We start from the raw sequence: 55,465 nt of genomic DNA, 5'->3' as shown, positions 1-55,465 counted from the left end.
GCAGGGCCGGGTCCTTGGCCAGGCAGGTGGTGATCGCCGGGCGCAGCGCCTCGGGGAGCGCCGTCAGGTCGGCCTCGTCGTGCACCACCTTGTACAACTGCGCGGCCGCGCCCGAGGCGCTCTCGAACGGCCCGTGGCCGGTGGCCGCGAAGAGCAGCACCGAACCGAGCGAGAAGACGTCACCCGCCGGTCCCATCGCCTGGCCCGAGGCCTGCTCGGGGCACATGTACCCGGGCGAGCCGACCACGATCCCGGTCCGGGTCAGCTGATCTCCGTCCATCGCCCGTGCGATGCCGAAGTCGATCACCCGCGGGCCGTCGGCGGCCAGCAGCACGTTGGACGGCTTGAGGTCGCGGTGCACCAGCCCCGCCGCGTGCACCGCGCGCAGCGCCAGCGCCAGCCCGGCGCCGAGCGCCCGCACCGAGTGCTCGGGCAGCTTGCCGTGCGCCTGCACCGCCTCGGTCAGCGAGGGGCCCAGCACGTAGGCGGTGGCCAGCCACGGCAGCGGCCCGTTGACCTCGGCGTCCACCACGGGCGCGGTGTACGCGCCGTCGACCGCCCGCGCGGCCGCCACCTCGCGCCCGAAGCGCTCGCGGAACTCCGCGTCGCCGGCCAGCTCGGGGCGTACCACCTTGATCGCGACCGTGCGTCCGCCGGCCGAACGGGCGAGGTAGACCATGCCCATCCCGCCCGCACCGAGCCGGCTCAACAGCCGGTACGGACCGATCTCTTCGGGATCGGTGCTGTCCAATGGATCCATTTTCGGGGCTCCCCGTTCGTGTGACACAAGCGGGGAGATCGTACGGGTATGGCGGGCCGTCAGCCCGGGCAGGTGGTCACCGTGATCGAACTGATGGCTGCGGTGGTGGGCGGGGCGCTGGCGGCGCCGGTGCTGCGGGGGGCGGCGACCAGGTACGCGGTGCCGTACGGCGAGCCGCTGCGGGTCTGCGCCTGCGGCCGGGTGCCGTGGCTACTGCCGCTGACGGGCCGTTGCCCGGCGTGCGGCGCGCGCCTGGGTCCCACGCCGTACGCCGTCGAGGTGGTGGCGCTCGGCGTCGGCGCCGGGGTCGGGGCGGCGATCGGCTGGCCGATCGGCCCGCTGCTCGCCTGGGTGGCGCTGTTCGGCGTGCTGCTCGGCTTCGTGGACGTCGCCGTGCACCGCCTGCCGGACGCGCTCACGCTGCCGCTCGGCCTGGGCGCCGGGCTGCTGCTGGCCGGCGCCGCGCTGCTCGACCACCGGCCCGGGCTGCTGACCAGGTGTCTGCTCGGCGCGGGCGCGGCGGCGTTGCTTTACGGCGTGCTCTGGCTGCTCGGTCCGATGGGGCTCGGGGACGTCAAACTCGCCCCGACCGTCGGTGCGTTGCTCGCCTGGTACGGCTGGCGGATGCTCTACACCGGCGTCTTCGCGGGCTTCCTGCTGGCCGGCGTGTGGGGGATCGGGCTGCTGCTGAGCGGGCGGGCGGGACGCAAGGACCCGCTCCCGTTCGGGCCGTGCATGCTGCTGGGGGCGCTGCTCGCGCTGCTGACGGTGCGCTGACGCACCCGGCTCAGGGGCGGTAGGCCGGCAGGCCCTGCGGGTTGGTGGCGACCGGACGGGGCGTCAGCGAGCCGTCCGCGGGCATGCCCACCAGGCCGGCCGGGGTGCGGATGGTCAGCTCCTTGCCGTTCGGCGACCAGGCGGGCTCGGTGTAGTCGGTGGTGGCCTGCGGGGTGAGGTCCTCGACGAGGGGGTTCTGCTGGTCGAAGTGGTCCACGAAGAGGTGGTCGTGGCCGCCGACCGAGCGGACGAAGGCGACCGTGTTGCCGTCCGGCGAGAGCGCGGGCTCGGAGCCGGCGGTCAGCTTGTAGCCGTTGAGACGCAGGTAGTCGTCGCGGATGTAGACCTGACCGTCCGCGCTGTTCGCATAGGCCATCAGGCCCGTGGTGCCGGTGACGGTCGCCCAGTTGTTGCCGGCCGTCGGCAGCACGACGTCGGCCGGGTCCGAGGCGCCGATCCCCAGCGGGGCCGGGGCGGCCGAGCCGTTGGTGGGGACCTGCATCAGCTGGGTGATGCCGCCCTTCGCGACGGTGAAGACGAGGTCGTCGCGGTTGACCACGGCGGAGCTGGAGGGCTTCTCCAGCTTCCAGGTCGGGTGCGACCAGGTCTCGCCGCCGGGGTTGCGGGCCACGGTCACCTTGCCGGTCCCGTCCGGGTTGCTGGTCACCAGGTTGCCGGAGCCGTCGATGAAGACGGCGCGGGTGCCGTCGGGCGACCAGGCCAGGTCGCGCACCTGGGTGTGGAAGTCCACGGTCGCGTTGTCCAGCAGCACCATGTCGGTGCCGTTGCTGACGGTCAGCTGCGGTACCCCGGTCCCGTGCGCCGGCAGCGCGGAGGTCGGCGTGGCGGGGGGCGGCGTGGCGGCGGTCGGCAGCGCGGAGGTCGGCGCGCCGGAGGGGGTGCTGCGGTGCGTCGCGGTGGGGTTGCCCGGGACGGCGGTCGTCACCGGAGTCGGCGCGGCGGCGCCGGACGGCGCCGCCGCCGACGGGGCGTGGCCGGCCGGCGCCGAGGACGACGACGAGCTGCCGGCCGTGGTCTCGTCCGGGCCGCAGGCCGAGAGGAGCAGGGTGGAACCGACGCCGAGTGCGGCGGTCAGAGCGAGAGCAGCGGCGGATCCGCGGCGACGGCGAACGGCCATGGGAACTTCCCCCCGGAACAGAGCGTTGAGGCGGCTGGCGATGACTCAAGCATTCCCAGCGCACATCCTGATGGCGTCGGGTGGCTGTCACAGCCGTGCAACAGGCCCGCAGTCCTTCCGCCCGCTTCCCCGCTTCCCCGCCGTCCGCCGTCCCGCGGCTACGCCTCGCGGTGCACGGCGGTGAAGGCCATGTCCGCGTAGCGGTCGCCCGCCACCTGGCCGGCGATCGGCTCCAGCAGCGCCAGCTCGGCGGCGGTCAGCGTGATCCGGGTGGCCGCGACGTTCTCAAGCAGGCGGCTGCGCTTGCGGGTTCCGGGGATCGGCACCACGGTCAGGCCGTGCACCTCGGCCCGCTGCTGCACCCAGGCGAGGGCGATCTGCGCCGTGCTGGCGCCGTGCTCGGCGGCGATCGCGTGCAGCGGCGCGAGCAGGGCGGCGTTCGCCCTGGCGTTGTCGCCGGTGAAGCGCGGCAGGTGCCGGCGGAAGTCGCTGCCGGAGAGGTCCGTGCTCGCGTCGACGAAGGCACCGGTCAGCAGGCCCCGGCCGAGCGGCGAGTACGGCACGAAGGCGACCCCGAGCTCGGCGGCCGCGCCGACCGCGCTCTGCTCGACGTCGCGGCTGAAGACCGACCACTCCGACTGCAGGGCGGCGATCGGGTGGATCGCGTGCGCCTCGCGCAGTTCGGCGCCGGTGACCTCGCTCAGGCCGAGGTGCTTGACCTTGCCCTCCCGGACCAGCTCGGCCATGGTGCCGACGGACTCGGCGAGCGGGACGGCGGGGTCGCGGCGGTGCATGTAGTAGAGGTCGATGACATCGACGTTCAGGCGGCGCAGGCTGGCCTCGACCGCCGTCCTGATGTAGGCGGCGTCGTTGCGGATCCCCCGGAAGCGCGGGTCGTCGGCGCGGCGCTCGATGCCGAACTTGGTGGCCAGCGTGATCTCGTCACGGTGCGCGGCGACGAACGGCGCGAGGAACTCCTCGTTGGCGCCGAGGCCGTACATGTCGGCGGTGTCGATCAGGGTGGCGCCCGCCTCGACGGTGGCCTCCAGGGTGTCCCGGGCCGCCGAGTCGTCGGTCTCCCCGTACGCGTCGCTGATGCCCATGGCGCCGAAGCCCTGGACGCCGACGAGCGGGCCGCCGGTGCCCAGTTCGACCTTGCGGAGCTGTTCGATGGCGTTGCTCTTGATCGTCATGCCTGCCACGCTAGGACCTTCGAGTGCACTCCAGGCAAGTCCGTTTCTCGCGGGCGCTGATTCGGCGTCTGCTCAGCGCTTGCGGGCGAGCGTGACGCCGTCGCGGACCGGCAGCATGACCGACTCGACCCGCTCGTCCCGCGCGATGAACTCGTTGAGCCGGCGCATCGCCAGGTGGTGCTCCTCCTGGTAGGCGGGGTCGAGGACGCGGCCGCCGAGGAAGACGTTGTCCAGCACGACCAGGCCGCCGGGGCGCAGCCGCGGGACGATCTCCTCGTAGTACGCGGGGTAGTTCGCCTTGTCGGCGTCGATGAACGCGATGTCGATGGCCGGCTCGTCGGAGAGCGCCTGCAGCGTGTCCAGCGCCGGGCCGATCTTCAGGTCGATCCGGTCGGCCACGCCCGCGCGCTCCCAGAAGGGCTTTCCGATCGAGGTCCACTCCTCGCTGACGTCGCAGGCGAGCAGGTGTCCGCCCTCGGCCAGGCCGCGCGCGATGCAGATCGTGGAGTAGCCGGTGAAGACGCCGACCTCGACGGCGAAGCGCGCGCCGGTCAGCCGGGTGAGCATGGTCAGCAGTGCGCCCTCGTCGGAGGCGATCTGCATGCCGGCGGCGCCGCTGGTGGCCTCCCTGGTCGCGGTGACCAGCTCCTGGAGCACCTCGTCGGCGGGCGTGCAGTGGTCGAGCAGGTAGCTGCCGATGGTGGGATCGACGGGCTCCAGGTCGCCGCCGTCGATCGGGGCCGACCACTCGACGGTGAGCTCCTCCTGGGTCGCGAAGCGGAGCAGGTGGCGGGCGACCACGTCCTGCACGCGGGCGAGCGACTCGGCGTCGGCGGCGCGGGCGACCAGCTCCAGCTGGCGGCCGGTGGGGGTGGGGGCGAGGGTGCAGCTCCCGGCGGTGACGGTGATCGTGCCCCGGCCGTCGGCGTCGAGGGCGGTGGTGGCCTTGTGGCCCATGTGCGAGACGAGCTGCTTGATGTAGCGGGCGGGGCGGTCGGTGGTCACCCGGGCGATGGCGCGGGGCATGGGACTCCTTGGAGGTCGGGGCTTGAAGTAGCTGCCGCGCCAAGTGGCGAGGTTTCTCGCCACTTGGCGATGGGGTGATTCTGGTGGCTGAGCAGTCGGGTTGTCAAAGCGTCCAGATCTGTAGACACTTCGTTCATGGCAGATCAGCACACCGAGCAGCAGCACCCCGATGCCGACGGCGGCGCCCACGCCGACGTCGATGGGGGTGGAGTGCCGGGCGGAGAGTCGGGTGACCTGGTGCTGCGTTCACCGGAGCAGTTCAAGGCACTCGGGCATCCGATGCGGCACCGGATGGTCAACGTGCTGCGCCAGCGGCCCGCCACGCTAAGGCAGTTGGCCGAGGCGCTGGGGATGAGCAAGGGGACGATCGGCTACCACGTCCGGGTGCTGCGCGAGGCGGGCCTGGTCCGGCTGGCGGAGACCCGGCAGGTGCGCGGCGGCACCGAGCAGTACTTCGCACTGGTCAGCCACGGCTTCACGTTCGCGGAGGACGTGACGATCGGCGCCGAGTTCCTGATCAACGCGGCGCTCGGCGAGATGATGCCCGCGAAGCCGGGGCAGGCGGAGCACACCGTGCTGCGGCACCTGTGGCTGTCCCCGGGGGAGGCGCACGCGCTGGAGGCGAGGCTGCAGGCGATGGCGGCCGAACCGCACCAGGTGGACAGTGCGAAGGGGGAGCCGTACGGGCTGCTGGTCAGCCTCTTCCCGGTGGACGTGCCGAGCCTGCCGCCGGAGGACGGACAGGGCTGAGCGGCAGCCGCGCGGGGCGGGGCGGGCGGCATCAGCGCCCGGCGCGCCACCCCCGTCCGGCCACGCCCCGCACGCGGCCGGCCGGCCCGGCTCAGCCCTGCTTCCCGGCCACCCCGAAGGCAGTCGTGGCCAGCCGCAGCATGTACGGAGCCTCGCCGCCGTCGAGACCGGTCGGGTTGACCGAGTAGACGACCCGGCGGCTGAGGTCGCGGGTGGCGAAGACGCCGCTGGTGTAGCCGGGGCGGGAGCCGGTCTTGCCCCAGGCGACGACGCCGCCGATGGTGACGCTCTCCAGGCCCATGCTCATGCAGGCCCGGGTGGGCGTGGGACCGGTGGTGCAGTGGCTGCTGTGGTAGTTCGGGACGTCGGGGACGGTGAAGAGCATCTGCTGCTGGGCGGGCGGCAGCAGGCGGCCCCGGAACAGCGCGGTGATGAAGCGGTCCAGGTCGGGCGCGCTGGAGATCAGGCCGCCCTCGGCCCACGGCCACGGGCTCTGCTCGGTGACGTCGACCGGGTGCGAGGTGCCGTCCGGGTCGGTGACGTTCAGGTAGCCGTGCGCGGAGGGGTGGGACAGCTCCAGGTCGTCGGCGCTCGGCACCGAGGTGTCGTGCAGGCCGAGCGGGCGGATGATCCGGTTGCGCACCTCCTGCGCGTAGCTGTGGCTGGTGATCTTCTCGATCAGCAGCCCGGCGACGAAGGTGTTGATCCCGTTGTACTGCTGGGCCGTGCCGGGCTGGAAGCTCATCGGCTGGCCGGCCAGCGAGGCGACGACCTGTTCGGGCGTCCAGCTGTCCGAGCGGTGGGCGGCGAACCAGGCGGTCGAACCGTCGCCCCCCGCCCTGATGCCCCAACTGGGAAGTCCACTGGTGTGGTTGAGTAGTTCGCCGACCGTGATCGGCGGGTAGTTCGCGGGGAGCACGCCGGGCAGGTACGTCTGGACGGTGCCGTTGAGGTCGACGCGGTGCTCGGCGGCCAGTTGCAGCACCACGGTCGCGGTGAACATCTTCGAGATGGAGCCGATCCGGAACCGGCCGTTCGGGTCCACCGGCTTGCCGGTCTGCATGTCCCCGATGCCCGAGGAGCCCTCGAAGTGCCCGGCGCTGCCCGCGACCCGGACCAGTGCGCCGGTGACGTCGGCGCCGGGCCGCGCGGCGAGGACCTGCCGGATGGCCGCCGGGTCCAGCGGCGGCAGCGGTGCGGTGGCGCTCGCCGGGGCCGAGGCCGAGGCCGATGCCGAGGCCGATGCCGAAGGCGCGGCCGCAGTCGCGGCGAAGGCAGGTGCACTCGTGCCGACCGTCAGTGCGGCCAGCATTGCACCGGCAGCCGCCATGGTGGTCCAACGAGTGCGGTTCTTGGGCGAGTTCATTGATGATTTCCAGACTTTTCGTCAACTTGGCGGCTGGGCAACGGCTTGCGGCTCGTCGACGATTCTGTCGAAGGGCGACCGTTCGGCCATCCGGGATCACCCCCGACCGGCCCCCGGTCTCGCGCTCAGGGTTTTCCCTGAGAACCGCAGTGCCGAGCTGCGGCCTGCACGGCGCCGGGGGTCGCACCGGGTGCAGGGAAAGTGCTCCTGACATGGAGGGGTGGTGTTGGCCGGTCCACACCTGTAGTTTGTCGCTCCGGGGCAACTCGCTTATAGCGTCTACGTGTTGATGCTGATCAAGGTGCACGGAGAGGCACGGGGTGGGCAATGGCGCCGCTCCGCCGCACAGGAGGCCGCGGCACGTCAGCGGCATGTCAGCGGTACATCATCAGCGGTACACCATAGGCAGAGTGTCCTGTTTCCCGGAGCCGCGCAGAGTGGCACGGCTCCATGGCGGTGAGTACCGATCCGCCGTCCGCACGCTTCCGTTACGCGCCTTGTCATGAGGGGGAAGACCGTGACGCTTCCGTTAACCGACTCCGTACTGGCCCCTTGGGGATTCACCGAGTGGGTCGATGCCAACAGACGGAACGGGGTTACGTACGACATACCCGTACTGGGTGGCCTGAACGACGCGATTGTGAACATCGATGGGAGCAAACTGGTCAATTTCGCCGGTATCGGGTTCCTCGGCTGGCAGCACGACCCCGACGTACTGGAGAACTTCACTTCTGCCGCCGCCGACTACGGCTTGGTGACCGGCGGTTCGCGCATGACCCAGGGGATTTCCGAGCCCCACAGGGAAGTCGAGGACCTGCTCTGCCGGATCCTCGGCAAGGAACGGGCACTCACCTTCGCCTCCGGACTGCTGGCCAACGTCGGCTTCGTCAACGCGATGAGCGCCCGCTTCTCGTTCGACGACCAACCCGGGGTCGACAACGCCGACATGGTCTTCGTGCTCGACCGCGACAGCCACTGGAGCATGTGGAAGGCGGCCGAGAAGTTCGACCTCGGACGCAATCTCGTCACGTTCCGGCACAACGACACCGCGCACCTGCGCCGGGTCCTGGAGAAGCTGCGCGGCCGGAACGTGGTCGTCGGCTTCGAGACGGTCTACTCGGCCGACGGCACCATCGCCCCGATCGGGGAAATCCTGGACCTGTGCGAGGAGTTCGGCGCGGTCAGCTACGCCGACGACGCCAACGGCTTCATGGTCTACGGCAACGGCCAGCACCGGTTCGCCCAGGAGTACCAGGACCTGCGCCGGGCCACCTTCGTGATGATGTCCTTCTCGAAGGCCGTCGGGCTGGAGGGCGGCGCCATCGTCGGGCCGAACGACGCGATGGACGCGTTCGAGTACCTCTCCGGCACCTCCATGTTCACCGCGGCCATCCAGCCCCCGACGGCCAGCGCGATCGCCTACGTGCTGCGCCGGATGCTCCGGGAGCCGGCCGTGATGGGTGACTACCTCGACCGTGTCGACCGGCTCCGGGAGCGGCTGACCGAGATCGGCTGCACGATCAACCCGACCCCGACCTACATCACCTCCATCGCGCTGGGCGACGACGAGATCGCCGAGAAGGTGCGCCAGGAGTTCCACGACCGCGGCTACCTGGTGCCGGTCTTCCGCTACCCGGCCGTCAAGAAGAACCAGGCCGTCCTGCGGCTGCTGCTCAACAACCGGCTGTCCGAGGAACACCTGGACGGCTTCGTGGAGACGCTGGCCGACCTCAGGAAGACGTATGGCTTCTGATCCTGCCCTCCGGGTCAGGACGTTGCGCGGCGTGGACCAGGTGGACGAGCCCACCTGGTCCGCGCTGTGCGCGGCCGACGACTACCAGACGCTCGACTACCTGCGGGCGCTGACCGACGCCGGGCTCGACTGCTCGTTCCGCTTCTTCGTCGCCGAGGCGGCCGGCCGGCCGGTCGGCTACTGCTTCGGCTACCTCTTCCGCTACCCGGTCACCGAGCGGATCAAGGTGCGCGTGCTGCTGACCGGCTCGCCCGTCGACATCGGCAACGTGTTCCTGAACGACGGCCGTGATCCCGGGCCGTTCCTGCCGGAGCTGTTCGCCGAGGCCAGGCGCAGCCGAGCCGCCTACCTGCTGGTGCGCGACCTGTTCGGGACGCAGCAGGTCCGGCATCCCCGGCTGACCCGGATACCGCTCTTCTCGGAGTCGATCCTGCGGATGCGCTGGAGCTCGTTCGAGGAGTACCTGGGCTCGCTGCGCAGCGAGTACCGCCAGCCGCTGAAGAAGGTGCTGCGCTCGGTCGAGCGGGCGGGCTACCGGATCGAGAGCCGGCCGGGCCGGACCGTGACGCACCTGGCCGATCGGCTGCTCGCGCTCTGGCTGGAGGTGTTCCGGCGGCACCCGGAGGAGCGCGACCAGATCGAGCTCAACACCCGCTACTTCGAGGAGGTGCTGCGGTTGCCCGGGTCCGTCGTGCACCTGGCGTACAAGGAGGACCGGCTGATCGGCTTCACGCTGATCCAGGAGCACGGCGGTGTGGTCGACATGAAGTACTGCGGCTTCGACTACGCGGCGATGGGCCGCGACGAGCTCTACCGCGCGCTCTGCCTGCACGGGATCAGGCACGCCATCGAGGGTGGCTTCCACGCCACCAACTTCAGCATCTCCAACGAGCAGATCAAGGCCCGGCTCGGGTGCGAACCCAGGGACGTGCACGGCTATCTCGGCGCGGTCTCCCCGGTGGCCCGCCTGCTGAGCCTGCTGGGCGTCGAACGGCTGGCGCTGCGCGCCTACGCGACCTCGCCGCCACGGACCGGCAGCCCGGTGTTCCGGGCGTCGCAGGCACCGGCCGAGCAGCCCGAGCGGAGCCTGTCGTGAACGCCGCCCGGCCGAGCGGCCGTTCGCGTCCGGTGGCGCTGGTCACCGGCTGCTCCAGCGGCATCGGGCTGCGCACCGTGCCCGCCCTGGTGCGGCGCGGCTTCCACGTCGTCGCGACCATGCGCGACCTGTCCCGCCGGACCGCACTGGACGAGCTCCTGCAGACCGCCCTGCCCGGGCTCGCCGACGAGGGCCGGGCCGACGAGGGCCGGGCCGACGAGGGCTGGGCCGGCGAGCGCGTCACCGTGCTGCCGCTGGACGTGCTGCGGCAGGACACCATCGACGCCTGCGTCGGCGAGGTGCTGGAGCGCACCGGCCGGATCGACGTCCTGGTCAACAACGCCGGCATCGCGGCGCCGAACTACGTCGAGGAGGCGCCGCTCACCGAATGGCGCGAGCTGTTCGAGACCAACCTCTTCGGCCAGGTCGCCGTCACCAACGCGGTGCTGCCCTCGATGCGGGCCCGCCGCAGCGGCCGGGTGGTGATGGTCTCCAGCCTCGGCGGCCGGGTGCCGACCCTGATGCTGGGCGCCTACTGCGCGTCCAAGTTCGCGCTGGAGGGCTACGCCGAGACGCTGCGACTGGAACTGCGCCCCTTCGCGGTGCACGTCTCGCTGGTGGAACCCGGCGCGTTCCAGACCGAGATCTGGGACACCAAGGCGCTCGCCGAGCCGGTCCCGGTCGGCTCGCCGTACGCGGCGGAGTCGGCGAAGCTGCGGGAGTTCTACCGCGACTACATCGCCCGTCACCTCGGCGACCCCGACCGGGTCGCCGAGGTGATAGCGAAGGCCGCCCGCGACCGCCCGTCCCGCCTGCGGTACCCGGTCGGGGCCGACGCCTGGGTGCAGCTCGCGCTCCGGGCGGCGCTGCCGTGGGCGGCCTACGAGCGGGTGGCGAGGAAGCTGGTCGGCCTGCGGCCGTGACGCGCCGTCCGTGGACGCAGCGGGGCCCGCCGCACCTGCTCGGTGTGGCGGGCCCCGCTGGTGCGCTGCGGCCTCCCCCTCAAGAGGCCGCCGGCGCCGGAGTGTTACGGCTCGCTGTTACGGATCGCCGTCACGGCATGGCGTGGGCGTGGTTGCCGACGTTGGTGGAGAAGTCGTTGCCGTTCTTGGCGTCCCAGTTGGTGGACCAGGCCATCGCGCCGCGGATGGTCGGCCACTTGGCCGGCGGGACGAAGCTGCCGCAGTTGGTGCCGGTGGCGAGGCAGTCCAGCGCGTTGTTGACGACCGTCGAGTTCACGTAGCCGCCGCCCGCCGCCTGGCTGGAGGCCGGGACGCCGATGCCGACCTGGGACGGGTCGAGACCGCCCTGGATGTGCGTGCAGATCTGGCTGGTGATGAAGTCCTCGGTGCCCTGGTTGTAGACCTTGCCGTCGCAGCCGGGCATACCGCCGGAGTTGTAGAACTGGGTGTTGACGACGGTCAGGATGTCCTTGACGTTCAGCGCGAGCTGGAAGTAGCCACTGCTGGTGGTGTACATGTCCAGCGTCTGCGGGGCCATGGTCAGGATGAAGCCGCTGCCGACCTTGCCGGCCAGGGTGTGCAGGCTCTGCGCCATGTACGTCGGGTTGATGCCGTTCTCCAGGTCGATGTCGACACCGTCGAACCCGTACTGCTGGATCAGCGCGTAGGCGCTGTTCGCGAAGTTGGCGGCGGAGGTGGCGTCGCCGACGGTGATCGCGCCGTTCTGGCCGCCGACCGAGAGGACGACCTTCTTGCCGGCCGCGTGCTTGGCGGCGATGTCCGCCTTGAACTGGGCGGCCGTGTAACCGCCGAGGTTCGTCGCGAGGGTCGGGTCGATGGAGAAGGTGATCCCGCCGGGCGTGCTCGGGTCGGCGTTGGCGAACGAGACGGCGATGATGTCGTAGTTGCTCTGCACGTCGGAGAGCTTCTGGTCGGTCGCGCCGTTGTCGAAGTCCTGGTAGTAGCCGGTGAGGACGTGCTTCGGCAGCCCGGTGGCCGGAGGCGTGGGAGTGGGCGTCGGGGTCGGCGTGGGCGTGGGAGTGGGAGTCGGGGTCGGCGTGGGCGTGGGGGTGGGAGTCGGCGTAGGCGTCGGAGTGGGTGTCGGCGTGGGCGTCGGTGTCGGCGTGGGCGTGGGCGTGGGCGTGGGCGTCGGCGTCCCCGAACCCCCCGGCCCGGTCAGCGTGATGTCGTCCGCCCCGTAGGCGCTCTGCCCGTACCACCCGTGTACGTACACGGTGACGCTCGTCGTGCTCGCGCCCGTCGTGAACGTCGAGCTCAGCTGGTTCCAGCTGCTCTGGCTGGACCAGCTGGACGGGTCGGTCCCGCCGGTCCCGCTCGCGCCCAGGTAGACGTACGACCCCTGCACCCAGCCGGCCAGTGTGTAGCTGGAGTTGGGCTGCACCGCGACGGTCTGGCTGCACTGCGCGGTGTCCGAGCTGCTCGGCGCGGCCGAGAGCGCGTACGAGCCGCTGTGCACGGGGGTGCCGACCACGGACGCGCCGCCGGTACAGGCCCAGCCGGACAGGCTGCCGGTCTCGAAGCCGCCGTTGACGACCAGGTTGCCGACCGCGGCGCTGGCGCCGCCGGCGAAGACCGTCAGGCCGGCGGCGGCCAGCGTGAGGGCGGTGCCACCGGCGGCGAGCGCGGGCAGCACCCGGCGGCGGTGGTGGTGGGTGACCGTACGGGACATGAGGAACTCTCCTGGGGGAGGAGAGGAGCCGCCGCGGTGGGGGTCGCGGCGGCCCCGCGTGGGGGAGGAGGAACAGCGAAGCGAATCAGCGTGGGGTGGAGCAGAGCGGCAAGTGGCGAGCTGTTGAAGGGCGAACGGCTTCACCGCTTGCCGAACAAGCTGGACTAGACCAATGGCACGCGTCAAGGAGTCGTCCACCCCTTTACGGCTCCGTTAAGGAATCGGAGACCTCCCCGTGTCCGGCCCGCTCTGTGACCGTGACCACAGCCGGGGGTTCGTTCCGCAGTTGAACGAAAGCTGCTGCGACCTGCGGCTTTCCTCCTGGTCAGCGCGCCGGAGTAGGCTGCCCCCGGACCCGTGGCAGGAGGGCTGGGGGACCAGGGGGGATATGAGCCGGAGGGGCTGAAGCACCATGGGTCTGCGCGATCTCGTTGACCGCACGCCGGGTCTGCGGACTCTGCTCGGCGGCATGTACCGCGTCTACGGACAGCGGGTCGAGGCCCATCTGGACCGGGCGCCGCACCATGTCGGCGTGATCATGGACGGCAACCGGCGCTGGGCAAAGGCGAGCGGCGGCAGCGCCGCGTTCGGCCACCAGCGCGGCGCCGACAAGATCACCGAGTTCCTCGGCTGGTGCGACGAGACCAACATCGAGGTCGTCACGCTCTGGATGCTCTCCACCGACAACATGTCCCGCACGGCGGACGAGCTGGTCGCACTTCTCGGCATCATCGAGGACGCGGTGACCAAGCTGGCGGAGACCAAGCGCTACAAGATCCGCCCGGTCGGCGCTCTGGACGTGCTGCCGAGTCACACCGCCGAGATCCTCAAGAGCGCCGCGGTCGCGACCGAGCACCTGGAGGGCATCACGGTCAACGTCGCGGTCGGCTACGGCGGTCGGCACGAGATCGCCGACGCGGTCCGCTCGCTGCTGCTGGAGCACGCCGAGCGCGGCACCTCGATCGAGGAGCTGGCCGAGATCCTGGACGTCGAGCACATCGCCGAGCGCCTCTACACCAAGGGTCAGCCCGACCCGGACCTGGTGATCCGGACCTCGGGCGAGCAGCGGCTCTCCGGCTTCCTGCTCTGGCAGAGCGCGCACAGCGAGTTCTACTTCTGCGAGGCGTACTGGCCGGCCTTCCGCAAGGTCGACTTCCTGCGCGCGCTGCGTGCGTACGGCGACCGCAACCGCCGCTACGGCGGCTAGGTCCGGCTGGGCTTGGCTGGGTCGGGCCATGACCGGTTCGGTCCGGCCCAGTTCGGGCTCCGGGTCGAACCGGAACCCGATCTTCCAGCACGAGGTACCCCCGCACCCACCAGGGCCAAACGTTCATCAGGAGTGATCTCGCAGTTCGCCTCCGGCGGCATGCCGACCCCCTCTCAAGGGCATACCTATGGGAGAGACCGGAACCCTGCCCATCGGGGTCGCGGGGGCCGGTGACCGCGGGTGACGCAGGGTCACCCGCCCTGGAGGCCAAGTGGTCAGTACCAAGAGCCGCCGGACACCAGACCGGCGCACGTACGTCCTCGACACCAGCGTGCTGTTGGCCGACCCGCTCGCCATGACGCGCTTCGAGGAGCACGAAGTCGTACTCCCGGTGGTTGTCGTCACGGAGCTGGAGGCCAAGCGCCACCACCCCGAGCTGGGTTACTTCGCCCGCCAGGCCCTGCGCCTGCTGGACGACTACCGGGTCCGCTACGGGAGGCTCGACGAGCCCATCCCGGTCGGCGAGATCGGCGGTTCGATCCGCGTCGAGCTCAACCACTCGGACCCGTCGGTGCTGCCGGCCGGTTACCGGGTCGGCGGCGGCGAGGCGGACGCCCGGATCCTCGCGGTGGCCCGCAACCTCCAGGCCGAGGGGTACGACGTCACCGTCGTCTCCAAGGACCTCCCGATGCGGATCAAGGCCAGTGCCGTCGGCCTGCTCGCCGAGGAGTACCGGGCCGAGCTCGCGATCACGTCCGGTTGGACCGGAATGTCCGAACTGCCCGTCGCCGCCGACCAGGTGGACGAACTCTTCGGCGCGCCGCACGACGCCGCCGTGGAGGTCGAGGGGGCCGAGGAGCTCCCGGTGCACACCGGACTGGTGCTCAGCTCCGAGCGGGGGCGCGCGCTGGGCCGGGTCACCGTGGACGGCCGGGTCAAGCTGGTCCGCGGCGACCGCGAGGCGTTCGGCCTGCGCGGCCGCAGCGCCGAACAGCGGGTCGCGCTGGACGTGCTGCTCGACCCCGAGGTCGGCATCGTCTCGCTCGGCGGCCGGGCCGGCACCGGCAAGTCCGCGCTCGCGCTCTGCGCGGGCCTGGAGGCCGTGCTGGAGCGCCGGCAGCACCGCAAGGTGATGGTCTTCCGCCCGCTGTACGCGGTCGGCGGCCAGGAGCTGGGCTACCTGCCCGGTTCGGAGTCGGAGAAGATGAGCCCCTGGGCGCAGGCGGTCTTCGACACCCTGGGCGCGGTCACCACGCCCGCCGTGATCGAAGAGGTGATCTCCCGCGGGATGCTGGAGGTCCTGCCGCTGACCCACATCCGGGGGCGTTCGCTGCACGACGCGTTCGTGATCGTGGACGAGGCGCAGTCGCTGGAGCGCAACGTGCTGCTCACCGTGCTCTCCCGGATCGGCCAGGGCTCGCGGGTGGTGCTCACCCACGACGTGGCGCAGCGCGACAACCTGCGGGTCGGCCGCTACGACGGCGTGGTGGCCGTGGTCGAGAAGCTGAAGGGGCACCCGCTCTTCGCGCACATCACCCTCACCCGCTCCGAGCGTTCCCCGATCGCGGCGCTGGTGACCGAAATGCTGGAGGACATCCAGCCGTAGTCCGGCTCCGCGGGCGGCCCACCCGTCCGTAGGGCGACCCCAGTTGAACACGGCGCGCATTCCGGTGCGTGCGAACGATCCGCCCGGCTCCCGACCGCTGGTCCGAGCCGGGCGGATCGTCATCACATCGCACGGTCCGATGTCCAGAGGGCGATCAATTCCGGCCGTCCTGACGGATGTGAGCTTCGCCACGCAACCGGGAATTGCGCACCTGCGTCACCTTGCGGCATGGTGTGGGTTCTGTCAGGCCCCGCGTACGGCCCGAGGTTTGGGCGTCAACTCAATATCGACGGACCGTACGCCGCCCGAACACCCTGTCCGCACCGGCTGGTCCGGTGGCGGGCACCGGGCCCGTGTCTCCCGTGACCAGTGCAGGTGGAGGCCAGTGACCAGGGGCATGTTGCGCCCGCACGGTCACGCGTGGCGACGCTGGAAGGAAACCATGTGACTCGGATCTCGGTCCGGGGAGTCGCTGTGGCCTCCGCCACCGCCGTCACCGCCGTTGGTGCAGTCGTTGGTGTGGCTTCGGGTAGCGAGGCCAAGCCGGTTCAGGCGGTCGACGTCGCAGGAGCGACCCTGCTCGCGGACGTCCCGTCACCTGCCACCGCGCAGACCATCAGCGATGACATCAGCCAGCAGGCGTCCGCCCAGCAGGCGTCCGCCGATGCTGCGGCCAAGAAGGCTGCCGAGGAGGCCGCGCGCCAGAAGGCCGCTGCCGACGCGCAGGCGAAGGCCGACGCGGACAAGGCCGCCGCTGACGCGAAGGCTGCCGCCGACGCGCAGGCGAAGGCCGCTGCCGATGCCAAGGCCGCCGCTGACGCGAAGGCCGCCGCCGACGCGCAGGCTGCCGCCCGTGCGAAGGCCGTCTCCGCGCTCGCCGCCGCTTCCGCCGCCACCACCGACTCGGCCCCGGCCACCTCGGTGCCCACCGGCTCGGCGCAGTCGATCGCGGCCTCGATGATGTCGAGCAGCCAGTTCCAGTGCTTCAGCAACATCGTGACGCGCGAGAGCGGCTGGGACTACACGGCCACCAACGCGGGCTCCGGTGCCTACGGCCTGGTGCAGGCGCTGCCGGGTTCGAAGATGGCCTCGGCCGGCTCGGACTGGCGGACCAACCCCGCGACCCAGATCAAGTGGGGCCTCGGCTACATGAACGACCGTTACGGCAGCCCCTGCGGCGCCTGGTCGTTCTGGCAGGCCCACAGCTGGTACTAGGCCCGTCCTGGACACCAGTCGGAACCACCGGCGTCAGCCCCCGGCCCCCTGGCCGGGGGCTTCGCTGTTTTTCGGGGCCCGTTGGTCATAGCGTCACCCGGTCCGGGTAGCGTCATGGGGAAAGTCCAGGAAAAGCGGCAGTCAACGGAGGACCGCGCAATGGCACGGGACGGACAGGCCGGTCGCGGTGCTCTCAGAGCTGTGGCCCGGGGAGCATCCGCGCTGAGCCGCGCTGCGGCACGCCGGGCTGAGGCGGCGGAGCAGGCCGCGGCGGCCGGGGCCGCCGGACCGGCTGACGCGCCGTCGGCCCGTCCCGCCGAGCAGCTGCCCGCGCCGCGTCCGGCAGCCGCCGCGCCGGCCGCGGCCGGGGCGGTCTCCACCGTGGCGACCCAGGCGCAGGAGCAGGCCGTCGCGCAAACGGCGGCCGCCGTTCCGGCGCCGGCGCCGTCGCGCGAGTTCTACCCGCACCGCGATCGGCACCCGGGCCGCCCGGCCACGCCCGCCGAGGCGGTGCCGTGGGGTCTGCGGGTGGCCGCCGAGTCCACTTGGCGGCTGCTGCTGCTCGGCGTCGCGCTCTACGTGATCTTCTACGTGGTAGACACGCTCCGCCTGGTCGCCTTCGCGCTGCTGGCCGGTGTGCTGATCTCGGCGCTGCTGGAGCCGACCGTCTCCTGGCTGCGCCGGCGCGGTGTGCCGCGCTCGCTTGCGGCGCTGGGGACCTTCCTGGCCGGCCTGGCGAGCATCGGGCTGGTCGGCTGGTTCGTGTTCTGGCAGGTCACCACGAACATCAACAGCGTCTCCAGCCGGGCCCAGCAGGGCGTCCAGACGATGCACAACTGGCTGCTCAAGGGCCCGATGCACCTGACCCAGGGGCAGCTGTCGGACTTCACCAAGCAGCTCCAGGCCGTGATCGGCACCAACACCGCGCAGATCACTTCGTTCGGCTTCACCACCGTCGGCATCGTGGTCCAGGTCATCACCGGCGTGCTGCTGGCCGCCTTCACCACGTACTTCCTGCTCTACGACGGCGCCCGGATCTGGAGCTGGGCGCTGCGCGGGCTGCCCCAGCAGTCCCGGTACGCGATGGCGGGCGCCGGGCCGAAGGCCTGGGCCACGCTCACCGCGTACGTGCGCGGCACGGTGGCCGTCGCGTTCATCGACGCGCTCTGCATCGGGATCGGCATCCAGCTGCTCGGGGTGCCGCTGGCGATGCCGCTCGCGGTGATCATCTTCCTCGGCGCGTTCGTGCCGCTGGTCGGCGCGCTGGTCACCGGCACGCTGGCGGTGCTCGTCGCGCTGGTGACCAGCCACACCATCTACACGCCGCTGATGGTGGTGGTGGTGCTGGTGGCCGTCGCGCAGATCGAGGGACACCTGCTGCAACCGCTGATCCTGGGCCGGGCGGTGCGGGTGCACCCGCTCGCGGTGGTGCTCGGCGTGGCGTCCGGCTCGATCATCGGCGGGATCGGCGGCGCGATCGTCGCGGTGCCGCTGATCGCGGTGACCAACACCGTGGTCGGCCACCTGCGCCGGCGCAACGCGGCGGCCGACGAGGTGTTCGTCGCGCTGGAGGCGGCCCAGGAGGAGGCGGCCCACCAGGCCGAAGCCCACCAGGCGGAGACCCACCAGCCCGACCAGCCCCACCCGTCCCCGTCAGAGCAGTCGCAGCAGGCAGCGCAGCCCCAGCCGTCCCAGCAGGGCGAAGCGTCCGCCGTGGCCGTCGCGACGCGCTCGGCCGAGCCGGTCACCCCGCTGGATCCGGCGGATCCGGCGGATCGCACGGAGTCTGCGCCCGACCACTCCCCGGAGCGGCCCGCAGGCTCCTAAAGTGGCGTCATGTATGTCACCAGGCTGGGCATCTCGGGTATCCGGGGCTTCACGCCGGCCCGCGAGGTACGGCAGTTGGAACTCCCGCAGGCCGGCTGGACGGTGCTGGCCGGCCGCAACGGCGCCGGAAAGACGACGCTGCTGCGCGCGCTCGCGCTCGCGCTCGGCGGCCCCTCGGTCGCGCGCAGCCTGGTCAGCGACTTCTCCGGCTGGATCACGGCGGGTGAACGCTCCGGCTGGGTGCAGGCGTTCGTCCGCCCCGACTGGTCGGTGGACCGGCTCGCGGGCAGCGGCAAGGCGCCCAAGTACGACCTGAAGCTCGGGCTGGAGTGGACCCTCCCGGCCAGCGGCGGCCCGCGCCCCGAGCTGACCACCTTCGGCTCGGCCAGCCCCGAGCGCGGGCCGTGGGCGGAGAACCCGCGCGGCTGGTTCTTCGCCGGTTACGGCCCGTTCCGCCGGCTGCTCGGCGGCGCCGGCGAGAGCCAGCGGCTGATGCTCTCGGCCGGCCCGGTCGGCCGGCTCGCCACGCTCTTCCACGAGGAGGCCTCGCTCGCCGAGGGCGTCTCCTGGCTGGTCGACCAGCACGTCCGCCGACTCGAAGGCCGCCCGGGCGCCCAGGAGACGCTGGACGTGGTCAGCAGCCTGCTCTCGGACGGCCTGCTGCCGGACGGCTTCGGGATCTCCCGGGTGGACTCGGACGGCCTGTGGATCCGGCGCGGCGACGGCCCCGACTTCGCGCTGCGCGAGCTGAGCGACGGCTACCGCACGGTCGCCGCACTGGTGCTCGACCTGGTCCGCCAGTTCCAGAACTGCTACGGCAGCCTCACCCAGGACGCGTCCGGCGCGATCACGCTGCCGGGCGTGGTGCTGATCGACGAGATCGACGCGCACCTGCACGTCAGCTGGCAGCAGCGGATCGGCCCCTGGCTCAAGGCGCACTTCCCCCGGGTGCAGTTCATCGTCTCGACGCACAGTCCGTACATCTGCCAGGCCGCCGATCCCGGTGGGCTGATCCGGATAGCGGGCCTGGACGAGGACGCCCCGCCGCAGCCGGTGAGCGAGGAGCTGTACCGGCGGATCGTCTACGGCAGCGGCGACGACGCGGTGCTCTCCGAGCTGTTCGGCCTGGAGTCCCCGTACTCCGCGCGGGCCGAGGACGCCCGCCGCCGGATCGGCGACCTGGAGGGCCGGGTGCTCTCCGGTGAGTCCACCGACGAGGAGCTCGCGGAGTACCAGGAGCTGACGGACAAGCTGATGAGCTCGCTGAGCGCGCGGGTGGACGAGGTCTCGGCCCGGCTGGGACGCCCCAGATGATCCCGCTCCAGCGCCGGCCGTTACCCGAGGAGCTGACCGCGCGGCTGACCGCCCGCGCCGAGCGGCTGGCCGACCACCGCGGCGGCGCCCGCGAGCTGTGGCGCGACAGCCGCACGATCCGCCGCGACCTGAGCACGCACCTGGTCGCGATGGCCGCCGGGCTGTCCCGCTGCATGTACTGCGGGGACAGCGAGGGCACCAGCATCGACCACTTCCAGCCGATCGCGATGGCCCCACAGCGCGCCTTCGACTGGCTCAACCACCTGTGGGCCTGCGCGTACTGCAACAGCAACCAGAAGCGCGACCTCTACCCGACCGACCGGCGCGGCCGCGCGCTGCTGATCGACCCGACCGCCGACGAGCCGGCCGACCACCTCGACCTGGTGCTCGCCACCGGCGCGTACCGCCCGCGCACCCCCAAGGGCCGCGAGACGATCCGGATCTTCGGCCTGGACCGCCCGGTGCTGGAGCGGGGGCGCGCGCAGGCGTACGTGCGCTGCCGTTCGATGCTGCGCGACCTGGCGCACGTGTCGGCGGCGGGGGACCGCGCGGAGGCCGCGGCGGTGGCCCAGGCGCTCGCCGTCCAGCCGTTCGCGGACGTGCTCTACGAGATGCTGCGGCTGCGCACCGCGCCCCGGGCGGCGCTGGTCTTCGGCGCCGAGACGGTGGCGGGCCTGGACATGCTGATGGGGCCCCACTTGGAGAAGTGGAGCCCCATCAGGCGGTGACGTGGTGCCAAGCCGTGCGGCCTCAGGCCAGCGCGGCCTCGGCGTCCAGCACCGAGGCGACGGCCTGAACGACGGCGGCGATCCGGATCGCGACCTGGATCGTCTCGCGGTCCACGCCGGCCTTGCGCAGCACCTGCTCGTGCGAGTCCAGGCACTGGCCGCAGCCGTTGATCGCGGAGACCGCGAAGCACCAGAACTCGAAGTCCAGCTTGTCCACGCCCGGGTTGCCGATGATGTTCATCCGCAGGCCGGTGCGCAGCTTCTGGTACTCCTCGTGGTCCGAGAGGAGGTGCGTCGTGCGGTAGTAGACGTTGTTCATCGCCATGATGGCCGCGGCGGCCTTCGCGGCGGTGTACGCCTGCTCGGAGAGCAGCTCACGGGCCTGCGGCTCCAGCTGCGTCAGCACCGGCTTGCTGCCGGTCGCCATCGCGCAGGAGAACACGGTGCCCCAGAGCTGCTGGACGGGCAGGTCCGAGTTGCCGATGACCGCGCTCAGGTTGAGCTTGAGGTCCTTGGCGTACTCGGGCAGCGCCGCCTTCAGGTCGTCGAGCGCCATCGGGTCAGCCGGCCAGCAGGGCGGCCGCGTCCAGCGTGTCCTCGCCCTTGGTCCAGTTGCACGGGCACAGCTCGTCGGTCTGCAGGGCGTCCAGCACCCGCAGGACCTCCTTGGGGTTACGGCCGACGGAGCCGGCGGTCACCATGACGAACTGGATCTCGTTGTTCGGGTCCACGATGAAGACGGCGCGCTGGGCGGTGCCGTCCGCACCCTCGACGCCGCACGCCTGCATCAGCTCGTGCTTGATGTCGGCCAGCATCGGGAAGGGCAGGTCACGCAGGTCGGCGTGGTCCTTGCGCCAGGCGTGGTGCACGAACTCCGAGTCGCCGGAGACGCCCAGGATCTGCGCGTCACGGTCGGCGAACTCCTCGTTCAGCTTGCCGAACGCGGCGATCTCGGTCGGGCAGACGAACGTGAAGTCCATCGGCCAGAAGAAAACGATCTTCCACTTGCCCTCGTAGGACTTGTGGTTGATGTCGGCGAAGGCGTTCGCGGCGTCGAGGTCGACGCAGGCCTTGAGGTCGAACTCGGGGAACTTGTCACCGATCGTGAGCACGTTCGCTTCTCCTGGGTGTGGAAAATGAGGGTCTCTGTCCGGATTGCCTATGATTCGACGCATCCCGACGTGACCCAACAGTGACACAGGGCGGACTGATCACGGAAATAGCTAGACTCGATCCATCTGATCGGAGATGGCTATCAATACCCAGCATCACAGGCCCAGAACCCCCACGGTCGCACAGCTGCGCGCGTTCGCCGCCGTCGCCGAGCACCTGCACTTCCGCGAGGCCGCCGCCGCCATCGGCACCAGCCAGCCCGCGCTCTCCGGCGCGCTCGCCGCGCTGGAGGAGACGCTCGGCGCGCAGCTCGTGGAGCGTACGACACGCAAGGTCATCATCACCCCGCTGGGCGAGCGGGTGGCCGCGCACGCGCGCCGGGTGCTGGCCGCGCTGCACGAGCTCACCGAGGAGGTCGAGGCGGCCCGCCGTCCGTTCACCGGCCCGCTGCACCTCGGCGTGATCCCGACCGTCGCGCCGTACCTGCTGCCGACCGTGCTGCGGCTGGTCCGGGAGCAGTACCCCGACCTCGAACTGCACGTCCACGAGGAGCGCACCCCCTCGCTGCTGGAGGGGCTGGCGGCCGGCCGGCTTGACCTGCTGCTGCTCGCACTGCCGGCCGGTGGCGCCGCGCCGACCCGGGACATCCCGCTCTTCGACGAGGACTTCGTGCTGGTCACGCCGCCCGGGCACCCGCTGGCCGGGCACACCGGCGTGCCGCGCGACGTGCTGCTCGACCTGGACGTGCTGCTGCTGGAGGAGGGCCACTGCCTGCGCGACCAGGCGATCGACCTCTGCCGTGAGGTCGGCGCCGAGGCCGGCGGAGGCTCGACCCGGGCCGCCGGGCTCTCCACGCTGGTCCAGCTGGTGGCGGGCGGGCTCGGCACCACGCTGCTGCCGGCCACCGCGCTGGAGGTCGAGTCGGGCCGCACCGACCGGCTGGGCGCCGTCTGGTTCGCCAATCCGGCGCCGGGCCGCCGGATCGGCCTGGCCACCCGTCCGAACTCGGCCCGCGCCGCCGAGTACGACCGCTTCGCCGACTCGCTGCGCGCGGTGCTCGGCGAGCTGCCGGTGCGGATCGTCGGCTCGTAGGGGTGCGCCCGTCCGGGTGATCAAAGCAGTGATCATATGAATATCTGACGATCCGTCAATCTCGATACCAGCCCCGTTCCATGACGTCGCGAAGGGCCCTCGCCCCTCCTCTTCGGCCCTCTTTCCCCGTGCTGTCACCGCGTCGCCGCCCCGCCCGCTCCGGGGTGAGCTTGAGCACGCCAGACAGTTCCTTTGCAGGGAGAGAGTGGCGTGGCCTCGTCGACCGAACCCGAAGCGGACCGGCTGATCGACACCGAGGATGTCGAGGCGGCCCGGGACCAGTCCGATCCCAGTCCCGATCACCAGCCCGATCGCAAGCCCCAGCGCGAGTCCCAGCGCGAGTCCGAGCGCGAGTCCAAGCCCAAGCGCGGCCGGGGGCGGCTGCGCGGGCTGCTGCGCAGGCGCCCGGTGCAGGTCGTGCTCAGCCTGCTGCTGGTCTTCATGATCTGGCTCGGCTACTCGATCGGCTCGGCCCTGCTCGCCCCCGGCAAGGACAGCAACGTCGCCCGGATCGCCGAGTGGGCCCGCGACCACCACCTCGGCCCGCTGGTCACCGGCCTGGAGACGGCGCAGTACAAGATGCACCCGCCCAAGGTCGGCGGCCGGCCCACCATCGCGCTCGGCCCGATCGGCCTGACCCCCGAGCAGTCCGCCTCGGCCGCCGCCGTCCGGGCCGCCGAGAACCAGAAGTCGGGGGCGCCGGCGATCGAGCCGATCAATCCGGCCCCGCTCGTCTCGCCGGCCGGCGACCCGCTGCCCGGCGAGGGCAACTGGCAGGTGATCGGCACCTCCCGCGGCGTCCCGTCCGTCCAGAGCGCGCTGCTGCGCCCCGACTCCGAGCACACCTCGTACGTGGCCGGCGTGGTCTCGATGGACCAGCGGCTGGTCCGGTTCCAGCTGCACCCGGGCACCGACGACCCGGGCCCGGACGACTGGGGCGTGCCGCCGAACATCCCGCCGGAGGCCCGGGACGGCCTGCTGGCCAGCTTCAACGGCGGCTTCAAGGTCGCCGAGGCCGGCGGCGGCTTCTACCTCAACGGCATCACGCACGGCACGCTGCGCGACGGCGCCGCCTCGCTCGTCTTCTACAAGGACGGCCACACCACCGTCGGGACCTGGGGCGACGAGGTCTCGATGGGCCCCGATGTGGTGGGCGTGCGGCAGAACCTGCGGCTGATCGTCGACCACTCGACCGTGCCGAGCGACGTGGACCGGGACGTGGAGAGCGGCTGGGGCCTGACCATCGGCGGCAAGTTCTTCGTCTGGCGCTCCGGCGCCGGCATCACCGCGGACGGCCGGCTGATCTACGCCTACGGCCCGGCGCTGTCGGTCCGCACGCTGGCCGAGCTGCTGCACCAGGCCGGCTGCGTCCAGGCGATGCAGCTCGACATCAACCCGGCCTGGATGTCGTTCAACTACTACCAGCAGGGCGCGGACCCGGCGGCCCTCACGCCGACCAAGCTGCTGCCCGACCAGGAGCGGCCCGCCGACCGGTACTTCGAGCCGACCAGTCGCGACTTCACCGCGGTGTACACCCGGTGACCGCGCAGCAGCCGGTGCTGCCGGCGCCCGAGCTGGAGCCGCTGCCGAGTGCCGTCCGCACCGCCCGGTTCGGCTGGCCGCGCGCGGTGCTGCGCACCGCACGGCCCCGGCAGTGGCCGAAGAACCTGCTGGTCTTCGCGGCCCCGGTGGCCGCGGCCGACCGCGGCCGGATCGAGGGCATGGGCCCCGCCGCAGTCGCCTTCGCCTCCTTCACGCTGGCCTCCTGCGCCGTCTACTTCGTCAACGACGTGGTCGACGCCGAGCGCGACCGGCGCCACCCGGACAAGCGGACCCGCCCCGTGGCCAGCGGCGAGCTGCCCGAGCGGCACGCGCTCGCGCTGGCGGTGGTCTTCGCGCTGCTCGCGGTGGCCGGTTCGCTGACCATACGCAGCGGCCCGCTGGCCGCCTGCCTGATCGGCTACCTGGCGCTGTCGTTCCTCTACTCCGCCACTCTCAAGCACCTGCCGGTGCTCGAACTCACCATGGTGGCATCCGGGTTCGTGCTGCGGGCGATCGGTGGTGCGGCCGCCGCCCGGGTGGAGCCGTCCGGCTGGTTCGTGCTGGTCTGCAGTCTCGGCGCGCTGCTGGTGGCGATCTCCAAGCGGTACACCGAACTTGCCGGCCTCGGCGGCGCGGCCGCCGCCCACCGCCCGTCGCTGCGCCGCTACACGACCGGCGGGCTGCGGTTCGCCCAGCGGGCGGTGGGGGTCGCGATGATCGGCGCCTACCTGAGCTGGGCGCTGCTCAACGGGTCGTCCTGGGCGGTCGGTTGCCACCTGGTGACGATGATCCCGCTCACCGCGACACTGATCCGCTTCGACCGGCTGACCGGTCGCACTACGATGGCCCGCGTCGAGGACCTGATCACCCGCGACGGGCCGATGCTGGCCTGTGAGTCGGTCTGGCTGGTGCTCTTCGTCGCGGCGGGAACGGGATGATGGAACGAACTGCGCAAGTGATCCCCGGCGAGCCGCAGTTGCGGCTCCTGCAGGGCTGGGGCCGAAGCACCGGCAGTCGCAGCGAGGTGCTCGGACCGCTGGCCGCCGAGGAGTTGGCCGCGCTGCTGGCCGGCGGCGGGCTGGAGCGCGGCCTGCTCGCGCGCGGCGCCGGGTGCAGCTACGGCGACGCCGCGCAGAACGCGGGCGGCGTGGTGCTGGCGCCCGCCACCGGCTGCCTGGTCGAACTCGACCGCCTGGGCGGCACGGTGCGGGCCGCCGGATCGGCCACCTTCGGCCAGGTGCTGGCCACGGTGGTGCCCGCGGGGCTGCTGCTCCCGGTGCTCCCCGGCACCCGCCGGCTCACCGTCGGCGGCGCGGTGGCGGCCGATGTGCACGGCAAGAACCAGCGGGCCGACGGGAGCCTCGGCGACTGGCTGGAGAGCGTCGAACTGCTCGACGGCACCGGGCAGGTGCGGCTGCTGACGCCGGACCAGGATCCGGAGGCGTTCCGCGCGACGGTCGGCGGCATGGGCCTGACCGGTGTGATCCTCGCGGCGACCATCCGGCTGATCCCGATCTCCGGCACCGGGATCCGGGTCACCTCGCGGCGCGCGGGCGACCTGGACGCGCTGCTCGGCGAACTGGACGCGGCCGACAGCCGGTACTCGGTCGCCTGGATCGACACCACCGCGCGCGGCCGCTCGCTCGGCCGCGGGATCGTGGACCTCGGCGACCACGACGACGGCCCCACCGGATCGCTTCGCTATGCGCCCAAGCCGGCGCCGCGCGCGCCCCGGCTGCCGGTCGGCCCGTTCAGCCCGCTCACCGCCCGCGCCTTCAACGAGCTCTGGTACCGCCGCGCGCCCCGGGAGCGGACCGCCGTCCAGTCGCTGCCCGAGTTCTTCCACCGGCTGGACGCCGTGCACGAGTGGAACCGGGCGATCGGGCCGCGCGGCTTCCTGCAGTACCAGTTCGTGGTGCCGGACGCGGCGAGCGGGCTGCTCGGCGAGGTGCTGCGCACGCTGCAACTGGCAGGCGCGGCACCGTTCCTGGGCACCGTGAAGCGCTTCGGGCGGGCGGGCATCGGCCCGCTCTCGTTCCCGCTGCCGGGCTTCTCGCTCGCCATCGACCTGCCGGTCGGCAACGCGGCGGCCCGGGGCCGGCTGCGCGGCGTGCTGAACCGGCTCGACGAGCGGGTGGCCGAGGCCGGCGGCCGGGTCTACCTGGCCAAGGACGCCCGGCTCGGCCGCGCCGCGTTCACCGCGATGTACGGCCCACTGGAGGACTGGCGCGCGACACGCGCCCGTCTCGACCCCGCTGACAGGCTCCGCTCGGACCTGGGCAGGAGACTGGGCCTGTGTCCATGACCACGAAGACCACGCCCGCGCTCACTCCCACCCCCACCCCCACCCCCACCCCCACTCCCGGCACCACTCCCGGCACCACCCGGCATCGGCAGCCGGGCCGGATCCTGCTGCTCGGCGGCGGCAGCGAGATCGGCCACGAGATCCTCAAGGCGCTCGACGCCCCGCCCGGCTCCGAGGTCGTGCTGGCCGGCCGCGACGAGCAGCGGATGGCCGAGCTCGGTGCCGCGCTGCCGTACACCGTCCGTACCGTGCCGTACGACGCGACCGCGCTCGACTCCCACCGGCAGCTGGTGGACGCGCTGTTCGCGACCGGGCCGATCGACCTGGTCGTCTCGGCCGCCGGGATCCTGACCCCGCAGGAGGTGCTCGACGCCGATCCGGCCGCGGCCGGCCGGCTGATCGAGACGAACCTGACGGGCCACGTCACCACGCTGCTCGCGGCCGTCCCGCACCTGCGCGCCCAGCGGCGCGGACTGATCGTGGTGCTCTCCTCGGTCGCCGCCGTCCGGCCGCGCAAGGCCAACTTCGTCTACGGCGCCGCGAAGGCCGGCCTGGACGCGTTCGCCGGTGGCCTGGCCGACTCGCTGCACGGCAGCGGGGTGCGGGTGCTGCTGGTCCGGCCGGGCTTCGTGATCGGCCGGATGACGGACGGCATGCCACCGGCCCCGGCCGCCACCACCGCGCCCGCCGTCGGCGCGGCGGTCGCGGCGGCGGTCGCGCGCGGCGCGGGCGTGGTGTGGATCCCGCGCAAGCTGGCGGTGCTCTCCGCCGTGCTGCGGCTGCTGCCCCGCCCGCTCTGGCGCCGGCTGCCCCGCTGACGCCCGGCCGGGCCGTCCCGCCCACCGGTCCCCGAACACCGGCCCCCGAACACCGGGTCTGCCCCGCCCCGCGCCGGGCAGACCCGGTCCGCTCGGCAGGTCCTAGGGCCTGTCGTCAGACCCCCTTCTGCTCGGCGACGCCATGCACGCACTCTCGCCGCACCGGGCACAGGCCCAAGTACGTCCAGTACGAGGGCCTGCGCCCGGCACGCCGAATGGGGGCACCTCCCGGCCGAAGGCTGGGGGAACGCGCCTGACGCCGCCAAGCCGCCCTTCGGGCGACGAAGGGGGTTTGACGACAGGCCCTAGCCGCCGGTGACCACCCGCAGCGGGAGCCGCTGTTCGAACCAGACCACCTTGCCGCCGCCGAGCCGGGTCGAGCCCCAGCGTTCCGCGCACTTGGCGACCAGCTCCAGCCCGCGCCCGCGCTCGTCGTCCGGCCCGGCCTTGCGGCGGCGCGGCAGCTGGGCGCTGTCGTCGCCGACCTCGCAGCGCAGCACCGAGGTGCGGACCAGCCGCAGCGTCACCGGCTTCTTGGCGTGCTGGACCGCGTTGGTCACCAGCTCGCTGACCATCAGCTCGGTGTTCTCGACCAGCGCCTCCAACCCCCACCGGCGCAGCGCGTGGCCGACCAGCCGGCGCGCCCGCCCCGGCGTCTCGTGCCGGGGCTGGAGGTACCAGTACGCGACGTCCTCGGCCGGGATGCCGTCGAACGCGGCCGCCAGCAGCGCGATGTCGTCGCCCCGCTCGCCGGGCGGGAGGATCCGCAGCGCCTCCTGGCAGAGCTGCTCGGGCGAGTGCTGGTGCGCGGTGGAGAGCCGTTCGCGCAGCCGCTCCAGGCCGGTGCTGATCGGCCGTCGGCGGGACTCCACCAGCCCGTCGGTGAAGAGCAGCAGCGCGGAGCCCGGCAGCGCGGGCAGCTCGGTCGAGACGAAGTCCTCGCCGCCGACGCCGATCGGCGCGCCGGCCGGCAGGTGCTCCAGCAGCTCGGCCCGGCCGTCCGGGTGGATCAGCGCGGGCGGCATGTGGCCCGCGTTGGCGACCAGCAGCCGGTTGGCGATCGGGTCGTAGACCGCGAAGACGCAGGTGGCGATGTGCAGTTCGCGGCCGAGCCGCTGGGCCTGCTCGTCCAGGTGGTAGAGCACCTCGTGCGGCGGCAGGTCGAGCGCGGCCAGGGTCTGTGCGCTGGTCCGCAGCTGGCCCATGATCGCCGCCGAGGTCAGCGAGTGGCCCATCACGTCGCCGACGATCAGCGCGACCCGGTTGCCGGGCAGCGGGATCGCGTCGTACCAGTCGCCGCCGACCATCGCCTCGGCCTCGCCGGGCAGGTAGCGGTGCGCGAGCCGGACCCCGTGCGGCTGCGGCAGGTTCTCGGGTAGCATGCTGCGCTGCAGCTCGCCGGCGATCTCCGACTCGCGGGTGTAGCGCTGCGCGGTGTCCACCGCGAGGCCGGCGAGCGTGGCCAGGTGGACGGCGGTCTGCGCGTCCGGTGGGTCGAACCGGGCCGGCTCAGGCTTGCCGTCCGGTCTGCTGCCCGGCCGTGGCCGGCGGATCAGCACGAGCAGGCCGACCAGCGCCTTCTCGCCGTCGGTCCTGGCCCCGGGCGCGTGTTTGTCGCGGCCGTGCAGCGGCAGGGCGAGCAACGCGGTGCCGCGCGACAGGCCGGCCAGCGCGCGGGCGCCGTACAGCTCGGTGAAGAGCGGCCGCAGCCGCTCGCCTTCGGCGGTGCCGAGCACCAGCGGGCCGGAGAGGCCCTCCTGCCGCAGCGCCTCGGCGAGCGGGCCGTCCGGCTGCGGCGTGACGGTCGGGCGCCCGCCGCCCAGCCTGGTCCCGGTGGCGCGGTGCAGCCGCAGCGTGGCGGGGGTGAGCGCCCGGCCGCGCCCGCGGACCCGGGCCCGGGCGCTCGGTGCCACCGGCTCGCACAGGTGCACCAGGGCGGCGTCGGCGAGCCGCGGGACCAGTACCTGGGCCAGGCTGCGGACCGTGCCGGCCTGGTCGAGGCTGCCGTTGATCAGCCGGGTGGCGTTGTTGAGGTAGGCCAGCCGTTCGGTGAGGGCCTGCCGGACGGTCGGCTGCGGCGCCGCCGGGCCGTCTGTGGCCGCGGGCGTGGGCGCGTCCGCAGGCGAGGCCGTGGCCGCCGGCGGCTCGGGCGGGGGCCGGCGCTGGGCCGGTACGGCGGGCGGCTGGCCGGCCTGGGAGTGAGGAAGGTCGCGCACGGCTGCCCGTTCTTACGTGGTCGGTCTTGCTCGTCGGGGTGGGTCGCGGTCAGGTGGTGCTGGTGCTGCGGGGACGGCCTTTGCGGGTCTTGCGGATGCCGCGGTTCGGATTGATCTGACGATCGCTCCGATTGTCGGTGCGACTGTCGGTGCGGCTCTCGGCCCGGGTGTCCGCCCGGCTGTCGCTCCGGCTGCCCGGCCGGCCCTCCGTGCGCCGACAGTGCAGGAAGAGCTGCTCCTCGGGTGGCAGCGCGGTGCTGGCGGGTGCGTACGCGCGGCCGTTCAGCACCTCCACCGTGAAGCCGGTCTGATGCAGCAGCTCGGTCAGCTCCTCGCGCAGGAACCCGCTGATCCGGATCCGCTGGCCCAGGAACTCCAGCGGGTAGTGGTCCAGATCGGCCTCCACCATGCCGAGCGCGAGCAGCCCGCCCGGGCGCAGCAGGGTCCTGATCCGTGCCAGCACCAGCCGGATCTCGCTCTGCGGCAGCAGGATCAGCGAGAAGAAGGCGGTCGCGGCGGCGAACCCACCGGCGCCGGCCGGGCCGAGGCCGGGCACGCCCCAGGCACTCGCGGCCCGGTCGGTGCCGAGGTCGAAGAGGTCCATCCGGTGGTAGGCGGCGGCCCCGGGCACCACCTGGCGGGCCAGCGTGAGCATCCCGTCCGAGAGGTCGAGCGCGGTGACGGCCAGCCCACCGGCGCTGAGCTGGCGGATCGTCGGATCGCCGGTGCCGCAGCCGATGTCCAGCACGGGCGCACCGGGAGGCAGTTCGGCGAGCAGCCGGAGGCCGGCCGCGAGCTGGCCGGCCTTGGCGGGAAAGGCTTCGCTGTACCGGGTGCCGATCGCGTCGAAGGCGAGCGCCTGCAGGGCACGCTCGGCGCTGCGGCAGGCGGGGGCGGTTCCGGAGAGGGTGGTTCCGGAGAGGGTGGTTCCGGAGAGGGTGGGCTCGGTGGGAGCGGCCTCGGCGGAGCCGGCCGGGCCGGACGAGCCGGGCTGATCGGGCTGGTCGATCCCGTTCGGCTGATCCGGCGGGACGGGTTGCCTGGTGCGACGGCCGTCATCGGCGGCGGGCTCGCCGCGGGTGTCATCCCGGGCAGGGTCCGATATCTGTCCCGTCGTCACGATTGAGAGGCACCTTTCCCACCTGGCCACCGGCCGTCGAGCACTCGTCGCGACCGCCGTGGTGTCCCGCTCCGCGCCCGCTGTCGAGCCTGCGCCCGCTCCGTCCCGTGTTCGTGGCCCTGGACCATGCCGGTCCATGCCGCCTGCCGCTGCCGCGTCTACCGCCTGGCCTCTGAGAATATGCGCGATCACCGCGGTGTGGAGTCCGTTTCCGGCCAACTCGTGCCCAGTGGGATGAATGTGCAAGGGAGAGTGGGGCACGGAGAGGCAGCCTGGGGTAGTGCGGGCCCGCGCCGCACGCCGCCGTGGCGCGCGGGGTGGCGGGCCGCGGCACCGGCGCGGCGGAGCGCCGGCCGGCCGCGCGAGAGCGCGTCACGGGGCGCGTCACCGGGCGGGTCACAGGCCGCGTCGGGGGCGTACGGACGGCCCGTTCATCGCCGCCCTGATCGCGTTTATCGAACGTCAATCAGCGGGTGTCAGAGTCTTCTCAGCGCCGGGGAAGCGCAGAGATGGTTCTCCCGCAGCCGGGGGGCTGCGGGGGATACCACTCCGTCGGGGGACGAGCTTCCCGAGGACGGGGGAGCACGGGGGAGCCGGGACACCGGGGTCGAGGGGATCGGGGGATCCCCAGGGGGGGCCTCGGTGGCTACGGGCGACGGTTCGGGGGATCCGTCGCGAGGGCTCGGTCAGGTCCCGTCACGGCGCGGGGGTGGACGGGGGCTCGGTGTGCTGCTCGTCGATGAGGCTCCGGACGGCCTGAGCCTCCGGCACACCGAGCCGCGTGAAGATCTCGTACGCCTCGTGCAGACACCCGAGGCCGCGTTCGGTGTCACCGAGCCGGATCAGCGCCTCGCCGAGAGCGGCGTTGGCGAGCCCCTGGCTGTAGGCGGCGTCCATCTCCTTGCCGATCGCGAGCGCCTCGGTGGCCGCCTCGGCAGCCTCGGCCAGCTGACCGTCCGCCAGCAGGCAGCCGGCCAGCCGGGCGAGGGCGAGCCCTTCCCAGAGGCGCTGCTGCTGGTCCTGGTAGAGGTGGTAGGCCTCACGCAGGTGCTTGGCGGCCTCGGACGGCGAGTCGGTGGCCCGCAGCACGACGCCGAGTTGGTAGTACGCGTCGGCGAGGCACCGGGTGTTGCCGGAGGTCCGGGCGGTGGCCACCGCCGAGCCGGCCGAGGCGACGGCGGCGTCCCAGTGCTCCAGCTTGAGGTGCACCCGGGCGATGTTGCCCTCGATCCGGGCCGCACTGCCCAGAGCGGCGAGCGTCGCGGCCAGGTCGCGGGCCTCCTCCAGGAACGGCAGTGCCTCAGCGGGGCGACTGGCCGTGGTGAGGACAGTGCCGAGGAGACTGCTGGCGGCCGAACGAAGGGCAGGCGTCTCCGCGTTCAGCAACGCCAGGCACTCGCGCAGCGATCGTTCCGCTTCGGGGTACGCACCGGTCAGATAGGCGACGAACGCGAGGGCGTACCGCACCCGTGCCAGGGCGTCGTCATCGGAGCGCGCGTTCGCGGCGGATCCGGCAACCGTGAGGATGCGGCGGATGCGAAGCGCGTGGATCGGCTCGTCCACCAAGGTGTTCAGCATGATCAGCAGGTCGATTGCCAGCCGCAGCATCTCTGAAGGGCCCTCGATCGACTCCTCGATCGCGCTGAGGATCAGCCCGAGTTCGGCCCGCATCCAGCTTCGCGCTGCCTCTGAACTCGGTATCTCCTCGCCGGGGTGAGTCGAGTCCTGCAGTGGCTCGAACTGCAGGTCCTCCGGCTCCAGGATTTTCGTAGCACTGCGCACGGTCGACACCAGCAGCGCGAGCAGCCGCAGCAGCGCGGCCTGGGTGTCCGCCAGGTCGCCGAGCTTCTCCCGCTGCTTCTGCGCGAACAGCCGCAGCAGGTCGTGGTACCGGTAGCGCCCGGGCGTGAAGCACTCCAGCATGTTCGCCTCGACCAGCGCCTCCGCCAGGTCCTCGGCCTCGTCCTCCGAGGTGCCGAGGATCGCGGCCACGGCCGACAACGGCAGATCCTGGCTGTCCACCAGGGCGAGCAGCCGGAACGCCCGCGCCTCCGCCGGGTTCAGCTGCCCGTAGCCGAGCCCGAGGGTGGTCTCCACCGCCAGGTTGCCCAGCTGCAGCTCGTCCAGCCGGCGCCGCTGGTCAGCTAACCGACGGGCCAGGTCGGCGACGGTCCAGCGCGGCCGGCTCGCCAGCCGCGCGGCGGCGATGCGCACCGCCAGCGGCAGGAAGCCGCAGGACTTCACGACGGCCAGCGCGGCCTCCGGCTCGGCCTCCACCCGGTGGTGCCCGGCGATCGCGCCGAAGAGCTCCAGCGCCTCCGCAGGCGTCAGCTCCTCGACGTCGAAGAGGTGCGCGCCCGGGATCCCGGCCAGCCGCGACCGGCTGGTCGCGAGCACCGCGCAGCCGGCCACGCCCGGGATCAGCGGGGCGATCTGCTCCGCGTCGTGCGCGTTGTCGAGCATGATCAGCATCCGCCGCTCGGCCAGCATCGACCGGTACAGCACCACGCGCTGCTCGAAGGACTCCGGCGCCTCGGTGACGCCCAGCGCGAACAGGAAGTCGCCCAGCACGACGGCCGGGTCGGCGGGCGTCGCGCTGACGCCGCGCAGGTCCACGTACAGCTGCCCGTCCGGGAACTCGGCGCGGACGCTGTGCGCGACGTGCACCGCGAGCGTCGTCTTGCCGACCCCGCCGATGCCCGCCAGCGAGGTCACCACGACGGCCTGTCCGGAGGCGGCCCGCAGGATCTCGCGCAGATCGCTCACCAGGGCCGCGCGGCCGCTGAAATCGGAGACGTCGGCGGGCAGCTGAGCAGGGGGTGTGAGCGGGGCGGACGGTCCGGTCTCGGAAATCGGAGCTCGGAATTCCGGTGAAGCATCCATCAATGTCGGGTCCGCCGACAGGATTCGCGAGTGCATCGCGGCCAGGCTGGTGCCGGGCTCCACGCCGAGTTCCTCGATCAGCAACTTGCGAGTCGCCGAGTACACGTTCAGCGCCTCGGCCTGTCGACCGCACCGGTAAAGCGCGAGCATCAGCAGTTCGCGCACCCGTTCGCGCAGCGGGTACTCGGCGGCCAGTGAAGTCAATTCCGTGACAATTTCGGCATGCAGGCCGATTTCGAGCGCGATCGCACAGCGATCCTCGCGCACTGCCGCCTGATGATCAATCAGGCGCTGGCGCTGCGCGTCCGCGTACGGCCCCGGAATCCCGGCCAGCGGCTGGCCGCGCCACAGCTCCAGTGCGGATCCGAGGAGTTGGTGCGCCTTCTCCGGATGGCCGGCCTGCCGGGCCTGCCCTGCTTCGATGGATCGGGAATCGAAGATCGAAAGGTCGAGCGATTCGTCCGGAATACGTAGGGCATATCCGTCTCGCACCGAAACCAGTAGTTCCGCGGGCTTGCGCGCCTCGCGGCCGGGCTCGACCACCGTGCGGAGCCGGGAGACATAGGTACGCAGCGCGGCCACCGCCTGCGGCGGCGGACGATCGCCCCACAGGCCGTCGACCAGCTCCTGCGTGGTGACCGGGCGCCCGCGGTGCAGCAGAAGGGCACTCAGGACGGCCTGTTGCTGGGGTGATCCCAGCGCGAGCGGCTGCTGGTCGCGCCAGGCCTGGACGGGCCCGAGCACCTGGAAGCGCAGCACGGGATTGTGCGGCGTTGCCTGAAGCTCCATGAGATCCCCCGATGGCCAGCGAGTTCGCACCTCTGAGTGCTGCCCACCATGCTCGGTCCACGTTGCCCGGTCAGGAAGGGCAAATCGGGCACATTGTGCGCCTGGAGGGCTGTTTATAAGACATTTAGCGACCCCTACGATACTGTCCCCACGCCCCGGCCAGACCGACCGGGGCCGTTCAGTACTGACACCCCGAGAGGTGGTTCGGCTATGGCCGAGAATGAGACTCCGATCGCTGTCCCCACGGACATGGACGCGATGGACGCTGTCATGACCAGCGCGGTCCACGGCACGGAGCAGGCCGCCAGCCAGCACATCGAGCCGAGCCTGAGTGCTGCGGACGCGACCGGCACCCCAGCCACCCCGTCCACTGGTGGGAGCACCCCGGCGCCGGACGGCGCCATCGTCAGCACTCAGTCGGCACTGGTCGACCAGCCCTGACTTTGGCCAATTTGCATCACGTAGTTGTCCGACGACGCTACGCGCGGAGAGCCCCCGGACCCCCGGGGGCTCAGCTCGTTCCGGGCCCGCCGTGCGGGCCCCGCCTCCCAGGTGCCCGGCCGGAGCCGTCGATGGCCGCGTGACCCATGCCGCTCCAGGGACGCCCGGCGTGCATCCGGGGTATCCGCGCGGCCCGCTCGGTGGTGCGCCGCAGGTTGCCCGCCGTGCCGTGTGAGAGTGCTGGAAACCACCCCCGCGCCCCGAGGAAGCGTCAGATGACCATCTCCCCCGCGAAGCTCTCCGACCCGACCGTCCGCGCGCTCGTCACCGCGATCAACGACAACGACCGCGCGGCCTTCCACGCCCTCCTCACCGAGGGCGCGACGATGTCGGACGACGGCTCCGACCGGGACCTGGAACAGTGGATCGACAAGGAGATCTTCTCCTCCCGCGGCCACATGGAGGTGCAGACCGAGTCGGACGGCGGCCGCGCGCTGATCGCCAACTTCCGCAACGAGACCTGGGGCGAGATGCGCACCGCCTGGCGGTTCACGGTCGAGAACGGCAGGATCAGCCGGTTCGAGACCGGGCAGGCGTGACGACCTCCGCCACACCTGCCCGGCCCGGGAGTACGTCGACTACTGCGCCGAGCGCACCCGGATGCTGGTGATCAGCGGGCCGTCGGTCACCTCGGCGAAGAAGTCGTTGCCCTTGTCGTCCACCACGATGAACGCCGGGAAGTCCTCGACCTCGATCCGCCAGACCGCCTCCATGCCCAGCTCGGCGTACTCCAGCACCTCGACCTTCTTGATGCAGTCCTGCGCGAGGCGCGCCGCCGGGCCGCCGATCGAGCCGAGGTAGAAGCCGCCGTGCTTCGCGCAGGCGTCGGTGACCTGCTTGGAGCGGTTGCCCTTGGCGAGCATCACCATCGAGCCGCCGGCCGCCTGGAACTGGTCCACGTAGGAGTCCATCCGGCCGGCCGTGGTCGGGCCGAAGGAGCCGGAGGCGTAGCCCTCGGGGGTCTTGGCGGGGCCGGCGTAGTACACCGGGTGGTCCTTGAGGTACTGGGGCATGCCCTCGCCGGCGTCCAGGCGCTCCTTGATCTTGGCGTGCGCGATGTCGCGGGCCACGACCAGCGTGCCGGTCAGCGACAGCCGGGTCTTCACCGGGTGCTTGGCCAGCTCGGAGCGGATGTCGGCCATCGGCTGGTTGAGGTCGATCCGCACGACGGCGTCGTCCAAGTGCTCGTCCGTGGTCTCCGGCAGGTACTTGGCCGGGTCGGTCTCGAGCTGCTCCAGGAAGACGCCCTCGGCCGTGATCTTGCCGAGTGCCTGGCGGTCGGCCGAGCAGGAGACGGCCATCGCGACCGGCAGCGAGGCGCCGTGCCGGGGCAGCCGGATCACGCGCACGTCGTGGCAGAAGTACTTGCCGCCGAACTGCGCGCCGATGCCGATCTTCTGGGTCAGCTCGGTGACCTTGGCCTCCAGCTCCAGGTCGCGGAAGCCGTGGCCGGTCGCGGCGTCGCCCGAGGTCGGCAGCTCGTCCAGGTAGTGCGCCGAGGCGTACTTGGCGGTCTTCAGCGCGAACTCGGCGCTGGTGCCGCCGACCACGATGGCCAGGTGGTACGGCGGGCAGGCGGCGGTGCCGAGCGAGCGGATCTTCTGCTCCAGGAAGGCGAGCATGCTCTTCTCGTTGAGAATCGCCTTCGTCTCCTGGTACAGGTACGACTTGTTGGCGCTGCCGCCGCCCTTGGCCATGAAGAGGAACTTGTACGCGTCGCCGTCGGTCGCGTAGAGCTCGATCTGGGCCGGCAGGTTGTTGCCGGTGTTCTTCTCGTCCCACATGGTCACCGGAGCCATCTGCGAGTACCGCAGGTTCAGCTTGGTGTACGCGTCGAAGACGCCGCCGGCGATCGCGGCCTCGTCGCCGCCCGCCGTCAGCACGTTCTGGCCGCGCTTGCCCATCACGATCGCGGTGCCGGTGTCCTGGCACATCGGCAGGATGCCGCCGGCCGAGATGTTGACGTTCTTCAGCAGGTCCAGCGCCACGAAGCGGTCGTTCGGGCTGGCCTCGGGGTCGTCCAGGATCCGGCGCAGCTGGGCCAGGTGGGCCGGGCGCAGGTAGTGCGAGATGTCGTGCATGGCGGTCGCCGTGAGCAGGCGCAGCGCCTCCGGCTCGACCTGCAGGAAACGCCGGCCGCCCGCCTCGAAGGTGCTGACACCCTCGGAGGTCAGCTTGCGGTACGGGGTGGGGTCGGCCCCGAGCGGCAGGAGGTCGGAGTAGGCGAAGTCTGGCGTCGGTGCCATGCGAGGTCCTCACGGATTCGGTGGTGCTGCGTCGGCGAAGCGCCCTCCAGCGTAGAACCCACGGGGGCGTCCGGTGTGGCCGGGTGAGCCTGCGTGACCGGGCTCACGTCCGCGCGAGGGCAGGCCCTAGGCTGAGTCCGTGGAGAATCCGACGTCACCATCCGACCAGCCCGTGCCGATGGAGAAGCGGCAAGCCCCGCGCCCGGACCAGGTGTCCCGGGTGGCGGAGGCCGAACTGCGCGCCTCGGACGCCGACCGGGAGAAGATCGCCGAGCTGCTGCGCGACGCCTACGCCGAGGGCCGGCTGACCGTCGACGAGCACTCCGAGCGGATCGAGGCCGCCTACAACGCCAAGACGCTCGGCGAGCTGGTCCCGCTCACCCGCGACCTGCCGACCCACCGGCCGCTCTCCTCCGACCAGCCGCAGCCGTCACAGGACGCACGGCCGGCGGCCCCGCCGCTGCCGCCGGGCCGCGAGGAGCCGGCCAGCGTGGTCGCCGTCTTCGGCGGCGCCGAGCGCAAGGGCCGCTGGCGGGTCGGCTCGCACCTCAAGGTGGTCGCCGTCTTCGGCGGGGTGCTGGTGGACCTGTCCGACGCGGTCTTCGAGTCGCCGGAGGTGGTGATCGAGGTGACCTCCGTCTTCGGCGGGGTCTCGGTCCGGGTGCCGGAGAACGTCTCGCTGGTCGGCAGCGGGGTCGGCATCTTCGGCGGCTTCGACGTCCGCGAGCAGACCGTGGCGGATCCGTACGCGCCGGTGGTCCGGATCAAGGGTGCGGCGATCTTCGGCGGCTGCGAGGCGAAGCCGCGCAAGGGCAAGAAGATCAAGGAGTGGGTGCGCAAGCAGCTCGACTGAGCCAGCCGCCCGGCGGCGCGGCGCCGCCGCAGCGGAACCACACATTCCGTCAACTCGCCGACCGACACTCACGGTTGGGTCGAGTGCAGGCTGTGGCCGGGCGGACACGGTGTGCATGAACCGGGGGTGCGCGGGGTAATTCCCTCGCACATCGTTACTTGAAGGGCTTCGGTCAGACGGCGTCGTACGGCATACAGACGGCAGCCGTGCGGCGAGCCGAGCCTTCCCCGAGCAGTGTCAGGAGTTGCCGTGCTGCACTCGATCGAGCCCCGCACCACCGAATTCGTCCGCGCCGCCGGGCCGCGCGGGCCCCAGCAGACTCCTGGGACGGCGGTGCGGCTCGACCAGCTGGAGGACAACCCCTGGCACACCCTGGCGGCTTGCCGGCGTGACGAGGCCGGGCTGTTCTTCGCCCCCTCGAAGGAGCCGACCGCTGCCCGGCTGGCCCGCGAGGAGCACGCCAAGCAGGTCTGTGCGCGCTGCCCGGTGCTGCTGGAGTGCCGCGAGCACGCGCTCGCCCAGCCGGAGCCGTACGGCGTCTGGGGCGGGCTGACGGCGGCCGAACGGCGGGTGGTGCTGGCGCGCCGGCGCCGGCGCGAGGTCGAGCTGGTCAACGCCGAGACCGCGGTGCTCGCGGCGGGGCAGCTGATGCCGGCGCGGCGCGGGCTGATAGCCGGCTGAGCGCCGCCCCCCGGGTGGGGAACGGCGCTCAGTGGCACGGTCGAACGTCGGTGGGACGGTCGAGTGGGACGGCCCTGGGAGTCGGGCCGTCCGTCAGTTGGCGCGGTCGAAGTCGATCGTGCTGTACGCCCGCAGCTTGGACAGCTTGTGGACGGAGTCGATCTGGCGGATCGTGCCGCTCTTCGAGCGCATCACCAGCGAGCTGGTGGTGGCGGTCTCCTGGCGGTAGTGGACACCGCGCAGCAGCTCGCCGTCGGTGATGCCGGTGGCGACGAAGAACACGTTCTCGCCGCTGACCAGGTCGTTCGTGGTGAGCACCCGGTCCAGGTCGTGGCCGGCGTCCAGGGCGCGCTGCTTCTCGGCCTCGTCCTTGGGCCACAGGCGGCCCTGGATCACGCCGCCCATGCACTTCATCGCGCAGGCCGCGATGATGCCCTCGGGGGTGCCGCCGACGCCCATCAGCAGGTCGATGCCGGTGCCCTCGCGGGCGGCCATGATCGCGCCGGCCACGTCGCCGTCCGAGATGAACTTGATCCGGGCGCCGGCCTCGCGGATCTCGCGGACCAGTCCGTCGTGCCGCGGGCGGTCCAGGACCACCACGGTGACGTCCTCGACGGCGCTGCCCTTGGCCTTGGCGACCCGGCGGATGTTCACCGCGGCGGGAGCGGTGATGTCCACGAAGTCGGCGGCCTCGGGGCCGGTGATCAGCTTGTCCATGTAGAAGACGGCGCTGGGGTCGAACATGGTGCCGCGGTCGGCGACCGCCAGGACGGCGACGGCGTTGTTCATGCCCTTGGCGGTCAGCGTGGTGCCGTCCACGGGGTCAACCGCGACGTCGCACTCGGCGCCGGTGCCGTCGCCGACCCGCTCGCCGTTGTAGAGCATCGGGGCTTCGTCCTTCTCGCCCTCTCCGATGACGACGATGCCGTTCATCGAGACGGTCGAGACGAGGGAGCGCATGGCCTTGACGGCCGCGCCGTCGGCGCCGTTCTTGTCGCCGCGGCCGACCCAGCGGCCGGCGGCCATGGCGGCCGCCTCGGTGACACGGACGAGCTCCAGGGCCAGGTTGCGGTCGGGTGCCTCGGGGGCGACTTCCAGGGCACGCGGAAGGTGTGAGGGGTGCTGCGCGGTCATCGTCGATACCTCTCTGTACGCGACGGCCAGTGAGCGGTCGACTACTGTCTGGTCGAGCGCTGCGATGAGGGTCCCCTGATCGTATCTGCGGATTGGATGACTGTCTGTGGCGCGGGTCCCTCCCACCAGCGGTTCTGTGCTGGTTTGGGGGGATTGGGCCACTCGGGGGCAGGGCGCTCCCGGGTACTCCGTTCGCGGGCACCCCGGGTGCCGGGCGCGCGGACACCATGGGTCACCATGGTGGGATGGCAGGCAAAAGTAGAGGGCGACAGACCGTACGGGACATGGTCCTGTCGATGCTCGCCGTCATGGGTGTGGCCCTGGTGGCCTATCTGACCATCCCGCACAGCACCAACGGTGACGGGGTTCACGTCGTGGACTACAGCTCCGCGCTCGCCTCGGCGAAGCGGGCCGCACCGTACCCGCTGAAGGCGCCCGAGGGGCTGTCGGACAAGTGGCGGGCCACCTCGGTGACCTACCAGACGGACGCCGACGGCCACGCCGGCTGGCACCTGGGCTTCGTGACGCCGGACGGCAAGTACGCGGCCGTCGAGCAGACCGACGGCTCGGCCAACGACCTGCTCAAGAGCATTGTGACGGGCTACCAGCCGGACGGCACCGCGACCGTGGCCGGCCAGTCCTGGAACCGCTACCAGGGCGACCGCTACCGCGGCCTGGCCGAGACCACCGGCAACGCGACCACCCTGGTGACCGGCAGCGCCTCGTACACGGAGCTCGACCAGCTCGCCCAGGCGCTGCACTGACGCTCCGCACCGGCGACCTGAACGCCGAAGGCCCGATCTGCGAGCTCGCAGATCGGGCCTTCGACTGTCCGGGATCAGACCGTGGTCACGACCTCGTCGTACGACAGCCGCGGGCTGCGCGGGTTGAAGGCGTCCTCGCCCGGCTTGCCGATGTTCACGACGGCCAGCACCGAGTGGTCGCCGTCGGCGAAGAAGTCCTTGTTGATGCCCTCGGCGTTGAAGCCGGTCATCGGGCCGGCGGCCAGGCCGGCCGCGCGCACGCCGAGGATGAAGTAGCCGACCTGGAGCGCGCCGTTGAAGTGCGCCGAGGTCTCACGGAACGAGCGCTCCGAGAAGAACACATCCTTGGCCTGCGGGAAGTGCGGGACCAGCCGCGGGATCTCCTCGTGGAACTCGTTGTCGGCGGCCAGGATCGCGACCAGCGGGGCGGCGGCGGTCTTGGCCTTGTTGCCGTCCATCAGGTGCGAGACCAGGCGCTCGCGGGCCTCGGGGGAGCGGACCAGGACGACGCGCAGCGGCTGCTGGTTGAACGAGGTCGGCGCGTACTTGACCAGGTCGTAGATCGCCTGCACCTGCTCGTCGGTGACCGGCTCGTCGGTGAAGCTGTTGGCGGTGTGGGCCTCGCGGAAGAGCAGGTCCTGAGCGGTCGGGTCGAGGATCAGCGCGTCGTTGGTGATGGTCATGATTGCTACACACCTCATGCTGGCTTGACTGTGGTGCGGCGGATGCCGCTCACATGGGTCCAACGTAGGTGAATTTTCAACGATTCCTTAAGTGACTGTGATCTGCATCACAGTACTGAGTCATGTCTGCGCTGAGTCATGTCAGTCCGGGGGCTTGCCGGCCCTCGCCGTTCGGATGGGGATCAGCCGGCCCCGCCACTCTCGTGCTCGGCCGCGAGCACCGCGTCCAGCCGGGCCCGGGCGCCGTCCAGCCAGCGCTGGCAGATCTTGGCCAGCTCCTCGCCGCGCTCCCACAGGGCCAGCGACTCCTCCAGCGTGGTGCCGCCGGTCTCCAGCTGCCGGACGACCTCCATCAGGGCGTCCCTGGCCTGCTCGTAGCCCGGCTCCGAGCTTGCCGACGTCCTGGTGCTGCCGTTCTCCGCCTCGCTCATGCTGCCAGCCTAGGGGCCGCGACGGACAGCGGTCGCCTACTGCGCCGAGTCCGCCTCCCCGGCCGCCCCCGACGGCTGCTCACCACCCCGCTCGCCGACCTGCTCACCACCCTGCTCACCACCCCGCTCGCCGACCGTCACCTCGAACCCGCCGCCCGCCACCCGGGCGTGCAGCGGCTCGCCGGCCGCCAGCGCGGCCGGGTCGGTCACCACGTGCCCGTCGGCCCGCTGGAGCACCGCATAGCCGCGCTCCAGCGTCGCGGCGGGGGAGAGCGCCACCACCCGGGCCAGCGTGTGCCCGAGATCCGATTCGGCGCGGTCCAGCCGGTGGCCCAGCGTGCGCCTGGCCCGGTCGCGCAGCGCGGCCAGCTCGTGCCCGCGCTCGTCCAGCAGCCGGTGCGGCGCGGCCAGCGCGGGACGGCTGCGCACCCCGGCCAGCCCGGCCCGCTCCCGCTCCACCAGCGCGGTGACCGTGCGCCGGGCCCGGTCGCGCAGCTGCTGCACCTTGGCCTGCTCCTCGCCGACGTCCGGCACCACCCGCTTGGCCGCGTCGGTGGGGGTCGAGGCCCGCAGGTCGGCGACGAAGTCCAGCAGCGGCTGGTCCGGCTCGTGCCCGATCGCGCTGACCACCGGGGTCCGGGCGGCCGCGACGGTCCGGCAGAGCTCCTCGTCCGAGAACGGCAGCAGGTCCTCCACGCTGCCGCCGCCGCGCGCCACCACGATCACGTCCACCTCGGGGAGCCCGTCCAGCTCGCGCACCGCCGCCGTGACCTGGCCGGCCGCCTGCGGGCCCTGCACCAGCACGTTGCGGATCTCGAAGCGGACCGCCGGCCAGCGCCGCCGGGCGTTCTCCAGCACGTCCCGCTCGGCGGCGCTGGCCCGGCCGGTGACCAGGCCGACGCAGTGCGGCAGGAACGGCAGCGGCCTTTTGCGCTCGGTGGCGAACAGCCCCTCGCTGGCCAGCCGGCGCTTCAGCTGCTCCAGCCGGGCCAGCAGCTCGCCGAGCCCGACCAGCCGGATCTCGGTGGCCCGCAGCGACAGCGTGCCGCGCGCGGTGTACCACTCGGGCTTGGCGTGCACGAGCACCCGGGAGCCCTCGTGCAGCGTGTCGGCGAGCGGTTCGAGCACCGAGCGGAAGCAGGTGACGCCGAGTGAGACGTCCTTGTCCGGGTCGCGCAGCGTCAGGAACTGCATGCCGGGGCGCCGGCTCAGCTGGGTGACCTGCCCCTCCACCCAGACCGCGCCCAGGCGCTCCACCCAGCCGCCGATCAGCTGGGAGACCTTGCCGACCGGGATCGGTTCTTCGGGTGAACTCGGGTTGGCCATGCGTACGAGGCTAGCGCTGCCGCGTGACAGTGCGACTCCGCTGGACCGCGACCACCACCAGCCCCGCCGCCAGCCAGACCAGGCCGACCAGCTGCGCGCTGTGCGCCGCCCGCCAGACCACCACGACGATCACCGCGATCCCGAGCACCGGCAGCAGCAGGTGCCGCACCCGGTCCCGGGAGCCGTGCCTGACGGTGTACCAGCCGATCACCGAGGCGTGCAGCAGCGCGAACGCGGTCAGCGCGCCGATGTCCACCACCGAGGTGAGCCGGTCCAGCCCGTCGTCGCCCGAGGCCGCCCAGCCCGCGGCGGCCAGCGTCACGACGGCCGCGCCGAGCAGCGCCCGGCGCGGCACGCCGCAGGCCCGGTCCACCGCCGCGAGCGCGCGCGGCAGCCGTCCCTCCCGGGCCATCGCGAAGAGCAGCCGCCCGGCCGCGGCCTGGCCGGCCAGCGCCGCGAAGGCCGCGCCGATCGCCTTGCTGACCGCGATCAGCGTGTGCAGCCAGTGGCCGACCGCGCTCTGCGCGGTGTCGTAGAACGCCGAGCCCTGCGCGTCGGGCTGCTCGGCCAGCTGCTGCGGGGTGAGCGGCTCCAGCAGCGCGGCCAGGTACGTCTGCGCGACGAAGAGCAGGCCGGCCAGCGCCAGGCAGAGCAGCACCGCCCTGGCCACCGCGGCCGAGGCGCCGACCGCCTCCTCGACGAACGAGGCGATCGCGTCGAAGCCCAGGTAGGAGAGCACCGCGACGCTGACCGCGCTCAGCACCGCGCCGGGCGAGAAGCCGTCCACCCCGGTCAGCGGTGACAGCACCGGGCGCACCGAGCCGTCCCTGGCCAGCACGAACAGCGCGGCCGCGACGAAGACCGCCAGCACCACCAGCTCCATTGCGAGCACCGCGAAGCCGACGGCCGCCGCGGTGCGCACCCCGGCCAGGTTGAGCGCGGTGGTCACCAGCACCGCCAGCAGCGTCCAGACCCAGCGCGACACGCCCGGAACCAGGGCGTGCAGCGCGATCCCCGAGAAGAGGTACGCGACCGCCGGGATCAGCAGGTAGTCGAGCATCGCCATCCAGCCGGCGATGAAGCCCGGGCCCTCGCCGAGCCCGGCCCGTGCGTACGCGAAGACCGAGCCGGTGCGCGGCACCGCCCGGACCATCTGCGCGTACGAGAACGCGGTGAACCCCATCGCCACCGTCGCCGCCAGGTAGACCGCGGCGACCGCGCCGCCGCTCTTCGCGTCCAGCACCCCGAAGACGCCCACCGGTGCCATCGGGGCGATGAAGAGCAGACCGTAGACCACCAGGTCGCGCAGGCCGAGACTGCGGCGCAGGCCGCCGGGCGGCGATCCGTCGGGCAGCGGTTCGGCGGGCGGCGGTCCGCCGGGTGGCGGTCCATCGGATCGGGCCAGTTCGTTCACGCTGCCGATTGGACCACCTGACGCAGCCCGGGTGCGGCAGGTCCCGGCCGATCGGCGCGGCACCCGGGCCACCCGCGCCGCCCGTACCATAGGTGCCATGTCGACCACCGCTTCGCGCCGCGTCCTGCTCGCCGCCCCCCGGGGCTACTGCGCGGGTGTGGACCGCGCCGTCATCGCCGTGGAGAAGGCCCTGGAGCAGTACGGGGCACCGATCTACGTCCGCAAGGAGATCGTCCACAACAAGTTCGTCGTGCAGACCCTGGAGAAGCAGGGCGCCATCTTCGTCGATGAGACGCAGGAGGTGCCCGAGGGCTCGATCGTGGTCTTCTCCGCGCACGGCGTGGCCCCCTCGGTGCACGACGAGGCGAAGGCCGGCAAGCTCGCCACCATCGACGCCACCTGCCCCTTGGTCACCAAGGTGCACAAGGAGGCCGTCCGGTTCGCGGACGAGGACTACGACATCCTGCTGGTCGGCCACGAGGGCCACGAGGAGGTGGTCGGCACGATGGGCGAGGCCCCGGACCGGATCCACCTGGTGGACGGCCCCGAGGACGTGGCGAACGTGCAGGTCCGCGACGAGAGCAAGGTGGTCTGGCTGTCCCAGACCACGCTGTCGGTGGACGAGACGATGGCCACCGTCGGCGGGCTGAAGAAGCGCTTCCCGCTGCTGGTCTCGCCGCCGAGCGACGACATCTGCTACGCGACCCAGAATCGCCAGGTGGTGGTCAAGCAGATCGCCCCCGAGACCGACCTGCTGATCGTGGTCGGCTCGAAGAACTCCTCCAACTCGGTCCGCCTCGTCGAGGTCGGCCTGGAGTACGGCGCGAAGGCCGCCCACCTGGTCGACTTCGCCGAGGAGCTGGACGAGGCCTGGCTGGCGGGCGTCACCACGGTCGGCCTGACCAGTGGCGCCTCGGTGCCGGAGATCTTGGTCCAGGGCGTGCTGGCCTGGCTGGCCGAGCGCGGCTTCGGCGACGTCGAGACGGTCCGCACGGTCGAGGAGACGCTGACCTTCTCGCTGCCCAAGGAGCTGCGCCGCGACCTGCGCGCCGAGGCGGCCGGCAAGGCCTGAGCGCCTGACTCACCGCCACACCGGCTCACCGACACGACTCACCGCCACGACTCACTGACGCGCTGACAGATTCCCTGCGCCCTGTGGCAGATTCGAGCTGCTTTCCGTCCGTACCTGACCCAGACTCGTAACCAGGCCCGAGTTCGGGACGGGTACGGACATGACGGAGGCTTCGGACGTGACGGCATTCTCGGTATTCGGTGTCGATATCGGCGGCTCGGGCATCAAGGGCGCGCCGGTGGACCTGGACGGCGGCACGCTCGCCGAGCCCCGGCACAAGGTGCTCACCCCGCAGCCCGCCTCGCCGCAGGCGGTGCTCGGCGCGGTCCGCGAGGTGGTCGGGCACTTCGATCACCAGGGACCGGTCGGCCTGACCTTCCCCGGCGTGGTGGTGGACGGGCACACCCGCAGCGCCGCCAACGTGGACCAGGGCTGGATCGGGCTGGACGCCGAGAAGCTGTTCCGCGAGGGCCTCGGCCTGCCCGTGGTGGTGCTCAACGACGCCGACGCGGCCGGCCTGGCCGAGGTCGCGCACGGCGCCGGCCGCGATCAGGGTGGCGTGGTGCTGGTGCTGACCTTCGGCACCGGCATCGGCAGCGCGCTCTTCGTGGACGGCGTGCTGGTGCCCAACACCGAGCTGGGCCACCTGGAGATGCGTGGCAAGGACGCCGAGCGGCGGTCCTCGGCGGCCGCGCGCGAGCGGCACCAGCTGAGCTGGTCCGAGTGGGCCGGGCGGGTGGACGAGTACCTGGAGCTGGTGGAGCGGCTCTTCTCGCCGCAGCTGGTGATCATCGGTGGTGGTGTCAGCCGCAAGGCCGACAAGTTCCTGCCGCTGCTGACCCCGCGCGACGCCCGGGTGGTCCCGGCCGAGCTGCGCAACGACGCGGGCATCGTCGGCGCGGCGATGGCGGCGGCCAAGATCTGACCGCCGGCGGCCGCCGGCAGCGGCGCCCGCCGGATCGCCTCACCGGACTGCCTCACGGGATCGCCTCACCGGATCGCTTCGCCGGGCCGCCTCACCGGCTGCGGCGGATCCGGCGCTGGGCGATCCAGCGGGCGCCGACGATCGCGGCCGCCAGCCCGGTCCCGGCGAACAGCCAGCCGGCCAGCTGCGCCAGCCCGCTCGCCAGCGCCAGCACCTGCCCGATCACCCCGGGCATCGCCACCGGTCCGAGCAGCCAGACGGCCAGCGCGAACGCGATCGGCCCGCTGATCGGTGCGGCCGGCAGGTCGGCGGACCGGACCCGGACCGCGCTCTGGAAGCTGACCAGCACGAAGCCGAGCCCGAAGAGCATCCCGAGCCCGTCGAAGAGCCAGACGTCGAGCAGGCCGAACCCGAGCGTGCCGACCACCGCCAGCAGCCCGGTGCCGACCGCGGTCAGCCGGGCCGGCCGGCCGCCGCCCGCGCCGGCGGGCTTGCCGCCGCCGCTCCGGGCCAGCGGCAGCCGCGGCCTGAGCCGGGCCAGCGCGGCCCGCCCACCGGAGGCGGGGCGCAGCCGGGACGGCCTGACACCGACGGGGTCGCGGGGTGCGGCGGGCCCCGGTACGGCGGCCTCGTGCGCCCCGCCGCCGGCTGGCGGTCGGGGCCGAGGCCCGGGCGGCTGGGTACGGATGCTCTGCTCCACCCACCCAACGTACGGTCCGATTTAAATCACCGAAGGTAATGAGGCCTCGGAACTCGTCCGTGTCCTGACCCGTCGGCGGCCCGGCGCCGCCCCGTTAGACTGGGCGATCGGCCCGTACGGTGCCGCTTCACCCCCTCCAAGCCCACGGGATCTCGCTTCATGTCGCTCACGATCGGAATCGTCGGCCTGCCGAACGTCGGCAAGTCGACCCTGTTCAACGCCCTGACCAAGAACGACGTCCTGGCGGCCAACTACCCGTTCGCCACGATCGAGCCGAACGTCGGCGTGGTCGGCGTGCCGGACCCCCGTCTCGCCGTGCTCGCCAAGATCTTCGGCTCGGAGCGGATCCTGCCCGCCACCGTCGACTTCGTGGACATCGCCGGCATCGTCCGCGGCGCCTCCGAGGGCGAGGGCCTGGGCAACAAGTTCCTGGCCAACATCCGTGAGTCGGACGCGATCTGCCAGGTCATCCGGGCCTTCAACGACCCCGACGTGGTCCACGTGGACGGCAAGGTGTCGCCCAAGGACGACATCGAGACGATCAACACCGAGCTGATCCTGGCCGACCTCCAGTCGATCGAGAAGGTCCTGCCGCGCCTGCAGAAGGAGGCTCGCCTCAAGAAGGAGTCGGCCGCCACGCTGGCCGCCGCCGAGGCCGCCCAGAAGATCCTGGAGACCGGCAAGACCCTCTTCGAGGCCCGCTTCGACGCCACCTCGGTGCGCGAGCTGCACCTGCTCACCACGAAGCCCTTCCTCTACGTCTTCAACGTGGACGAGGACGAGCTGACCGACGAGGAGTTCAAGGACGGCCTGCGCGCCCTGGTCGCCCCGGCCGAGGCGATCTTCCTGAACGCCAAGATCGAGTCCGAGCTGATCGGCATGGACGACGAGGACGCCCTGGAGCTCCTCCAGTCGATGGGCCAGGAGGAGCCCGGCATGGCCACCCTCGGCCGGGTCGGCTTCGACACCCTGGGCCTGCAGACCTACCTGACGGCGGGCCCGAAGGAGGTCCGCGCCTGGACCATCAAGAAGGGCGCGACCGCTCCTGAGGCGGCCGGTGTGATCCACACCGACTTCCAGAAGGGCTTCATCAAGGCCGAGATCGTCTCCTTCGCCGACCTCGTCGAGTGCGGCTCGATCCCCGAGGCCCGCTCCAAGGGCAAGTCCCGCATCGAGGGCAAGGAGTACGTGATGCAGGACGGCGACGTGGTGGAGTTCCGCTTCAACGTCTAGTTGCAGCGTCGGTTACGCAGGTCAGTAGGGGGTCCGTCCGCGCTGGGGACGGGCCCCTGGCCTGTTCCCGCACTGAACGCCCTGCTGGCCAGCCCCGCGAGTGGTACGTTATTCGGTACCACTCACCGAAGGGGTTCCCTGTCATGTCGATCACTGCGAGCGAGGCCCGCAAGGATCTCTTCCCGCTCATCAAGAAGGTCAACGACGACCATGAGGCGATCGAGATCGTCTCCAAGCACGGGAACGCGGTCCTCGTGTCCGCCGAGGACTACGCCGCCCTGCGCGAAGGCTCCTACCTGCTGCGATCGCCCGCGAATGCCCGCCGCCTGCTCAAGGCGTACGAGAACGCCCTCGGTCGCACCAACCTCTCCGAGCGCGAGCTGATCGACCCGGATGCGGTGGATGCGGGGCAGGGCGCCGCGTGAGGCTCGTCTTCGAGGATCAGGGCTGGGAGGACTACACGTCCTGGCTCAGGAGCGACCGCAAGATGCTCGCCCGGATCAACAAGCTCATCGAGGATGCCCGCCGTGATCCATTCACCGGGATCGGCAAGCCCGAGCCGCTGAAGTACCACCTGCCCGGCGCCTGGTCACGGCGGATCGATGACGAGCACCGCCTCGTCTACCTGGTCACGGATGAAGAGATCATCATCCTGGCCGCCCGCTATCACTACTGATCGGCGAGTGTTCGGTGCGTACTGGGAGGTGGCATGCCCCTCCCGCGCCGCGATGACCCCTCGAAACCTCGGTCCAGTGCTCGCTCAGGCGCGCGCCAGCCCCTTCCTCATGGTCAAGTCCCGTAAACGGTGGACCGGCGCCCCACGTGGACGACCCAGATCACCAGTTCCCCGTTGTCGATCGTGTAGACGACGCGGCAGTCGCCGACGCGTAGGCGGCGACGCTCGGGCTGGGACACGAGAGCCGTGGTGTTGAAACCGAGGGGATCGCTTTCCAGCTCGGTCAGCTTGGCCAGGATGCGCAGCGCCATGTCGCGAGGGATCTTCCCGAGTTCGGCCTGGGCCTCGGGCCGGAAGACGGTCCGGAACTCACTCATCGCGCGCCAGCGTCTCCCTCATGACGTCCTCGATGGGGATACCGGCTGCCGGATTCGCCATGCGCTCGTCGATGATCCGGTTGATCTCGCGCTCTTCCCACTCCTGGTACTTCCGGAGCACCTCGATGGACACGACGGCGGCGACTTCCTTGCCTCGGCGTGTGATCACTGTGGGCACGTCGTCCCGGTCAGCGCGCTCCACGACCTCGGCCAGGTGCGCGCGGACGTCACGGATGGACTCTATGGGCAAGGGCTGCGTCATACGCTCAAGGGTACCGAGTGTTCCATGTGTACACAACGGGACTGCGCCCCTGCGGCCGTCAGGCCGTCAGCAGTTCGACCAGGACGCGCAGGTGGCTGACCTCTGGCTCCTTGTTCGCCGTGAGCAGGGTGAGCGGGGTGTGGGTGCGCAGGGTGGTGAGGCGGGAGCGGGCTTCGGGGGTGGCGAGTTCGGTGCGGTAGAGGGTGGCGAACTCGTCGGCGCGGGTGTCGGGGGCCTCGTGGAACCAGCGGCGCAGCTCGTCGGAGGGGGCCAGCTCCTTGGCCCACTCGTCGAGGGCGGCGCGTTCCTTGCTGACGCCGCGGGGCCAGAGGCGGTCGGCGAGGACCCGGTAGCCGTCCGCCGGCTCGGGCGGGTCGTAGATCCGGCGGGTGCGGACGGCGGGGGAGCGGCTCATGGCGGCAAGTCTGGGTCAGGATGGGTCAGACGGTGACCAGCAGCTCGCCGTCCGCGCCGGGGGTGACCCGAACGGCCGTCAGGTCGGGCACGTGCACGGTCGGGGCGTGTGCGGCGGCGCGCGGGCCGATGCCGACCACGCGCATGCCGGCGGCCAGGCCGGCGGTGATGCCGGCCTGGGAGTCCTCGAAGACGAGGCAGTCGGCGGGGGCGATGCCGAGTGCGGCGGCGGCCTTGAGGAAGCCCTCCGGGTCGGGCTTGCTGGCGCCGACCGACTCGGCGGTGACGGCGAGCTCGGGCATCGGCAGGCCGGCGGCGGCCATCCGGGTGCGGGCCAGCGCCAGGTCGGCGGAGGTGACCAGGGCGTGCGGGTGCCCGTCGAGTGCGGCGAGGAAGGCGGCGGCGCCGGGGATCGCGACCACGCCGTCGGTGTCGGCGGTCTCCTCGGCGAGCATCCGCCGGTTCTCCGCGAGGTTCTGCTCCATCGGGCGGTCCGGCAGCAGGATCGCCATGCTCAGGTGGCCCTGGCGGCCGTGCACCACGGACATCACGTGGTCGCCGTCCAGGCCCTGGGCGGCGGCCCAGCCGCGCCAGCAGCGCTCCACCACGGAGTCCGAGTTGACCAGGGTTCCGTCCATGTCCAGCAGCAGGGCGCGGACGGAGAGCGTGGTGGCGGGCATGCCGACTCCTCTGAGGGGGACCTTATGTTCCCTAAGGATACAAAAGGTGCCGATTGACCTCCCGCGCGGCCCCGGCCAGCTCGGGCAGCTCCACCACCTCGACCCCGGCCGCGGTCAGCAGGCCGATCCCCTCGCAGCCGGTGACGAAGAGGTCGGGCTCGCGCCAGGCGACCACCACCCGGGGCAGCCCGGCCGCCAGGACCAGCTCGGCGCACGGGTGCGGGCGGGAGGCCCGGCGGCTGCACGGCTCCAGCGAGCTGTAGAGGGTGGCCGAGCGCAGCCGGGGGTCGTCGGCGGCCAGCTTGCCGAGCGCGGCCTCCTCGGCGTGGTCGAGCGGGTCGCTCTCCCGGCTGAAGCCCTCGGCCAGCACCGTGCCGTCGGCGGCGACGATGACCGCGCCGACCGAGAACGCCGTCTCGGACGGCGGACACCGCCGGGACAGCTCGATCGCGCGGTTCAGGAAGGCGACATCGTCGAGGGGGTTCACGGCGGGGTTCACAGCGGCGTTCACAGCGCGGACTCCTTCGGGGCGTAGCGGAGCAGCACGACATCGCCGACGGTACGGGCCTCCAGCAGCCGCAGCCGCCGGGTGCTCCCGCCGGGGAAGTCGGCCGGGTTGACGAAGCGCGGCGCGTCCGGGTGGCCGACCAGCAGCGGCGCGACCGCGAGCTGGAGTTCGTCGGCCAGCCCCTCGGCGAGGAACTGCGTGTGCACCGAGCCGCCGCCCTCGACCATCAGCCGGCGCACCCCGCGTCGGCCCAGGTCGTCCAGCAGCGGGCCGAGTCGCACCGCGTCGCCCAGTGCGACCACCTCGGCGAGGCCGTCGAGCGCGCTGCGCAGCCCGGCCGCCGCGGCCTCGGTCGTGTAGACGAGCTTGGCCTCGCCGGTGTGCCAGAACCGCAGCTCGGGCGAGAGGTCGCCGCGGGCGCTGAGCGTCACCTTGACCGGGTAGGCGCTGCGCCCGGCGGCGACCCGGGCGGCCCGCCGCTCCGGGTGGTTGACCAGCAGCCGCGGGTTGTCCCGGCGCAGGGTGGTTGAGCCGACCAGTACCGCGTCACAGTCGGCCCGCAGCTCGTCCACCCGGTCGAAGTCGGCCGGGTTGGAGAGCAGCAGGCGCTCGGCGGAGGCGTCGTCGAGGTAGCCGTCGATCGACATCGCGGCGCTGAGCAGCACGTACGGGCGGGTGGGCAGCGGCATGCGCCTACCGTACGGTGCCTGCCGTGCGGCCCCCTAGCTGGCCGGTGCCTACCTGGCCGGTGCGGGCACCGGGCGCGGGGGCAGCGGTACCGGCACGGCGGGCAGGCCGTCCACGCTGGCGACGTTGTACGGCTTGCCGGCGGTGTACGCGGCGAACTCCTCCTCGGTCTTGCGGCCGAAGTACTGCTCGTGCAGCTGCCGGTCCTCGCGGTAGTCCATGAAGGGGACGGCGTAGCCGCAGGAGTCGCTGACCCGCTCGGCGTGCACCAGTACCACCGCGCGCAGCCCGGCACCGTCCGCCTCGGGTGCGAAGCGGCCGAGCAGTTCGGCGAACCGCGGGTCGTCGCGGAAGACCGGCTCGCCGGTGCCGTGCACCCGCACCACGGTGGGCGGGCCGGTGAAGGCGCACCACATCAGCGTGATCCGGCCGTTCTCCCGCAGGTGGGCGATGGTCTCCGCGGTACTGCCGCCGAAGTCCAGGTAGGCCAGGGTGAGTTCGTCCAGCACCAGCAGGGTGCCGGAGCGGCCCTTGGGCGAGACGTTGACGTGACCGTCCTCGGCCAGCGGTGCGGTGGCGGTGAAGAAGACGGGCTGGGCCTCGATGAACGAGCGCAGCCGGCCGTCTATGCGTTCATAGGTCTTTCCCATGTCCGCCATGATACCGCGTCTCGCATCGCAAGATAGTTCTTCTTGCAGGCTGAGACGATCGATAGAGTCGCGATCGTGACGAATCCTCAGAACCCCACGGCCCAGGGCCCGGCGGCCCGGTATACCCACGGTCACCAGGAGGCGGTGCTGCGCTCGCACCGCAGCCGCACCGCCGCGAACTCGGCCGGCTACCTGCTGCCCGAGCTCACGCCCGGCCTGCGCCTGCTGGACGTCGGCTGCGGGCCCGGCACCATCACCGCCGACCTGGCCGAACTGGTCGGCCCCGAGGGGCGGGTGGTGGCGGTGGACAGCTCGCCCGAGGTGGTGGCCGCGGCTGCCGAGTACGCCGCGGCGCGCGGCCTGACCAATGTCGAGTTCGAGGTCGCCGACGTATATCAACTTCCCTACAAGGCAGCGGAGTTCGACGTGGTGCACGCCCACCAGCTGCTGCAGCACCTGGCCGACCCGGTGGCCGCGCTGCGCGAGCTGCGCCGGGTGGTCGCGCCCGGCGGTGTGGTCGCGGTCCGCGACGCCGACTACGAGGCGATGACCTGGTACCCCGAACTGCCCGAGCTGACCGCCTGGTTGGACCTGTACCGGCGCTCGGCCCGGGCGAACGGCGGCGAGCCGGACGCCGGGCGACGGCTGGCGGCCTGGGCCCGGGCGGCCGGGTTCACCGACATCCGGGCGTCCAGTTCGAGCTGGACGTACGCGAGCCCTGGCGAGCGGCTCTGGTGGGGCGAGTCCTGGGCGGACCGGACGACCGGCTCGGGGCTGGCCCGCACCGCGCTGGCCGAGGGCTTCGCGACCGAGCAGGAGCTGGCCGCGATCGCCGAGGGCTGGCGGCGCTGGACGGTGGAGCCGGACGGCTGGTTCGCGGTGCTGCACGGCGAGCTGCTGGCCCGGGGGTGAGCGCGGCCGGGGCGGTGGGGGTCGGCTAGAGTCGCGCAGTCCATCGAACTGGTGCACGCGGGTGCAGGGGGAGCCTGATGACGGCAGAGAGCAAGCAGGGCGCGCAGCAGCCCGAGGACGGCGAGCCGAATCCGTTCGCTCCCCCCAGCGCCCCGCAGCCGACCGCCGCACCGGCTCCTGACGCCGCGCCGGCCCCTGGCGCTCCACCGGCCGCCGGCACCCCGCCGTACCCCGGCAGCGGCCCGTACGTCGGCGCCAACCCGTACTCCGCCGCCGGCCCGTACCCGGGAGCGCCGTACCCCGCACCGCCGTACCCCGCACCCCCGTACGCCAACGGCTGGGCCTACCCCGCGCCGCCAGCGCAGCAGGCGACCGTCAACGGCTTCTCGATCACCGCCCTGGTCACCGGCCTCACCTGCTTCCTGTGGCCGTTCGCGCTCGGCTTCGGTATCGCCGGCCTGGTCCAGATCCGCAAGCGCTCGCAGCGCGGCACCGGCCTCGCGGTGGCGGGCATGGTGCTCGCGCTGGTCGGCCTGCTCTGCACCGCCGGCGTGGTGCTCGGCCTCAGCAAGTACCACCCGCGCGGCGCGGGCACGGTCGCCGAGTCCGACCTCGCCGTCGGCGACTGCTTCGACCGCGCCACCACCGGGGTGCGCCGGCTGCCGTGCGACACGGCGCACGACGGCGAGGTGGTCGGCAGCACCCAGCTGACCGGCGACGGCTATCCGGACGAGGCCGAGCGCAAGCGCCAGGCCGGTCCGGTCTGCGGCAAGCTGGCCGGTGAGTACGCGATGGACAACTGGGCCCTCCCGGCCGGCGTCGATGTGCACTACTACTACCCGCAGCAGAGCGCCTGGTATCTGGGTGAGCGGACCGCGACCTGCTTCCTGACCGACCCGTCGGCCAAGACCACCGGTTCACTGCGCAGGGACGAGACCGACAGCAACGGCTTCCAGCTGAGCTACCTGCGCGCGATGGACGCGATCGACCAGGCCGCCGCCAAGCGCCCGAGCGGCACCGTGGCCGCCGACCCGGCCGGCTACCGCGAGTGGGCCGCCACCATGGCGCAGGTGCTCCAGAGCCAGACCGACGCGCTGGACCGGAACAGCTACGAGCCGGACGTGCGGACCGCCGTGAACGCCCAGGTCGCCGAGCTGCGCGCGCGGATCCCGTACCTCCAGTCGGCGGCCCAGCCGACCGACGTGGACTCGCTGGCCCAGGCGATCGCGCAGTCCGACCTGCACCGCGCCTACGACCAGCAGAAGGCCGTCCGCGCGCTGCTCGACCTCGCCACCGAGCAGCCCGGGCTGGACCAGGCGCCGACCGGCAGCGGCAGCGGCTCGCCCCAGAGCGTCTGAGCCGGCTGCCAGTCCGGCCGCCGGTCCGGCCGCCACGAACCGAACCTGGCACAGTACGGCCGGCGCGAGCCGCCGCGCCCCCGCACTGCGTGCGGTGCGACCACTGCGTCGACCACGATCGTGGTGCGCGGCGTCACTGTCCGCAGAGGCACTGGTACAGCCCGTCAGGGCGGTCCGGGCGACCCGGCGGCGAAGGTACCAGCAGGGACCTTGCGCCGACGTGGCCGCCCGGTCCACCCTTGCGATAGTCGTACTCGAGGCGTTCGCGCCGGTGAGAGCCGGGCGACAGCCTTGCCACGGACGCGCGTGGTTCTGCCACGGGCGCGTGCGGCGCTGCGGTCACCCGCGGGTGGGTGCCCCCGGGCGCCGGCACCGCGGTGGCTCCTCGGGTTCGGCGACCGGACGGGGGAATCGGGGGCAGGTATGCGAGTCGGTCGGCGAAGGCCGGTGCGGGAGCCGCACCGTCGAAGCTAGTCGGGTACGAATCACCGGGTCACGGGCACGGGACGGGCGCAGGCCCGAGCAGCCTTGGACCCCCTCGTCTTACGTGCCGTTAACCGGGCTCCCCGGTGCTGTGACGGCAGCGAAACCTCGTCCGTACATCCCGTTAGCGGGCCGTTCCTAGCCTTGGCACCGGAACGGTCGGCGTCGCGCCGGGCCCGACTCGACCCCCACCGAGCCGGGCCCGGCGC

The 55,465-nt window shown here is 72.1% G+C and carries 51 protein-coding genes and 1 pseudogene (1 of these 52 cut by a window edge); 28 read left to right on the top strand and 24 right to left on the bottom strand.

Annotated features, from left to right (window positions below):
- Positions 1-760 carry the 5' portion of a protein kinase domain-containing protein gene (locus AC060L_RS28120; protein WP_483801749.1) on the bottom strand. Its footprint begins 1,640 nt before the window's first position, so 760 of the gene's 2,400 nt are visible here — the first part of the coding sequence; the start codon lies at positions 758-760; its stop codon lies beyond the left edge, outside the window.
- Between the two features lie 48 nt (positions 761-808).
- On the opposite strand from AC060L_RS28120, the gene AC060L_RS28115 reads away from it, so the two are divergent.
- A complete protein-coding gene (locus AC060L_RS28115; protein ID WP_483801748.1) occupies positions 809-1,537 on the top strand; it encodes a prepilin peptidase in 729 nt (242 codons plus the stop codon).
- Between the two features lie 10 nt (positions 1,538-1,547).
- Here AC060L_RS28115 and AC060L_RS28110 read toward each other — a convergent pair whose 3' ends face one another.
- The 3 genes from AC060L_RS28110 to AC060L_RS28100 form a co-directional block, all read right to left on the bottom strand.
- Positions 1,548-2,675, bottom strand: coding sequence for a TolB family protein (locus AC060L_RS28110; protein WP_483801747.1), 1,128 nt, complete (start codon positions 2,673-2,675; stop codon positions 1,548-1,550).
- A 158-nt stretch (positions 2,676-2,833) separates the two neighbouring features.
- The gene (locus tag AC060L_RS28105; RefSeq protein WP_483801746.1) at positions 2,834-3,868 is read right to left on the bottom strand and encodes an aldo/keto reductase; all 1,035 of its coding nucleotides are present in this window, start codon (positions 3,866-3,868) and stop codon (positions 2,834-2,836) included.
- 72 nt (positions 3,869-3,940) lie between these two features.
- Positions 3,941-4,894, bottom strand: coding sequence for a DUF2218 domain-containing protein (locus tag AC060L_RS28100; RefSeq protein ID WP_483801745.1), 954 nt, complete (start codon positions 4,892-4,894; stop codon positions 3,941-3,943).
- A gap of 135 nt (positions 4,895-5,029) precedes the next feature.
- On the opposite strand from AC060L_RS28100, the gene AC060L_RS28095 reads away from it, so the two are divergent.
- A complete protein-coding gene (locus AC060L_RS28095; protein ID WP_483801744.1) occupies positions 5,030-5,644 on the top strand; it encodes an ArsR/SmtB family transcription factor in 615 nt (204 codons plus the stop codon).
- A 91-nt stretch (positions 5,645-5,735) separates the two neighbouring features.
- On the opposite strand, the gene AC060L_RS28090 is transcribed toward AC060L_RS28095, so the two are convergent.
- Positions 5,736-7,010 carry a serine hydrolase domain-containing protein gene (locus tag AC060L_RS28090; protein ID WP_483801743.1) on the bottom strand — a complete coding sequence of 425 codons (1,275 nt, stop codon included), beginning with the start codon at positions 7,008-7,010 and terminating at the stop codon, positions 5,736-5,738.
- A gap of 640 nt (positions 7,011-7,650) precedes the next feature.
- On the opposite strand from AC060L_RS28090, the gene AC060L_RS28085 reads away from it, so the two are divergent.
- From AC060L_RS28085 to AC060L_RS28075, 3 genes are read left to right on the top strand one after another with little or no spacing between them, the layout of a single operon-like run.
- Positions 7,651-8,763 carry an aminotransferase class I/II-fold pyridoxal phosphate-dependent enzyme gene (locus AC060L_RS28085; RefSeq protein WP_483801742.1) on the top strand — a complete coding sequence of 371 codons (1,113 nt, stop codon included), beginning with the start codon at positions 7,651-7,653 and terminating at the stop codon, positions 8,761-8,763.
- Positions 8,753-9,859: a GNAT family N-acetyltransferase gene (locus AC060L_RS28080; RefSeq protein ID WP_483801741.1), complete on the top strand. Its 1,107-nt coding sequence runs from the start codon at positions 8,753-8,755 to the stop codon at positions 9,857-9,859. Before AC060L_RS28085 ends, AC060L_RS28080 begins: the two co-directional genes overlap by 11 nt.
- On the top strand, positions 9,856-10,782 hold the full coding sequence (locus AC060L_RS28075; RefSeq protein WP_483801740.1) for an SDR family NAD(P)-dependent oxidoreductase: 927 nt from the start codon (positions 9,856-9,858) through the stop codon (positions 10,780-10,782). The genes AC060L_RS28080 and AC060L_RS28075 overlap by 4 nt, the downstream gene beginning before the upstream one ends.
- 130 nt (positions 10,783-10,912) lie before the next feature.
- Here the strand turns inward: AC060L_RS28075 and AC060L_RS28070 are convergent, their stop codons facing one another.
- Positions 10,913-12,511, bottom strand: a complete 1,599-nt coding sequence (locus AC060L_RS28070) for a chitinase (RefSeq protein WP_483801739.1) — start codon at positions 12,509-12,511, stop codon at positions 10,913-10,915.
- 412 nt (positions 12,512-12,923) lie between these two features.
- On the opposite strand from AC060L_RS28070, the gene AC060L_RS28065 reads away from it, so the two are divergent.
- The 6 genes from AC060L_RS28065 to AC060L_RS28040 all read left to right on the top strand — a co-directional run bounded on the left by AC060L_RS28065 (position 12,924) and on the right by AC060L_RS28040 (position 20,408).
- A complete protein-coding gene (locus tag AC060L_RS28065) occupies positions 12,924-13,718 on the top strand; it encodes an isoprenyl transferase (protein ID WP_483801738.1) in 795 nt (264 codons plus the stop codon).
- 271 nt (positions 13,719-13,989) lie between these two features.
- On the top strand, positions 13,990-15,324 hold the full coding sequence (gene phoH2, locus AC060L_RS28060; protein WP_483801737.1) for an RNA 5'-3' helicase PhoH2: 1,335 nt from the start codon (positions 13,990-13,992) through the stop codon (positions 15,322-15,324).
- Positions 15,325-15,768: 444 nt separating this feature from the next.
- Positions 15,769-16,539, top strand: a complete 771-nt coding sequence (locus AC060L_RS28055; protein ID WP_483801736.1) for an aggregation-promoting factor C-terminal-like domain-containing protein — start codon at positions 15,769-15,771, stop codon at positions 16,537-16,539.
- 201 nt (positions 16,540-16,740) lie between these two features.
- Entirely contained in the window at positions 16,741-18,366 is a 1,626-nt protein-coding gene (locus tag AC060L_RS28050) for an AI-2E family transporter (protein WP_483801735.1), read from the top strand.
- A gap of 9 nt (positions 18,367-18,375) precedes the next feature.
- Positions 18,376-19,680 (top strand): AAA family ATPase, encoded by a 1,305-nt coding sequence (locus tag AC060L_RS28045; protein WP_483801734.1) that lies wholly within the window; start codon positions 18,376-18,378, stop codon positions 19,678-19,680.
- On the top strand, positions 19,677-20,408 hold the full coding sequence (locus tag AC060L_RS28040; RefSeq protein WP_483801733.1) for an HNH endonuclease family protein: 732 nt from the start codon (positions 19,677-19,679) through the stop codon (positions 20,406-20,408). Before AC060L_RS28045 ends, AC060L_RS28040 begins: the two co-directional genes overlap by 4 nt.
- A gap of 22 nt (positions 20,409-20,430) precedes the next feature.
- On the opposite strand, the gene ahpD is transcribed toward AC060L_RS28040, so the two are convergent.
- Entirely contained in the window at positions 20,431-20,964 is a 534-nt protein-coding gene (gene ahpD, locus AC060L_RS28035) for an alkylhydroperoxidase, AhpD family (protein WP_483801732.1), read from the bottom strand.
- A gap of 4 nt (positions 20,965-20,968) precedes the next feature.
- Entirely contained in the window at positions 20,969-21,520 is a 552-nt protein-coding gene (locus tag AC060L_RS28030) for a peroxiredoxin (protein WP_483801731.1), read from the bottom strand.
- 136 nt (positions 21,521-21,656) lie between these two features.
- On the opposite strand from AC060L_RS28030, the gene AC060L_RS28025 reads away from it, so the two are divergent.
- From AC060L_RS28025 to AC060L_RS28005, 5 genes are all read left to right on the top strand, one after another.
- Positions 21,657-22,613, top strand: a complete 957-nt coding sequence (locus AC060L_RS28025) for a LysR substrate-binding domain-containing protein (protein ID WP_483801730.1) — start codon at positions 21,657-21,659, stop codon at positions 22,611-22,613.
- 210 nt (positions 22,614-22,823) lie between these two features.
- On the top strand, positions 22,824-24,155 hold the full coding sequence (locus AC060L_RS28020; protein ID WP_483801729.1) for a phosphodiester glycosidase family protein: 1,332 nt from the start codon (positions 22,824-22,826) through the stop codon (positions 24,153-24,155).
- The gene (locus AC060L_RS28015) at positions 24,152-25,093 is read left to right on the top strand and encodes a decaprenyl-phosphate phosphoribosyltransferase (protein WP_483801728.1); all 942 of its coding nucleotides are present in this window, start codon (positions 24,152-24,154) and stop codon (positions 25,091-25,093) included. The genes AC060L_RS28020 and AC060L_RS28015 overlap by 4 nt, the downstream gene beginning before the upstream one ends.
- The gene (locus AC060L_RS28010) at positions 25,093-26,460 is read left to right on the top strand and encodes an FAD-binding oxidoreductase (RefSeq protein WP_483801727.1); all 1,368 of its coding nucleotides are present in this window, start codon (positions 25,093-25,095) and stop codon (positions 26,458-26,460) included. The genes AC060L_RS28015 and AC060L_RS28010 overlap by 1 nt, the downstream gene beginning before the upstream one ends.
- Positions 26,457-27,278, top strand: coding sequence for an SDR family NAD(P)-dependent oxidoreductase (locus tag AC060L_RS28005; RefSeq protein ID WP_483801788.1), 822 nt, complete (start codon positions 26,457-26,459; stop codon positions 27,276-27,278). Before AC060L_RS28010 ends, AC060L_RS28005 begins: the two co-directional genes overlap by 4 nt.
- Before the next feature lie 305 nt (positions 27,279-27,583).
- Here AC060L_RS28005 and AC060L_RS28000 read toward each other — a convergent pair whose 3' ends face one another.
- The 3 genes from AC060L_RS28000 to AC060L_RS27990 all read right to left on the bottom strand — a co-directional run bounded on the left by AC060L_RS28000 (position 27,584) and on the right by AC060L_RS27990 (position 34,286).
- Positions 27,584-29,494: a SpoIIE family protein phosphatase gene (locus tag AC060L_RS28000; RefSeq protein ID WP_483801726.1), complete on the bottom strand. Its 1,911-nt coding sequence runs from the start codon at positions 29,492-29,494 to the stop codon at positions 27,584-27,586.
- 49 nt (positions 29,495-29,543) lie between these two features.
- Positions 29,544-30,614, bottom strand: coding sequence for a class I SAM-dependent DNA methyltransferase (locus AC060L_RS27995; RefSeq protein WP_483801725.1), 1,071 nt, complete (start codon positions 30,612-30,614; stop codon positions 29,544-29,546).
- 696 nt (positions 30,615-31,310) lie between these two features.
- A complete protein-coding gene (locus AC060L_RS27990) occupies positions 31,311-34,286 on the bottom strand; it encodes an AfsR/SARP family transcriptional regulator (protein ID WP_483801724.1) in 2,976 nt (991 codons plus the stop codon).
- Positions 34,287-34,496: 210 nt separating this feature from the next.
- Between AC060L_RS27990 and AC060L_RS27985 the strand changes: the two genes are divergently transcribed.
- Positions 34,497-34,727 carry a hypothetical protein gene (locus AC060L_RS27985; RefSeq protein ID WP_483801723.1) on the top strand — a complete coding sequence of 77 codons (231 nt, stop codon included), beginning with the start codon at positions 34,497-34,499 and terminating at the stop codon, positions 34,725-34,727.
- Positions 34,728-35,002: 275 nt separating this feature from the next.
- The gene (locus AC060L_RS27980; RefSeq protein WP_483801722.1) at positions 35,003-35,326 is read left to right on the top strand and encodes a nuclear transport factor 2 family protein; all 324 of its coding nucleotides are present in this window, start codon (positions 35,003-35,005) and stop codon (positions 35,324-35,326) included.
- 39 nt (positions 35,327-35,365) lie between these two features.
- Here the strand turns inward: AC060L_RS27980 and AC060L_RS27975 are convergent, their stop codons facing one another.
- Positions 35,366-37,033, bottom strand: a complete 1,668-nt coding sequence (locus AC060L_RS27975; RefSeq protein WP_483801721.1) for a fumarate hydratase — start codon at positions 37,031-37,033, stop codon at positions 35,366-35,368.
- A 139-nt stretch (positions 37,034-37,172) separates the two neighbouring features.
- On the opposite strand from AC060L_RS27975, the gene AC060L_RS27970 reads away from it, so the two are divergent.
- Both AC060L_RS27970 and AC060L_RS27965 read left to right on the top strand, forming a co-directional pair.
- Entirely contained in the window at positions 37,173-37,886 is a 714-nt protein-coding gene (locus tag AC060L_RS27970; RefSeq protein WP_483801720.1) for a DUF1707 SHOCT-like domain-containing protein, read from the top strand.
- A gap of 333 nt (positions 37,887-38,219) precedes the next feature.
- Positions 38,220-38,567: a WhiB family transcriptional regulator gene (locus tag AC060L_RS27965; RefSeq protein WP_483801787.1), complete on the top strand. Its 348-nt coding sequence runs from the start codon at positions 38,220-38,222 to the stop codon at positions 38,565-38,567.
- A gap of 93 nt (positions 38,568-38,660) precedes the next feature.
- Here the strand turns inward: AC060L_RS27965 and glpX are convergent, their stop codons facing one another.
- Positions 38,661-39,701, bottom strand: coding sequence for a class II fructose-bisphosphatase (gene glpX, locus AC060L_RS27960; RefSeq protein ID WP_483801719.1), 1,041 nt, complete (start codon positions 39,699-39,701; stop codon positions 38,661-38,663).
- 227 nt (positions 39,702-39,928) lie between these two features.
- Between glpX and AC060L_RS27955 the strand changes: the two genes are divergently transcribed.
- Complete coding sequence (locus AC060L_RS27955; protein ID WP_483801718.1) at positions 39,929-40,465, top strand: DUF4245 domain-containing protein; 537 nt, start codon at positions 39,929-39,931, stop codon at positions 40,463-40,465.
- Positions 40,466-40,539: 74 nt separating this feature from the next.
- On the opposite strand, the gene AC060L_RS27950 is transcribed toward AC060L_RS27955, so the two are convergent.
- From AC060L_RS27950 to AC060L_RS27935, 4 genes are all read right to left on the bottom strand, one after another.
- A complete protein-coding gene (locus AC060L_RS27950; protein ID WP_483801717.1) occupies positions 40,540-41,148 on the bottom strand; it encodes a malonic semialdehyde reductase in 609 nt (202 codons plus the stop codon).
- Positions 41,149-41,330: 182 nt separating this feature from the next.
- Entirely contained in the window at positions 41,331-41,579 is a 249-nt protein-coding gene (locus tag AC060L_RS27945) for an exodeoxyribonuclease VII small subunit (RefSeq protein WP_483801716.1), read from the bottom strand.
- Between the two features lie 36 nt (positions 41,580-41,615).
- Positions 41,616-42,905: an exodeoxyribonuclease VII large subunit gene (gene xseA / locus AC060L_RS27940; RefSeq protein WP_483801715.1), complete on the bottom strand. Its 1,290-nt coding sequence runs from the start codon at positions 42,903-42,905 to the stop codon at positions 41,616-41,618.
- Positions 42,906-42,915: 10 nt separating this feature from the next.
- On the bottom strand, positions 42,916-44,310 hold the full coding sequence (locus AC060L_RS27935; protein WP_483801786.1) for an APC family permease: 1,395 nt from the start codon (positions 44,308-44,310) through the stop codon (positions 42,916-42,918).
- A 106-nt stretch (positions 44,311-44,416) separates the two neighbouring features.
- Between AC060L_RS27935 and AC060L_RS27930 the strand changes: the two genes are divergently transcribed.
- On the top strand, positions 44,417-45,391 hold the full coding sequence (locus tag AC060L_RS27930) for a 4-hydroxy-3-methylbut-2-enyl diphosphate reductase (RefSeq protein WP_483801714.1): 975 nt from the start codon (positions 44,417-44,419) through the stop codon (positions 45,389-45,391).
- Between the two features lie 178 nt (positions 45,392-45,569).
- Positions 45,570-46,316, top strand: coding sequence for a polyphosphate--glucose phosphotransferase (gene ppgK, locus AC060L_RS27925; protein WP_483801713.1), 747 nt, complete (start codon positions 45,570-45,572; stop codon positions 46,314-46,316).
- Positions 46,317-46,407: 91 nt separating this feature from the next.
- Here the strand turns inward: ppgK and AC060L_RS27920 are convergent, their stop codons facing one another.
- A complete protein-coding gene (locus tag AC060L_RS27920) occupies positions 46,408-47,016 on the bottom strand; it encodes a DUF6542 domain-containing protein (RefSeq protein WP_483801712.1) in 609 nt (202 codons plus the stop codon).
- Positions 47,017-47,175: 159 nt separating this feature from the next.
- On the opposite strand from AC060L_RS27920, the gene ychF reads away from it, so the two are divergent.
- The 3 genes from ychF to AC060L_RS27905 all read left to right on the top strand — a co-directional run bounded on the left by ychF (position 47,176) and on the right by AC060L_RS27905 (position 48,925).
- Positions 47,176-48,249: a redox-regulated ATPase YchF gene (ychF, locus tag AC060L_RS27915; RefSeq protein WP_483801711.1), complete on the top strand. Its 1,074-nt coding sequence runs from the start codon at positions 47,176-47,178 to the stop codon at positions 48,247-48,249.
- Positions 48,250-48,392: 143 nt separating this feature from the next.
- Positions 48,393-48,674, top strand: a complete 282-nt coding sequence (locus AC060L_RS27910; protein ID WP_483801710.1) for a type II toxin-antitoxin system Phd/YefM family antitoxin — start codon at positions 48,393-48,395, stop codon at positions 48,672-48,674.
- Positions 48,671-48,925 carry a Txe/YoeB family addiction module toxin gene (locus AC060L_RS27905; RefSeq protein ID WP_483801709.1) on the top strand — a complete coding sequence of 85 codons (255 nt, stop codon included), beginning with the start codon at positions 48,671-48,673 and terminating at the stop codon, positions 48,923-48,925. Before AC060L_RS27910 ends, AC060L_RS27905 begins: the two co-directional genes overlap by 4 nt.
- Positions 48,926-49,038: 113 nt before the next feature.
- On the opposite strand, the gene AC060L_RS27900 is transcribed toward AC060L_RS27905, so the two are convergent.
- The 6 genes and pseudogenes from AC060L_RS27900 to AC060L_RS27875 all read right to left on the bottom strand — a co-directional run bounded on the left by AC060L_RS27900 (position 49,039) and on the right by AC060L_RS27875 (position 52,503).
- Positions 49,039-49,302, bottom strand: a complete 264-nt coding sequence (locus AC060L_RS27900; RefSeq protein ID WP_483801708.1) for a type II toxin-antitoxin system RelE family toxin — start codon at positions 49,300-49,302, stop codon at positions 49,039-49,041.
- Complete coding sequence (locus AC060L_RS27895) at positions 49,295-49,564, bottom strand: type II toxin-antitoxin system Phd/YefM family antitoxin (protein WP_483801707.1); 270 nt, start codon at positions 49,562-49,564, stop codon at positions 49,295-49,297. Before AC060L_RS27895 ends, AC060L_RS27900 begins: the two co-directional genes overlap by 8 nt.
- A gap of 58 nt (positions 49,565-49,622) precedes the next feature.
- Positions 49,623-49,979 (bottom strand): DUF488 domain-containing protein, encoded by a 357-nt coding sequence (locus tag AC060L_RS27890; protein WP_483801706.1) that lies wholly within the window; start codon positions 49,977-49,979, stop codon positions 49,623-49,625.
- A 25-nt stretch (positions 49,980-50,004) separates the two neighbouring features.
- Positions 50,005-50,658, bottom strand: coding sequence for an HAD-IA family hydrolase (locus AC060L_RS27885; RefSeq protein WP_483801705.1), 654 nt, complete (start codon positions 50,656-50,658; stop codon positions 50,005-50,007).
- 31 nt (positions 50,659-50,689) lie between these two features.
- Positions 50,690-51,855, bottom strand: a pseudogene (locus AC060L_RS27880) (dihydrofolate reductase family protein).
- A gap of 48 nt (positions 51,856-51,903) precedes the next feature.
- Positions 51,904-52,503: a pyridoxamine 5'-phosphate oxidase family protein gene (locus AC060L_RS27875; RefSeq protein WP_483801704.1), complete on the bottom strand. Its 600-nt coding sequence runs from the start codon at positions 52,501-52,503 to the stop codon at positions 51,904-51,906.
- 75 nt (positions 52,504-52,578) lie between these two features.
- Here AC060L_RS27875 and AC060L_RS27870 point away from each other — a divergent pair, with 75 nt between their 5' ends.
- Entirely contained in the window at positions 52,579-53,415 is an 837-nt protein-coding gene (locus AC060L_RS27870) for a methyltransferase domain-containing protein (RefSeq protein WP_483801703.1), read from the top strand.
- Between the two features lie 77 nt (positions 53,416-53,492).
- On the top strand, positions 53,493-54,773 hold the full coding sequence (locus AC060L_RS27865; protein ID WP_483801702.1) for a DUF4190 domain-containing protein: 1,281 nt from the start codon (positions 53,493-53,495) through the stop codon (positions 54,771-54,773).
- Positions 54,774-55,465 lie beyond the last annotated feature (692 nt).

The organism is Kitasatospora sp. NEAU-69 (genome assembly GCF_057158765.1).
The sequence above is the reverse complement of the archived record's forward strand: the minus strand, read 5'-3'. Positions and strand labels throughout refer to the sequence as shown.

What these genes read in the sequence shown, in the direction of transcription:
- AC060L_RS28115 (WP_483801748.1), top strand. Translation starts at nt 809, where the DNA reads ATGGCGGGCCGTCAGCCCGGGCAGGTGGTCACCGTGATCGAACTGATG.
- AC060L_RS28110 (WP_483801747.1), bottom strand. Translation starts at nt 2,675, where the DNA reads ATGGCCGTTCGCCGTCGCCGCGGATCCGCCGCTGCTCTCGCTCTGACC.
- AC060L_RS28105 (WP_483801746.1), bottom strand. Translation starts at nt 3,868, where the DNA reads ATGACGATCAAGAGCAACGCCATCGAACAGCTCCGCAAGGTCGAACTG.
- AC060L_RS28100 (WP_483801745.1), bottom strand. Translation starts at nt 4,894, where the DNA reads ATGCCCCGCGCCATCGCCCGGGTGACCACCGACCGCCCCGCCCGCTAC.
- AC060L_RS28095 (WP_483801744.1), top strand. Translation starts at nt 5,030, where the DNA reads ATGGCAGATCAGCACACCGAGCAGCAGCACCCCGATGCCGACGGCGGC.
- AC060L_RS28090 (WP_483801743.1), bottom strand. Translation starts at nt 7,010, where the DNA reads ATGAACTCGCCCAAGAACCGCACTCGTTGGACCACCATGGCGGCTGCC.
- AC060L_RS28080 (WP_483801741.1), top strand. Translation starts at nt 8,753, where the DNA reads ATGGCTTCTGATCCTGCCCTCCGGGTCAGGACGTTGCGCGGCGTGGAC.
- AC060L_RS28070 (WP_483801739.1), bottom strand. Translation starts at nt 12,511, where the DNA reads ATGTCCCGTACGGTCACCCACCACCACCGCCGCCGGGTGCTGCCCGCG.
- AC060L_RS28065 (WP_483801738.1), top strand. Translation starts at nt 12,924, where the DNA reads ATGGGTCTGCGCGATCTCGTTGACCGCACGCCGGGTCTGCGGACTCTG.
- AC060L_RS28045 (WP_483801734.1), top strand. Translation starts at nt 18,376, where the DNA reads ATGTATGTCACCAGGCTGGGCATCTCGGGTATCCGGGGCTTCACGCCG.
- AC060L_RS28040 (WP_483801733.1), top strand. Translation starts at nt 19,677, where the DNA reads ATGATCCCGCTCCAGCGCCGGCCGTTACCCGAGGAGCTGACCGCGCGG.
- ahpD (WP_483801732.1), bottom strand. Translation starts at nt 20,964, where the DNA reads ATGGCGCTCGACGACCTGAAGGCGGCGCTGCCCGAGTACGCCAAGGAC.
- AC060L_RS28025 (WP_483801730.1), top strand. Translation starts at nt 21,657, where the DNA reads ATGGCTATCAATACCCAGCATCACAGGCCCAGAACCCCCACGGTCGCA.
- AC060L_RS28010 (WP_483801727.1), top strand. Translation starts at nt 25,093, where the DNA reads ATGGAACGAACTGCGCAAGTGATCCCCGGCGAGCCGCAGTTGCGGCTC.
- AC060L_RS28005 (WP_483801788.1), top strand. Translation starts at nt 26,457, where the DNA reads ATGACCACGAAGACCACGCCCGCGCTCACTCCCACCCCCACCCCCACC.
- AC060L_RS27990 (WP_483801724.1), bottom strand. Translation starts at nt 34,286, where the DNA reads ATGGAGCTTCAGGCAACGCCGCACAATCCCGTGCTGCGCTTCCAGGTG.
- AC060L_RS27985 (WP_483801723.1), top strand. Translation starts at nt 34,497, where the DNA reads ATGGCCGAGAATGAGACTCCGATCGCTGTCCCCACGGACATGGACGCG.
- AC060L_RS27980 (WP_483801722.1), top strand. Translation starts at nt 35,003, where the DNA reads ATGACCATCTCCCCCGCGAAGCTCTCCGACCCGACCGTCCGCGCGCTC.
- AC060L_RS27975 (WP_483801721.1), bottom strand. Translation starts at nt 37,033, where the DNA reads ATGGCACCGACGCCAGACTTCGCCTACTCCGACCTCCTGCCGCTCGGG.
- glpX (WP_483801719.1), bottom strand. Translation starts at nt 39,701, where the DNA reads ATGACCGCGCAGCACCCCTCACACCTTCCGCGTGCCCTGGAAGTCGCC.
- AC060L_RS27955 (WP_483801718.1), top strand. Translation starts at nt 39,929, where the DNA reads ATGGGTCACCATGGTGGGATGGCAGGCAAAAGTAGAGGGCGACAGACC.
- AC060L_RS27950 (WP_483801717.1), bottom strand. Translation starts at nt 41,148, where the DNA reads ATGACCATCACCAACGACGCGCTGATCCTCGACCCGACCGCTCAGGAC.
- AC060L_RS27945 (WP_483801716.1), bottom strand. Translation starts at nt 41,579, where the DNA reads ATGAGCGAGGCGGAGAACGGCAGCACCAGGACGTCGGCAAGCTCGGAG.
- xseA (WP_483801715.1), bottom strand. Translation starts at nt 42,905, where the DNA reads ATGGCCAACCCGAGTTCACCCGAAGAACCGATCCCGGTCGGCAAGGTC.
- AC060L_RS27930 (WP_483801714.1), top strand. Translation starts at nt 44,417, where the DNA reads ATGTCGACCACCGCTTCGCGCCGCGTCCTGCTCGCCGCCCCCCGGGGC.
- ychF (WP_483801711.1), top strand. Translation starts at nt 47,176, where the DNA reads ATGTCGCTCACGATCGGAATCGTCGGCCTGCCGAACGTCGGCAAGTCG.
- AC060L_RS27910 (WP_483801710.1), top strand. Translation starts at nt 48,393, where the DNA reads ATGTCGATCACTGCGAGCGAGGCCCGCAAGGATCTCTTCCCGCTCATC.
- AC060L_RS27900 (WP_483801708.1), bottom strand. Translation starts at nt 49,302, where the DNA reads ATGAGTGAGTTCCGGACCGTCTTCCGGCCCGAGGCCCAGGCCGAACTC.
- AC060L_RS27895 (WP_483801707.1), bottom strand. Translation starts at nt 49,564, where the DNA reads ATGACGCAGCCCTTGCCCATAGAGTCCATCCGTGACGTCCGCGCGCAC.
- AC060L_RS27890 (WP_483801706.1), bottom strand. Translation starts at nt 49,979, where the DNA reads ATGAGCCGCTCCCCCGCCGTCCGCACCCGCCGGATCTACGACCCGCCC.
- AC060L_RS27885 (WP_483801705.1), bottom strand. Translation starts at nt 50,658, where the DNA reads ATGCCCGCCACCACGCTCTCCGTCCGCGCCCTGCTGCTGGACATGGAC.
- AC060L_RS27875 (WP_483801704.1), bottom strand. Translation starts at nt 52,503, where the DNA reads ATGGGAAAGACCTATGAACGCATAGACGGCCGGCTGCGCTCGTTCATC.
- AC060L_RS27865 (WP_483801702.1), top strand. Translation starts at nt 53,493, where the DNA reads ATGACGGCAGAGAGCAAGCAGGGCGCGCAGCAGCCCGAGGACGGCGAG.